Source organism: Actinomadura nitritigenes (assembly GCF_017573545.1).
Classification (GTDB): Bacteria; Actinomycetota; Actinomycetes; order Streptosporangiales; family Streptosporangiaceae; genus Spirillospora; species Spirillospora nitritigenes.
In genome coordinates, this window is the sequence record NZ_JAGEOK010000011.1 from 1 (window position 1) to 56,381 (window position 56,381).

A 56,381-nucleotide genomic window follows, 5' to 3' on the forward strand; every position below is an offset into this window, starting at 1 on the left:
GTGAGGCGTTCGGTGGTTATGGCGGAGGGGAAACACCCGGTCCCATTCCGAACCCGGAAGTTAAGCCCTTCAGCGCCGATGGTACTGCATGGGAGACTGTGTGGGAGAGTAGGACACCGCCGGACATATATTGGTCGAGGGTCGCACCCCGTTTTTCGGGGGCGGCCCTCGACGCATGTCATGGACCTGCCGAAGTAGGCTGCAGGAGTCCACGAACCACCATCAAGAACAGTGACGGACGTGATGAGCGCGGAAGAGGACGGCCGCAGCGACGAGAACCGCGAGCGGCGGGGGAAGAACGGCGGGCGGAGCGCGCCCGGCGCTCGTGGGGGCACCGGCGGGTCCGGTGCGCGCGGAAGCGGCGGTCCTCGCGGATCCGCGCCTCGCAACGGCGGTCCCAAGGGCGGCAGCGGCCGTCCCGGGGCCGGGGGCGGCTGGAAGGGGCGCGAGGGTCAGGGCCGGCGGAACGATCGGCCCTCCGACCGCCCGGTCCGGGGGAACGACGACCGTCGCGGCGGCGAGGGAGCCCCGCGCGAGCGGCGTGATGACCGTTTCGGCGGCGGACGCGGCGGCGAGCGGGGACAAGGACGGTTCGGCGGCGCCGGTGGCGAGCGCCGGAACGCCGGGCCCCGCGATGAGCGACGTTCCGGCACGTCCGGCGGTCCGCGTGGCGGGAAGCCGGGTGGCCGTGGTGACGGGCGCTTCGGCGGCCAGGGCGGCCCTCGCACCGGGCCGGGCGGACCGCGTACCGGACAGGGCGCCGGTGGCGGTCGCTCCGGCGGCGGCCAGGGCCCGGGCGGCGAGGGCCGCGAACAGCGCTTCGGTGGCCCTCGTGCAGAGCGTCGCGATGACCGCTTCGGTGGTCCGCGTGGCGGCCAGGGCGCCGGTGGTGGAAACCGCGAAGGGCGCTTCGGCGGGCCGCGTGGTGGCGGCCAGGGTCCGCGCGGTGAGCGCCGTGAAGGCGGTTTCCGCGGTCCGCGCGACGGCCAGGGTCCGCGTCGTGAGGGCGGTTTCGCCGGTCCGCGCGGTGAGCGCCGTGAGGGCGGTTTCGGCGGGCCTCGTGGTGAGCGTCGCGAGGGCGGCTTCGGTGGTCCGCGTGGCGGCCAGGGCGCCGGTGGTGGAAACCGCGAAGGGCGCTTCGGCGGGCCGCGTGGTGGCGGCCAGGGTCCGCGCGGCGAGCGCCGTGAAGGCGGCTTCGGCGGCCAGCGCGGCGGCCAGGGTCCGCGTCGTGAGGGCGGCTTCGGCGGCGGGCGCGGACCTCGGGACGAGAGCCGCGGTGGCCGGCCCGGTGGGCCGCGCGGTGAAGCGCGCTCGGGTGGGCCTCGCGAGTCCCGTCCCGGCGGCCGGCAGGGCGAGCGCGGGTCCGAGGGGCGGCCGAAGGAACGCCGGTTCCAGGACCGCGACGAGCGCGGCGGGCGCGACGGCGGCCGTCCCGGCGGAGGGTTCCGTCAGGAGCGGCCCGGTGGGCGCCGGTTCGAGGGTGATCGGGAACGGCCGCGCGGCCAGCGCGACGGCGGAGGGTTCCGCGGTCGCGGACCCGGGCGTCCCGAGGAGCGGGGCGGGCGCCCGCACGGCCCGGGGCGCGGCCGTCCAGCGGAGGTCGAGCGGGAGCGTCCGGCACCCAAGCACGACGATCCGCTGCTGCCCGACGACGTCACCGGTGAGGAGCTGGACGCGGAGGCGCGCGCCGAGTTGCGGACGCTGCCGAAGGACCTCGCGGAGCGCGTGGCGCGGCATCTGGTGATGGCGGGGCGGCTCTCCGAGGAGGAGCCGGAGCAGGCGTACAAGCACGCCCGCGCCGCGCGCCGGCTCGCGTCGCGCGTCGGCATCGTCCGGGAGGCCGCCGGGATCGCCGCGTACCAGACGGGGGAGTGGGCCGAGGCGCTCGCCGAGCTGCGGGCGGCCCGCAGGCTGGGCGCGGGCGACGACTCGTACCTGCCCGTCATGGCCGACTGCGAACGCGGGATGGGACGTCCCGAGCGCGCCCTCGACGTGATCAAGTCGCCGGAGGCGGACCGGCTCGACCCGATGGGGCGGGTGGAGCTGCGCATCGTGGAGTCGGGCGTGCGCCGCGACCTCGGCCAGTACGACGCGGCCGTGGTGACGCTGCAGATCCCCGAGCTGCGGGACCGGCGGCTGAGGCCCTGGTCGGCGCGGCTCTTCTACGCCTACGCCGACGCGCTCGCCGAGGCGGGCCGCGAGGGCGAGGCGTCCGACTGGTTCGCCCGCGCGGCGGCCGCGGACCGCGACGGCGAGACCGACGCCGCCGAACGCTACGCGGAGCTCGAAGGACTCCACATCCTCGACACGGAGGACGACGGCGAGGAGTCCGCCGAGGACCTCGACTCGCAGCAGGTGCCGGAGGACACGGCCGCAGACGGCGGCGACACGGGCGACACGGGCGAGGCCGGCGAGGCCGTGGCGCCGCCCGCCGAGCCGGTCGCGGAGGTGCGCGAGGAGCCGGCCGCGGAGGTGCCGGAGATCGTCACGGCGACGGACATCCAGTTCAAGCCCGCCGATCCCGAGATCCTGGAGCCTGCGCGGGAGGAGGTCCCCGAGGCGCCCGCGGTGTTCCTCGAGCCGAAGACCGCCGAGCCGGAACCCGATCTCGACCAGGCCGCCGTCGAGCCAGAGCCTCCCGCGGAAGGGGAGGCCGGCGAGGACGAGCCCGGCGGTCCGGACGAGGGTCCGAAGGCCGGCGGCTGACCCGCTGAGCCGGTCTCCGGACGTGCCGCTCGGTGCGTCCGGAGACCGGGTCCGGCCTTCGCGACGGACGGAAGGCCCGAAAGAACCGAATGAAGATCTCTTGCCGGGGTTCGCGGCTAGGCTGTGCCGCGTGATCGCCGGTGCGGAAGAGGTCCCCCCGAAGGGCATCGACGTCGAGACCCCGCACATCGCGCGGATCTACGACTACTGGCTGGGCGGCAAGGACAACTTCGCCTCCGACCGGGCGGCCGCGGAGCAGGTGATGCTCGCGACGCCGACGATCAAGCCGGGCGTCACCGCGAACCGGGCCTTCCTGAGCCGCGCCGTGCGGACGATGGTCGGGCACGGCGTCACGCAGTTCCTCGACATCGGCACGGGCATCCCCACCGCGGACAACACGCACATGGTCGCGCAGGCCGCCGACCCCGAGTGCCGGGTGGTGTACGCGGACAACGATCCGATCGTGCTCGCGCACGCGCGCGCCCTGCTGTCCGGCGTGACCGCGCCGACCGCGTTCGTGGACGCCGATCTGCGCGACACGGGCCGGATCCTGGAGGAGGCCGCGCGGCTGCTCGACTTCGAGCGCCCGGTGGGCCTGCTGCTGATCGCGGTGCTGCACTGCATCCCGGACGACGACGACCCGCGCGGCATCGTCCGCACGCTGCTGGACGCCCTCGCGCCCGGCAGCTTCCTCGCCGTCACCCATCCGGGCATCGACCAGATGCCCGAGCGGATGGCGGCCGCGGAGGACGCCCTCACCAAGGCGATGGGCTTCCGCGTGACCTTCCGCACCCGCGACGGTGTCGGTGCGTTCCTCTCCGGGCTCGACCTCCTCGATCCGGGCGTCGTCCCGGTCCAGGACTGGCGTCCCGACGCGGACGCGGCGCCGTCGGACACGACCGGGATGTGGGGCGGCGTGGCCCGGAAGCGGTGACCGCCGCCCGGCCTGAGCGCGGGCTCAGCGGGCGGGGAGGCCGCGGACGAGTTATTCGATAGTGTGTCAATAACTCTGCTCGGCGGCCCGCGCGGCAGGCCGGGTCCGGTGCGACGGAAGGGCCGCGTCATGGCCGACGACAGCATGTCCGACTTCACCCGCGGGTCCTTCGCGCACGGGGGCGCGTCCCACCGCGTGTTCCGGTCGGGGACCGGGCCCGCCGTCATCGTGATGGCGGAGGTCCCGGGCATCACCCCGAAGGTGCTCGCGTTCGCCCGGCGCGTCCGCGACCTGGGCCTGACCGTCGTGCTGCCGGACCTCTTCGGGGCGGCCGGGCGCGACCCCGACCCCGCGGCGCACGGCTGGTCCGGCACCGTCGCCTACGGCGTCCGCGCCATGGCCCCGCTCTGCGTCCGCCGCGAGTTCACCAAGCTCGCCACGGGGCGGACCTCGCCGATCGTGGGCTGGCTGCGCGCGCTGGCCGCGCGCGAGCACGCCGAATGCGGCGGGCCCGGCGTCGGTGCCGTGGGCATGTGCTTCACCGGCGGGTTCGCGCTGGCGATGGCCGCCGACGACCGGCTCCTCGCGGCCGTGCTGTCCCAGCCGTCGTTGCCGCTGCCGGTCACCCGCGCGCAGCGGCGCACGATCGACATCGCGCCCGCGGACCTCGCGGCGGTGAAGCGGCGCGGCGCGGACGACCTGACGGTGCTCGGCCTGCGGTTCCGCGGCGACCGGCTCGTCCCCGGCGAACGGTTCGCCTTCCTGCGCCGCCAGCTCGGGGACGCGTTCGTCGCCGTGGAACTGGACGACTCGGCGGCGAACCCGGACGCCCTGCTCAGGCCGCACTCGGTCCTCACCGAGCACCTCATCGACGAGCCCGGACAGCCCACGCGCGACGCGCTCGAGCAGGTCCTGGAGCTGTTCCGCGCCCGCCTGCTCCGGCCGGAGAGCGACGCCCGGTCCGCCGGGGCGGGCGCGTAGGCCGCGCCGCCGGTCAGGCGTGCCGGTCCAAGGCGTGCATGATGCCCGCGACGTTGTTGGCCGGGCTGTTGAGGACGTCGTACTTGGCGGCCAGCTCGGGGTCGAGGTCGGCGCTGTTGATGGCGTAGCGGTCCTTCGTGCGCTCCACCACCATCGCCACGGCGTGGTCCAGCTCGAGACCCTGGTCCCTGGCTGCGCGGACCGCGTCGACCCAGACGCGCAGCTCCTCGGCGGAGCGTTCCAGCGTGTCCTCGACCTCGGTCACCGGGCCGTAGTGCGCGAACAGCAGCCGCTGCGGGCCGAGGTCGCGGAACCGGCCGAGCGACGCCAGCGCCGTGTCGAGGTCGAAGTCCGGCGGCGGGGTGGCGGGCCGCACGTCCGCCGTCTCCGGGATGTAGATGCCGGCGGCGTCGCCCACGTACAGGTCGCCGGTGCCGGAGTCGACGAGCCCGACGTGGTGCTTGGCGTGACCGGGGGAGTAGTGCGACTCCAGCCGCCGGCCGCCGCCGAGATCGATCACGCCGGTGTCCTCGACGGCGCGGATGCGCGCGGAGTCGGTCGGCTTCAGCTCGCCGAACAGGGCGTCGAGGGCGTCGCCCCACACCATGCGGGCGCTGCGCATGAGGCGGGACGGGTCGGCGAGGTGCCGGGCACCCTTCTCGTGCACGACGATCTCGGCCTGCGGGTACAGCGCGGCGATGTCGCCGACGCCGCCCGCGTGGTCGAGGTGGATGTGGGTGACCACGACGCTCGCGAGGTCGTCCGCGCCGACGCCGAGCTCGCTCAGCGCCTGCTGGACGACGGGCGCCGAGCCGGCGGTCCCCGGCTCGATCAGGCACGGCCGGTCGGCGAGGATCAGGTACGCGGCGGTGATGCCGGAGTGGCCCGCCAGCAGGGTGTCGATCTCGTAGACGCCTCCGCCGAGCGCCGTGATGTTCGAGGAGTTCATGGGCAGATCATCGCCCCCGCCGGCCCGCCCCGGCCACCCGGGGCCGCCCCTGAACGGCCCCGGCGGGCGGGGCGGCGGTCAGCGCAGCCGGCCCGCCGCGTGCAGGTCGTCGAAGATCAGCTGGTCGACGGGCGACACGCGGCCGCGGTCGGCGTACCCGAGCCAGGCGATCTCCTCGATCTCGCTGCTCGGCGCGGGCGTGCCGGTGTGGTCGGCGGTGTAGCAGGTCATCCGGACGGTGACGCCGCCGGCGTGCCCGTGCGCCTGCGCCTCCCAGGTGCCGAGGTGGGCGGCCGTCTCCGGCAGGACGTCGACGGTCAGCTCCTCCTTGACCTCGCGGACGAGCGTCCGCACGTCGGACTCGCCGGGCTCCCGCTTGCCTCCCGGAAGGTAGTAGACGTCCTTCCCGCGTGAGCGGGTGCTGAGGATGCGGCCCCCGTCCAGCAGGATCCAGGCGATCTTGTCGATGGTGCGGTCGGTCATCGTTCGCCTTCCGGGTCGAGGAGGCGCAGCACGAGGCCCGTCCGGGGCTTCGGGCCGAACGAGGTGGACTTGCGCGGCACCCGCTCGCCGCCGTTCGCGACGGCCAGGACGTCCGCCACCTTCAGCGGGTTGAGGACGACGGCGGTGCCGCCCGCGCGGCGGGCCCGGTCGAGGGCGGCGGACGGGTCGTCGTGCACGACCTCGATGGCGTTCTCGTTCTCCGGGACGTTCCACAGGTCCCCGACGAGCAGGTGGTCGAGGATCGCGGTGTCCAGGCGGCGCCAGCGTGGGGAGTGCTCGGACGGCATCACGCGGGCCAGCGCGGCCGGGTCGGGGCCGGTGAGCAGGTGGAGCCTCTCGCCGCCGCCGAGCAGGAACGCGGCGCCCTGTGCTTCGCCCAGGGCGCGCACGGCCTGGTTCTCGTCCTCGAACTCGGTGACGTGAAAGGCGTCGCGCGCGCGCTCGACGGCCTCACCGGGCGCCAGGCCCGGCAGGACGCGGTGGATCGCGCCGAGATGCGGCGGATACCGCGTCGAGTCGACGAGCAGCGACAGACCCCGGTCCCACGGGCCGGAGCCGTCCCCGGCGGCGTGGTGGCGCGCCTGCAGGGCGCGGTACGTGGCGTACCGGTGGTGGCCGTCGGCGATCAGGGCCTGCTTGCCGCGCAGGTCGGCGGAGACGCGGGCGTGCAGCGCGGGATCGGCGATGCGCCACAGCCGGTGCGTGAGCCCGTCGTCGGCGCGGAAGCCCAGCAGCGGCTCCCGTTCCGCGGCGTCGTCGACGATCCGGGCCGCGTCGCCCCCGCCCTCGTACACCAGGAAGATCGGTTCGAGATTGGCGCGCGCCGCCGCCATCAGCGCCAGCCGGTCGCGGACGGGGCCCGGGAACACGTTCTCGTGCGGCAGGACGACCCGGTCGGCCTCCGCGCGCAGCCCGAGCGCGCCGATCAGGCCGCGCTGCAGCACCGTCCCGTCCTTGGCCGCCTCGTAGACGTACAGGGCCGGGTCGGGGTCGGTGGTGAGCACCCCCTCGGCGAGCCAGCGGCGCAGCGTCTCGCCCGCCTCCCGGTAGCTCTCCCCGGCGGAGCGCGGCATGTTCAGCCGGACGATGTTGTGCCCCCCGCCCGACAGCAGACGGCCGACCTCCGCGTCGTCCACCAGGTCGTACGGGGGAGTGGTCACCTCGGCCAGGTCGCCCGCCCGTTCGGGGACGAACCGGACGCCGCGGAACGGCGCCAGGTCCAGCCCGCCGCCCGTCGCGGGGCCTGCGGACCCGAAGATCCGGGCGCTGAACTGTTCCGGTCCGAGCCCGGAGGGGAGGTCGTCGTCCACTGTGGGCATGGTAATCAGCGACGGGCCTCCGCGCGTCGGCCGGGTACCGTCGTCGTGATCAAGGTCCGATGGGAGGTCCACATGAGTGGTGAAGGACAGGGACGCCCGGACGATTCCCAAGGCGACGCCCCCGGCGAGCATCCCGCCGCTCCGGGCGGAGGCGTCTACGAGTGGTACACGCGGGGGCTGGAGCTGCTCCGCTCCGGGAGCGCGGCGGCCGCGCTGCAGCTGCTGACCAGGGCCGCGGAGGCCGAGCCGGCGTCGCACAGCATCCGGGAGGCGCTCGCCCGCGCGCAGTTCGGGGCGCGGCAGTTCGGCGCGGCGGCCGAGAGCTTCCAGAGCATCGTCGAGGAGGAGCCCGCCGAGGACTACGCGCGGTTCGGGCTAGGGTTGTCGCTCAGCCGGATGGGCGACTTCGAGGGCGCGGTCGAGCATCTCGCGCTCGCGGCGGCGATGCGTCCGGAGAACCAGGACTACGCGCGGGCGCTGCGGCACGCCCGAGCGACCCTCGCGTCCCGCAAGTGACCCCCTCCGCCCCCGTCAGCCCCCCGATCAAGGCTTTGCCCCCCGATCCCGAGGAGCGTGCGATGAAGGGCAGTGACCGTCCCCTGAGCGAGGCGTACGACGTCGCCCTGCTGGACCTCGACGGCGTCGTGTACGTCGGCCGGAGGCCCGTCCCGGCGGCGGCCGAGTCGCTCGCGAAGGCCCGCGCGGCGGGTCAGCGGCTGGCGTTCGTGACCAACAACGCGTCCCGGACGCCGTCCGCGGTGGCGGCGCTGCTCAACGATGTCGGCGTCCCCGCGCAGGCCGACGACGTGGTGACCTCGGCGCAGGCCGCCGCGCGGCTGCTGGCCGAGCGGCTGCCCGCCGGGTCCGAGGTGCTGGTCGTCGGCGGGATGGGGCTGCGGCAGGCCCTGTACGCGCGGGGGCTGCGGCCGGTGTCGGTGGCGTCCGGGCGCCCCCCGGCGGTCGTGCAGGGCTACGACCCGCGGCTGTCGTACGGGCTGCTGTCGGAGGGCGCCCAGGCGGTCGGCATGGGCGCCCTGTTCGTCGGCTCCAACCGCGACCTGACGATCCCGGGCGGCGACGGGCCGCTGCACCCGGGCAACGGGGCGCTGCTGCGCGTGATCAGCTCGGCCACGGGCGTCGAGCCGATCGTGACCGGCAAGCCCGAGCGGCCGCTGCACCAGGAGTCGATCATGCGGACGGGCGCCGAACGCCCCCTGGTCGTCGGGGACCGGCTCGACACCGACATCGAGGGCGCCCTCAACGGCGGCGCCGACAGCCTGCTCGTCTTCACGGGCGTCACCGACCACGTCCAGGCCCTCACGGCGCCGCCCCACCAGCGCCCCACCTACCTCGCGCACGACCTGACCGGGCTGCTCGTCCCGCACCCCGAGGTCGCGCGGGACGGGGGCCGGCACTCCTGCGGCGGCTGGACGGTGACCCAGGACGGCGACCGGTTCGAGATCACGGGCTCCGGCGAGCCCTACGACGGCCTGCGCGCCCTCGCGTCCGCCGCCTGGCAGGACGCGGCCCCGCCGGCGGCGGAGGCGCTCAGCGGAGCGCTGGGCGCCTTGCGGCTGCCCCGCCTGCGCTGACCGGGGCGACCGGGTCGACAGGGGCGAACCGGGCGATCACAGCAGCCTGCGCAGCCGCAGCAGGTCGAACACGCTCGCCTCGACCTTGAGGCGGCCGGCCGCCCACGCCTTGGCCGGGTTCAGCTCCTCGTGCGCCATGGCGACGAGGTCGTCGCTGTCCACGGTCAGGCGGACCTGGGCCGAGGCCGGGTCGGCGGCGGGCTCGAACGGGTCCAGGCCGCCCACGTGCAGGCGCGTCCGGTAGGCCAGCCCGAGATCGGGGATGCGGCAGCTGATCGTGCGCTCGACCACGTGCTCGGCGAACCGGTCGGCGTCCACTTCCGCCAGCCGCTCCGCGATCCGGTCGAGCGCCGTCCGGCAGTCGTCCTCGTTCGCCATGGTCAGGCCGTTCCCCGTTCGATCGGCAACGATGTCGTTCTGGGACGGTAGCGTTCGCAGTGGCCGTGCGGCGACTCGCCGCCCGCGCCGGGAGGACCCAAGGGGAGGTACACGTGATGTCCGACGAGCCCGCGGCGACGCCGGGACCGGCGCCGGTCCCGCCGGCCGAGGCAGGCGGCGGGGAACCGGGCCTCCCGGCCGCGCCGCCGCCCGAGCCCACCGGCGACCCGCGGGTGGACGAGGCCGTCGCGCGTCTGGCCGACCTGGCCGGACGGCCCGTCCCCGGCCACGTCGAGATCTTCGAGGGCGTCCACCAGCGCCTCCAGGACCTGCTGGCCGGGGCGGAGGGCCCCTCCGCCGAGGCGGGTCCGGCGGTGCCGCAGCCCCGGCCCGCGTTCCCCGACTCCCTGCGCCCCCGCCCGTGAGCCCGGTGGTGACGATCGCGGGGGCGCGACGATGGCGGTGAGGCGGCGGCTGGACGCCGAGCTGGTGCGGCGCGAGCTCGCCCGGTCCCGCGAGCACGCGAGCCAGCTGATCGCCGACGGCCGGGTCAGGGTCGCCGGGCAGCGCGCGACCAAGCCCGCGACGCAGGTCGAGACGGGCGCGGCGATCCTCGTGGACGAGGCCGCCGGCGGCCCCGAGTACGTCTCGCGCGGCGGCCACAAGCTCGCCGGCGCCCTGAAGGCGTTCCACGGCCTGGAGACCGAGGGCCGCGTGTGCCTCGACGCCGGCGCCTCGACCGGCGGGTTCACCGACGTGCTGCTGCGCGCGGGCGCCGCGCACGTGTACGCCGTCGACGTCGGGTACGGGCAGATCGCCTGGTCCCTGCGGACCGACGAGCGGGTCACGGTGATCGAACGGGTCAACATCCGCGACCTGGAGCCCGGGACGCTCGGCGGCGCCCGGCCCGGCCTGGTGGTCGGCGACCTGTCGTTCATCTCGCTCAAGCTCGTCCTCGGCCCCGTGCAGCGGTGCGCCGATCCCGCCGCCGACTACGCGATGATGGTCAAGCCGCAGTTCGAGGTCGGCAAGGACCGGGTCGGCGCCGGCGGCGTCGTCCGCGACCCGGAGCTGCGCGCCGAGGCGGTCCGCGGGGTCGCCCGGCACGCCGCGACGCTCGGGCTCGGCGTCCTCGGCGTGACCGCGAGCCCGCTGCCCGGGCCGTCGGGGAACGTCGAGTACTTCCTGTGGCTGCGGGCCGGCGCGCCGCCCCTGGACGACGCCGACCTGGAGAAGGCGATCGCGGAGGGCCCGCAGTGATCGTGCGTGCGCGCGCGGCCGTACAGAGGGCGTCCGAGAACACAGCGGCCCGGAGAACGCCGCCCGCGGCGGGAACGTCCGCGGGTGGGGCGTTCGTCGAGAGGACGTCGGCACGCCGGGTCGGGCCGGGGAGTGGGGCGAGGGTATGAGCAAGAGGTCGGTGCTGGTCGTGGCGCACACCGGGCGGCCGGAGGCGGTCCGCAGCGCCCAGCTGGTCATCGAGCGGCTCAGCGCGGCCGGGATCTGCGTCCGGGTCCTGGACCGCGAGGCCGAGGACATCGGCTGCGCGGGCGTGGACGTGATGCCGAGCACGGCGGCCGCCGCGGAGGGCGCCGAGGTCGTGATGGTGCTCGGCGGCGACGGGACGCTGCTGCGCGCGGCCGACCTCACCCGCGCGTCCGGGACGCCGCTGCTGGGCGTGAACCTGGGGCACGTCGGGTTCCTCGCCGAGGCCGAGCGGGAGGACCTCGCCGCCACCGTCGACCGGGTGGTGACGCGCCGCTACGACGTCGAGGAGCGGATGACGATCGACGTCACCGTCCGCCGCAACGGCACCCTGATGGGCGCGACGTGGGCGCTGAACGAGGCCAGCATCGAGAAGGCCGAGCGGGAGCGCATGCTGGAGGTCGTCGCCGAGATCGATGGGCGCCCCCTGTCGAACTGGGGCTGCGACGGCGTGGTGTGCGCCACCCCGACCGGGTCGACCGCGTACGCGTTCTCCGCGGGCGGGCCCGTGGTGTGGCCGGAGGTGGAGGCGATGCTGGTGGTGCCGATCAGCGCGCACTCGCTGTTCGCCCGCCCGCTGGTGGTCTCGCCGCGCTCGCAGGTCGCGGTGGAGGTGCTCGCGGACACGCCGCGCGCGGTGCTGTGGTGCGACGGACAGCGGACCCTCGACCTGCCGCCCGGCGCCCGGGTCGAGGTGCGGCGCGGCACCGAGCCGGTCCGGCTCGCCCGGCTGCACCTCACCCCGTTCACCGACCGGCTCGTGACCAAGTTCGGGCTTCCGGTGACGGGCTGGCGGGGCCGGGTCCGGCAGCCCGCGACCCCCTCCCCAGCGGAGGAGGCTCCGCAGGTCACCGGGGTGGAGACGATCGGCGGCGGAACAGGTACCGCGCGCGGGGCGTCCGATCTCGCCGGGACGGACGGGGGAGCATCCGGCGTGCAGAGTGGATAATCTCCACAGGCGCTGATCGGGGATTCGTTTGCGGAGGGTTGTGACGCTGGTGCGTCCGATGGTCGATGAGGTGCGGATCCAGGGCCTCGGCGTGATCGACGAGGCCGTGCTCGATCTGTCGCCGGGGTTCAACGTGGTGACCGGCGAGACCGGGGCCGGCAAGACCATGGTGGTGACGAGCCTCGGCCTGCTGTTCGGCGGCCGCGCCGATCCGCAGCGGGTCCGGCCCGGCGCCGGCCGCGCCACCGTGGAGGGGCGGATCGTGGTCGACCCGGGCGGCCGGGTGGTCGAGCGGGTCGAGGAGTCCGGCGGCGAGCTGGACGACGGCGCGCTGATCGTGACGCGGTCGGTGTCCGCGGAGGGCCGCTCCCGGGCGTTCCTCGGCGGCCGGTCCGTCCCGGTGAGCGTGCTGATCAACCTCGCCGACGACCTGGTCGCCGTGCACGGCCAGTCCGACCAGCAGCGGCTCCTGCAGGCCGGGCGGCAGCGCGGCGCGCTGGACCGGTACGCGGGCGCCGCCCTCACCAAGCCGATGCGCGCCTACACCAAGGCCTACCAGCGGCACCGCCAGGTCAGCGCGCTGCTGGAGGAGCTGACGACGCGGTCGCGGGAGCGCACGCAGGAGGCCGACGTGCTCCGCTTCGGCCTGGAGGAGATCGAGAAGGTCGACCCCAAGGAGGGCGAGGACGTCGACCTCGCCGCCGAGGAGGAGCGGCTCGGGCACGCCGACGCGCTGCGCGGCGCGGCCGACACCGCGCACGAGGCGCTGCTCGGCGACGCCGCCGCCGCGTTCGAGGCCGCGAACGTGACGAGCCTGCTCGGCCAGGCCCGCAACGCCCTGGAGGCCGTCCGCGAGCACGACCCGGAGCTGGCGGCGCTCGCCGACCGGCTCGCCGAGGCCGGCTACCTCGTCTCCGACGTCGGCACCGACCTCGCGTCCTACGCCGAGTCCGTGGACGCCGACCCGGCGCGGCTCGCCGCCGTCCAGGAGCGGCGCGCCGAGCTGACCTCGCTGGTCCGCAAGTACGGCGGCGAGGAGGGGACGGTCGCGGAGGTGCTGGAGTGGGCGCGCCGGTCGGCGTCCCGCCTCACCGAGCTGGACGGCGACGACGACCGCATCGAGGAGCTGCGCGCCGAGCACGCCGAGCTGACCGAGCGGCTCGCCGCCGAGGCGGCGGAGCTGACCGCGGTCCGCGGCCGCGCCGCCGAGCGGTTCTCCGAGGCCGTCACCGCGGAGCTGACCGCGCTGGCGATGCCGCACGCCCGCGTCGTGGTCACGGTCACGCCGACCGACGACTACGGCCCGCACGGCGTCGACGAGGTCGAGGTGCGGCTCGCCCCGCACCCCGGAGCCCCGCCGCTGCCGCTGCACAAGGGCGCGTCGGGCGGCGAGCTGTCCCGGGTGATGCTGGCGATCGAGGTGGTGTTCGCCGGCGCCGACCCCGTCCCCACGTTCGTGTTCGACGAGGTCGACGCGGGCGTCGGCGGCAAGGCGGCGGTGGAGATCGGCCGCCGGCTCGCCCGCCTCGCCCGCAACGCGCAGGTGATCGTCGTCACCCACCTGCCGCAGGTCGCCGCGTTCGCCGACCAGCACCTGCTGGTGGAGAAGTCCGACGACGGCACCGTCACCAGCAGCGGCGTCACCGCGCTGGACCGGGAGGGCCGGATCCGGGAGCTGTCCCGGATGCTCGCCGGCCTGGAGGACTCCGAGCTCGGCCGGGCGCACGCCGAGGAACTGCTGGCCATGGCCGCCGAAGAACGCTAGCCGCTCCGCGAACAGGGAGAACGCACAAGTGAACACGGTGGGCGACGGGCCGGACACGCCCCGTCGATCGTCCCTGCGGCCCTTTACTCCCGTGCTCTGGCAGGATGGCAGGCGATGAACGAACCGGCTCCCACCACCGAGCGGCGCGCCCGGCTGACGCAGCGGCTGACGCTGCCGCGCCGCGTGCTCGCGCTCGGCCGCGGCCGCGACGACGGCCGGCAGGGGGTCAGCGCGACCGTCCGGCTGGACCGCCGCACCAAGGACCTGACCAAGCGGCTGCAGCCCGGCGAGGTCGCCGTGATCGACCATGTCGACCTCGACCGCGTCAGCGCCGAGGCGCTGGTGTCGTGCCAGGTCGGCGCGGTGGTGAACGTCGCCCCGAGCATCTCGGGCCGGTACCCGAACCTGGGCCCGCAGATCCTGGTGGACGCCGGCGTCCCGCTCGTCGACGACGTCGGCCCGGAGGTCTTCGGCAAGTTGCACGAGGGCGACCAGGTCCGGGTCGAGGGCGCGTCGGTCTTCCTCGGCGAGGACGTCGTCGCCAAGGGCACCGAGCAGACCGCCGAGACGGTCGAGACGGCGCTCACCGAGGCCAAGGCGGGGCTCGCCAGCCAGCTCGAGGCGTTCGTCGCCAACACGATGGAGTACGTCAAGCGCGAGCGCGACCTGCTCATCGACGGCGTCGGTGTGCCCGAGGTGGCCACGAAGATCAACGGCCGGCACGCGCTGATCGTGGTCCGCGGCTACCACTACCGCGAGGACATCGCGACCCTGCGGCCCTACATCCGCGAGTACCGGCCGGTCCTGATCGGGGTGGACGGCGGCGCGGACGCGCTGCTGGAGGCCGGCTACCGCCCCGACATGATCGTCGGCGACATGGACTCGGTCTCCGACGACGCGCTGACCTGCGGCGCGGAGATCGTCGTGCACGCCTACCGGGACGGGCGGGCGCCCGGCCTGAAGCGGGTGCACGAGCTGGGCCAGGAGGCCGTGGTCTTCCCCGCGACCGCCACCAGCGAGGACATCGCGATGCTGCTCGCCGACGACAAGGGCGCCACCCTGATCGTCGCGGTCGGCACGCACGCCAACATGGTCGAGTTCCTCGACAAGGGCCGCGCCGGCATGGCCAGCACGTTCCTCACCCGCCTCCGGGTCGGCAGCAAGCTGGTGGACGCCAAGGGCGTCTCCCGGCTGTACCGCAGCCGCATCTCCACCTGGTCGCTGCTGTTCCTCGTCCTCGGCGCCTTCGTCGCCATCGTCACCGCCGTCGCCATGTCACCGGCGGGGGACGTCATCAGTCCCCTGCTGGCCGACCGCTGGCACGCCTTCGTCTTCTGGCTGACCGGACTCTTCACGTGATCGATTTCCGCTACCACCTCGTCTCCATCGTCGCGATCTTCCTCGCGCTGGCGCTCGGCATCGTGCTGGGCTCCACCACCCTGTCCAACTCGGTCGGCGACACGCTGCGCAAGCAGGTCAGCTCGGCGACCCGCAGCGCCCAGGAGGCGCGGGTCCAGCAGCGCCAGCTGCAGCACCAGGTGAACGGGGAGGAGCAGTTCAGCAAGGTGCTGTCGCCGCAGCTCGTCGCGGACCGGCTGAAGGGCCAGTCCGTCGTGCTGATCGAGACGCCGGGCGCCGGCAGCGACAGCATCGACCAGGTCAGCGAGCTGGCCAAGGACGCGGGCGCCGCCGTCACCGGCCGGGTGACGATCCAGAAGAAGCTGCTGGACGACGACCAGCAGAGCACCCTGGACGAGCTGGCCACCCAGCTGAAGAGCGACGACGTGGAGTTCCCGTCGGGCGCCGGCTCCTACGACAAGGCGGGCGCGGTGCTGGCGAACGCGCTGCTCACCCGCGACCCCGCCAAGACCGGCCGCGAGGACGCCGCCGGCGGGGCCGTGCTCAGCGGCTTCAAGCAGGCCGGGTACATCACCACCAGCGGCAAGCCCGGCCGGCACGCCACCCTTGCCGTGATGGTCGCGCCGGCCAACCCGTACGCCTACGACGGCGGGGACCAGGACAACAAGGCACTGATCTCGCTGGCCACCGCACTCGACGGCGCCGGTCGCGGTACGGTCGTCGGAGGCCCCGTCACCTCCGCGCAGGAGGGCGGGCTGATCGCGGCGCTGCGTGACTCCGACGCCGGCGACTCGGTCTCCGCCGTCGACATGGTGGACACCTCGTCCGGGCAGGTCGTGACGATCCTGGCGCTGCAGAACGAGCTGAACGGCAAGTCCGGACAGTACGGGACGGGCGCCGGCGCGAGCGGCTACCTGCCCTCGCCCGCGCCCACGGCGGGGAAGAGCGGGTGACGACCTGATGAACCGACGCATCGCCTCGGGTTCGGCGAGGGGCGCGCGGCTGCTGGCGGGGATGGGCCTCGGCGCCGTCGCGGCGCGGGCCGCGTACGTCGCGCTGACGCGGCGCCCGCCGGGCCTCAACGGCCTGCCGGGCGAGGAGGTGTGGGACCGCACCAACCACCGCGGTGAGCCGGTCACGCTGCTGGAGGGCCCCGCGCTGGTCGCGGGCGCCGCCGCGGCCGGGCTCCTCGCGCCCGGCGCCACCGGCCGCACCCGCGCCGCCGCGCTGCTCGCCGGCGCCGCGTCCGGGATCCTCGGCGGCTACGACGACCTGGCGGGCTCGGCGTCGTCCCGCGGTTTCAAGGGCCATCTCGGCGCGCTCGCCCGCGGCGAGGTGACGAGCGGCGCGGTGAAGATCATCGGCATCGGCGTGACCGGGCTGGCCGCCGCCGCGATCGCCGGCTCGCCCGCCCCGACGCGGCGCGGCCGCGCGTTCGACACCGTCGTGAACGGCGCGATCGTGGCCGGGAGCGCCAACCTGATGAACCTGTTCGACCTGCGGCCCGGCCGGGCCATCAAGGTCGGCGTCATCACCGGGACGCCGCTGGCGCTGGCCCGGCCGTCGTCGGCCGTCGTCGCCGCGCCGCTGGGCGCCGCCGCGGCGCTGCTCCCCGAGGACCTCGCCGAGCGGGCGATGCTCGGCGACACCGGCTCCAACGCGCTGGGCGCGCTGCTCGGGCTGGCCGCGACGCGGCTCGGCCGCGGGCCCCGGCTGGCCGTGCTGGGCGGGCTCGTCGCGCTGAACGCGGCCAGCGAGTTCGTCAGCTTCACCAAGGTCATCGCGGCGAACCCGGTGCTGAACCGGATCGACATGCTCGGCCGCCGCCCCGTCGCGGCGCCCGCCCCCGCGGCCGCCACCGAGGCCGACAAGCCGGACATGGAGGACGCGTTCCGGGTGCACGTGCCGCCGCAGTCGGGTCCCGCCGGGGACGGCGTCACCGCGGACCCCGCGTAGGATCGCGGCGCCCCCGGCCGATCCCGACAGCGCCTTCCGTGACGAGTGCCCCTCACCGATGCCCGCCAACACCCCGTCCCGCACCCCGCCGAGCGACCCGCCGGCGGGCGGCCGGCCGCACGATGAACACGGCGGCGACGCCGTGACGACGCCGCCGCGCGGGTCCGCGCTGCGGCGGCTGACCGGCGGCCTCGCCGGCGCCGCCGTGGTGATCGGGGTCATCACCGTGCTGGCGCGGCTCGCCGGGTTCGGGCGGACGTACTCCTTCTCGCAGACGGTCACCACGTCCTGCCTGAGCCAGGCGTACTTCAGCGCGACGCAGCTGCCCAGCAGCATCTACGAGATCGTGGCGGGCGGCGCGCTGGCCAGCATGGTCGTCCCGGTGCTGGCCGGGCCCGCCGAGCGCGGCGACCGCGCCGAGGTCCGCCGGACCGCCTCGGCGCTGCTGACCTGGATCGTGCTGCTGATGCTGCCGCTCACGGCGCTCATGGCGGGGCTCTCCCACCCGCTGATGAGCCTGGCGGTCTCCAAGGATCTGCAGGGATGCTCGCGCGACGACGTCGTGCGCGTCGGCGGGGACATGCTGGCGATCCAGTCCGTGCAGATGGTGATGTACGGGGCGGCCGTCGTGCTGTACGGGCTGCTGCAGTCGCACCGCCGGTTCGTGGCGCCCGCGCTGGCGCCGCTGGTGTCCAGCCTGGTGGTGATCGGCGCGTACGTCGCCTACGCCCCGCTCGGCCGGGGTTTCGAGAACGACCTGGCCGGGCTGCCGCTGAAGGCCGAGCTGACGCTGTCGGTCGGCACGGCGCTCGGCGGCGTCGCGATGGCCGCGACCGCCGGGGTCGCCGCGTGGCGGCTGCGCCTGCGGCTGCGTCCCACGCTGCGGTTCCCGGACGGGGTGGCGCGGCGCGTGCGGCGGCTGGCACTGGCGGGGATCGCGACGGTCGCGGCGCAGCAGCTGTCGACGCTGCTGATCGTGCGGCTCAGCTCGCGCGGCACCCGCGGCGCGCTGGCGAACTACCAGTACGCCTGGGCGATCTACCTGCTGCCCTGGGCGATCCTGGCGGTGCCGATCGCCACCAGCGCGTTCCCGATGCTGTCCGCGCGGATGAGCGCCGGAGAGCACGCCAGGTTCGACCAGGTCACCGCCGCCACCACGCGCGCGGTGATCCTGGTCTCGTGCGCCGGGGCCGCCGTGCTGGCGGCGGTGGCGGTGCCGGTCTCGGTGGTGTTCAACCCCGGCCATCCCGACCAGCAGGACGTGCTGGCGCGCGCGGTGCTCGCCTTCGCGCCCGGCCTGCTCGGGTACGGGCTGGTCGCGCACCTCGGCCGCGTCCTGTACGCCTGCCATCGCGGCCGGATGGGCGCGATCGCGGTCGTCGTGGGCTGGGTCGTGGTGGCGGCGGTCGACGTGGTGCTGACGCTGTGGGTCCTCGCCCCGAAGTGGGTCGTGGCGGGCCTCGGCGCGGGCAACGCCGTCGGCATGACCGTGGCGGGCGTGCTGCTGGTCGGCACGCTGCTGCGCGCCCGGGGCGCCGGTGCGGTGCACGAGCTCGGGCGCGTGCTGGGCGCCGGGCTGCTGGGCGGCGCCGCGGGCGCCGGCGCGGGCTACGGGACGGCCGCGCTCCTCGGCGTCGGCGCCCCCGGCCTCGCCGGGCAGCTCCGCAACATCGGCACGGGGGCGCTGGCCGCGCTGGTCGCCGCCGCCGTGTTCCTGATCATCGCGTTCGTGGTCGACGGCCGGGACCTGCGGGCCGTCCTCACCCGGAAGGTCGCTCGCAGTGCCTGAGGAGACGAACATGTCCGAGAAGCCGGCCGGCTCCGGCGCGCCGGCGGCGCCCGCCGGCCCCCGCCTGGACGGGGTGCGCGTCGCGCTCGTCCTCGGGACGGCCGCGGGCGGCGTCGGGCGGCACGTCCGGTCCGTCGCGGAGGGCCTGGCCGCGCGCGGCGCGCGGGTCCTGGTCTGCGGACCGGCCGAGACCGAGCGGCTGTTCGGGTTCACCGAGGGCGGCGCCCGCTTCGAGGAGGTGGACCTGGCCGACCGGCCCCGCCCGGTGAGCGACGCCCGGGCGGTCGCGCGGCTGCGGAGGCTGCTGCGCGGCGCCGACGTCGTCCACGCGCACGGGCTGCGCGCCGGCGCCCTCGCCGTCGCCGCCTGCGCGCGCGTCGCGCCGGGCCCGCTGCGGTTCTCGCGCGGCGGGCCGCCGCTGGTCGTCACGCTGCACAACGCGGTCATCGCCGGCGGCCGGACCGCCGCGATCTACGGGGCGCTGGAGCGGGTCGTCGCGCGCGGCGCGGCGCTGGTCCTCGGCGTCTCGCCGGACCTGGAGGAGCGGATGCGCTCGCTCGGCGCCCGGTCGGTCGGGTACGCGCTGGTCCCGGCGCCCGCGCCGCGCGAGCATCCGGGCCCGGCCGTCCGCGCCGACGTGCGGGCGGAGCTGGGCGTGGGGGACCGGCCGCTGATCCTCGCCGTCGCCCGGCTCGCCGAGCAGAAGGGCCTGCCCACGCTGCTGGACGCCTCGCGCGCCTGGACCGGCCGGACGCCGCCGCCGCTGGTCGCGATCGCCGGCGACGGCCCGCTGGAGGAGGAGCTGCGCGCCCGGATCGAGGCGGAGGACCTGCCCGTCCGGCTGCTGGGCCGCCGCGGCGACGTGCCGGCGCTGCTGGCCGCCGCGGACGTCGCGGTGGTGCCGAGCGTGTGGGAGGGGCAGCCGCTCATCGTGCAGGAGATCCTGCGGGCCGGGCGGCCGCTGGTCGCCGCCCGGGTCGGCGGGATCCCCCGGATGGTCGGCGCGGACGACCGGCCGGCCGGCAACGGGGCGCTGCTGCAGGGGCCGGAGAGCGAGGCGGCGCTGCTGGTCCCGCCGGGGGACGCCGACGCGCTCGCCCGCGCCGTCCGGCGGATCCTGGACGACTCCGCGCTCGCGGTGCGGCTCGGTGCCGCCGCCGCGCAGCGCGCCGCGGAGCTACCGGACGAGGCCGACGCCGTCGACCAGCTCGCCGCCGTCTACCTGGAGCTGAGCGCGGCGCGCCGCTGACCCGCCGACGCCGGGCCTTAGATGCCGAGCCGCGGGGCCGGGTTCGCGGGAATGGCGAGAAATTTCCGGGAGCCGGGAACCCTGGCGCGGCCTTCCGCGTCGAAAGGGACAAGTGGAGGGGAGTATCCCCGCGCACGGGTGTCGTCAGCACGGCCGGTCCGCACCGGCCCGGCGCCCGCGGCCCTCGCCCCGAGGGCGGGAGAGACCTCCGGCGCTCGACCACGTCCGCCGGAGGTTTCACGTTGTCCGTCGCACCCTGGGTGTGGATCCTGACGCTCGCCGGGATCCTCGCCGTCATCGCCGCCGACCTGCTGGTCATCCACCGCAACGACACGCGGGAGTTCACCACCCGCAGGGCCGCGTTCTGGTCGGCCGTCTACATCGGCCTCGCCGTGCTGTTCGGGCTCGGCGTCTGGCTCTTCTCCGGAGGGCAGCACGCCGCGCAGTACTTCGGCGGCTTCGTCACCGAGAAGAGCCTCAGCGTCGACAACCTCTTCGTGTTCATGGTGATCCTGACGCGGTTCGCGGTGCCCAGGCACGCGCAGCACACCGTCCTGATGGCGGGCATCGTCATCGCCCTGGTGCTGCGCGGCGCGTTCATCGCGGTCGGCGCGGCCGCGATCTCCACCTTCACCTGGGTCTTCTTCATCTTCGGCGCGTTCCTGCTGTGGACGGCCTACGGGCTGGTGCGCGGCGGTGACGACGACGAGTTCACGGAGAACGCGCTGCTGCGCTGGGCCAAGCGCGTCATCCCGACGTCCGACGACTACGACGGCTCGCGGTTCCTCACCAGGCGCGGCGGCCGCCGCATGGTCACCCCGCTGATGATCGTGATGATCGCGATCGGCTCCACCGACGTGCTGTTCGCGCTGGACTCCATCCCGGCGATCTTCGGGCTGACGACCGAGCCGTACCTGGTGTTCACCGCCAACGCGTTCGCGCTGATGGGCCTCGTCCAGCTGTACTTCCTGCTGGGCGGGCTGACCGACCGGCTGGTGTACCTCGGGCACGGGCTGGCGTTCATCCTCGGCTTCATCGGGGTCAAGCTGATCTTCCACGCGCTGCACGAGTACGGTGTCGCCTGGGCGCCGGACGTGCCGATCTGGCTGTCGCTCGCGGTGATCGCCGGCACGCTGGCGGCCACCACCGTCGCGAGCCTGACCGTCGGCGGCCGGGCCCGCGGTGCCGCTGACCAGGGACGGGACGAGCCCGCCGGGGAGGTCGGCGCGGGCGCCGAACGGGCCTCGCGGACCTCCGGCCGGTGAGACGGCCGGTGAGAGCGGAATCACTTCCCCACGCGACCAGAATCCTGTTCTAGAATCGCTGTCGACAAGCGGTCTGAGAGAGGGTTCGACACATGGCCATCGGGCTGACCGAGGAGCACGAGGCGCTCGCCGATTCGGTGCGCGGATTCGCCGAGCGCAACATCCCGGCGACGGCCGTCCGCGCCGCGCTGGACGCGGACGAGGAGACCCGGCCCGGCTTCTGGCCGGCCCTGGCCGAGCAGGGCCTGCTGGGCCTGCATCTGGACGAGGAGCACGGCGGGCAGGGCTACGGCCTGCTGGAGCTGTCGGTGGTGCTGGAGGAGCTGGGCCGGGCCGCGGCGCCCGGCCCGTTCCTGCCGACGGTGCTGGCGAGCTCGGTGATCGACGCGTCCAGCAACGCCAAGCTGCGCGCCGAGCTGCTGCCGGGACTGGCGGACGGGTCGCGGACCGGCGCGGTCGCGCTGTCCGGCGGCCTCACCGGCACCCGCCAGGGCGGCGCGCTGGCGGTGTCGGGCTCGGCGGCGACGGTGCTGGGCGCGCTGCTCGCCGACGTGGTCGTCCTGCCCGTGGCGGTGGGCGACGAGGAGCAGTGGGTCGCGGTGGACGCCGCCGACCTGAAGATCACCGCGGTGGCGAGCCTCGACCGGGTCCGCCGGGTCGCCGCGGTCGAGGCCGACGGCGTCACCGTGGCCGCCGACCGGGTGCTGGACGGGGTGACCGCCGGCCGCGTCCGCGACCTGGCCGCGACGCTGTTCGGCGCGGAGGCCGCGGGCCTGGCCGGGTGGCTGGTGACCACCGCCGCCGAGTACGCCAAGGTCCGCGAGCAGTTCGGCCGCCCGATCGGGCAGTTCCAGGGCGTCAAGCACAAGGCCGCCCGCGCGCTGATCGCGCTGGAGCAGGCCCGCGCCGCCGCGTGGGACGCCGCCCGCGCGCTGGACGAGGGCACCGAGGAGGCCGGCTTCGCCGCCGCCGTCGCCGCCGTGATCGCGGCGGACGCGGGCGTGCAGACCGCCCGGGACGCGATCCAGATGCTCGGCGGCATCGGGTTCACCTGGGAGCACGACGCGCACATCTACCTGCGCCGCGCGCTGACGCTGCGGGCGCTGCTCGGCCCGGCCAAGGACTGGGCCGCCAAGGTCGCGGCGCTCGCGCTGGACGGCGGGCGCCGCGAGGTCGAGCTGGAGCTGGACGAGGGCGCGCAGCCGCTGCGCGAGCGGATCCGCGCCGAGGTCGCCGAGCTCGCCGCGATCGAGGACAAGGACGCCCTCAAGGTCAAGATGGGCGACGAGGGCTGGACCGTCCCGCACTTCCCCGAGCCGTGGGGACGCGGCGCGGGCCCGGTCGAGCAGATCATCATCCAGCAGGAGCTGAAGGCCGCCAAGGTCAAGGCGCCGAACCTGGTGATCGGCGCGTGGCTGGTGCCGTCGCTCGTCCGCTACGGGTCCGAGGAGCAGAAGGAGCGGTTCCTGCGGCCGACGCTGCGCGGCCAGATGGTGTGGTGCCAGCTGTTCTCCGAGCCGGGCGCCGGCTCGGACCTGGCGTCGCTGTCGATGAAGGCCGAGCGGGTCGAGGGCGGCTGGAAGCTGACCGGCCAGAAGATCTGGACGTCGGTGGCGCAGCACGCGCAGTGGGGCTTCTGCATCGCCCGCACGAACCCCGACGCGCCCAAGCACGACGGCATCACCTACTTCCTGGTCGACATGAAGTCGCCGGGCGTGGACGTGCGGCCGCTGCGGGAGCTGACCGGCGACGCGCTGTTCAACGAGGTGTTCCTCGACGGGGTGTTCGTCCCGGACGACTGCGTGGTCGGCGAGGTGGACAAGGGCTGGCAGGTCGCCCGCAACACGCTGTCCAACGAGCGGGTGTCGCTGTCGACCGGCGGCGGCCTCGGCATGGGCGTGCCCGAGCTGCTCGGCTTCTTCAAGGGCCGGGAGCTGGACGCGGTCACCGCCGCCGAGGTCGGCAAGCTGGTCGCGCAGGGCCAGTCGATCGACCTGCTGGGGCTGCGGACCACGCTGAAGCAGCTCAACGGCGTGGAGCCGGGCGCCGAGGCCAGCGTCCGCAAGCTGCTCGGCGTGCAGTTCAACCAGGACGTCGCCGACTACTGCTGGGCGGCCCAGGGCGAGGCGGCGGTCACCGAGACGCCGATGGCCGAGAGCGGGATCATCGCCCGGGCCATGCTGTTCAGCCGCGCGATGACGATCTACGGCGGCACCACCGAGGTGCAGCTGAACATCATCGGCGAGCGGCTCCTCGGCCTGCCCCGCGACCCCGAGCCCGGCAAGTAGCGGCGGTGCTCGCCCAGGGGGGCGACCCCCTGGAACCCCCGTCAACGGCCGACAGGCTGTTTCCCCGCTCCGCTGGCGCTCCGCGGCGAAACAGCCTGTCGGCCGGCGGGCGGGCCCGCTGCACTCGCTCCGCGTGCCCGCCCGTACCGCGCGCGGCCGGGCCGCTAGCGGGGCCGGAAGTTGTAGGCGATGTTGATCAGGACGATCGCCGACCAGGCCAGGAACAGGCCGAGCCCGCCGGCGTTCACGGCCGCGATGGCGCTGAGCGGGATGGCGGCGACCATCGACAGCACCGCGAGCAGCAGGCCGTGGTCGCCGTCCCCGGAGGGGCGGGGCACTCGGGGGCGGCGGCGCGGGGCCGGGGCGGCGGGACGCGCGTCGAGGGCCTCCTCGATGCGGTCCACGACCGTCTCGATGAAGGCCGCGTCGTAGTCGGGGCCCAGCTCGCGCCGGGCCGCCAGCGCCGCGGCGAGGTCCTCACGAGGCAGTCGTCGGGTCGTCATGGTTCGGTTATAGGCGCGCGGGGGCCGGTGCCGCCTCACTCCGCGGTGCCAACCGCGGCGTACCCCGCAGGGATGAGCGGGGGGACGGCTCCCCGCACCGATAAACTGCCGCTTTCGTCCGATAATCGCCGGAGGTTTCCGTGATCGTGCGGGCCCGCTCGACCGTCCTGGCCGCCTGCGCGGCCGCCACCGTGCTCGCCCTGGGCGGATGCGGCGGCGGGACGAAGGCGGACGGTGCGGCGGAGAGCGCGTCCCCCGGCGCGGCGCCCGCCGCGCTCGGCCCGATCCCCGCGATCAAGCCCGCGGACGTCAAGCCGCTCGTCGGCCGCTGGGTCGGCACCGCCAAGGACTACTTCCAGTTCACGGCGGACGGCAGCGGCGTGTGGGTGAGGAGCGGGCAGAAGCTCTGGAGCGGCACGGCGATCCCCGAGGGGGGCGGGAAGTACCGCTTCTCCTGGCAGGGCGGCGACCCGAAGACCGCGTCCTACTGGGGCGTGTCCCTGTCGGAGAAGAACACCAAGCTGGTCTTCGCGGGAACGAACCAGACGTACACCAAGGCAGTCGCACACAAGGGCAAGGGATGACCGAGACCACCGAGAACGCCGGGGACGCGGGGAACGCCGCGGGCGCCGGAAGCGACGGCGCGTTCGCCTCGCCCGCGGACGTCGAGCGCAGGCTGGCCGGCGTCCGCTACCTCGCCGACGAGGCGATCGCCACCACCGTGTTCCTCGCGCAGGCGCTCGGCAAGCCGCTGCTCGTCGAGGGCCCCGCCGGGGTCGGGAAGACGGAGCTGGCCAAGGCCGTCGCGGCGGCCACGCGGGCGGAGCTGATCCGGCTGCAGTGCTACGAGGGCCTGGACGAGGCCCGCGCGCTGTACGAGTTCAACTACAAGAAGCAGCTCCTCGCCATCCAGGCCGCCCCGGCGGACCGGGCCTGGCAGGAGACCCACGACGACATCTTCTCCGAGGAGTTCCTGCTGGAGCGGCCGCTGCTGGCGGCGATCCGGCGCGCGGAGCCGACCGTGCTGCTGATCGACGAGGCGGACAAGGCCGACGTGGAGGTCGAGGGCATGCTGCTGGAGGTCCTGTCGGACTTCCAGGTCACCATCCCCGAGCTCGGCACGGTCAGCGCGGTCCGCCGGCCGTTCGTGCTGATCACCTCGAACGCGGCGCGGGAGCTGTCGGAGGCGCTCAAGCGCCGCTGCCTCTACCTGCACCTGGACTACCCGGCGGCGGAACGGGAACGTGACATCGTCCTCGCGCAGGTGCCCGGGATCGAGGCGGAGCTGGCCGAGCAGCTCGTCCGGACGGTCGGGACGCTGCGCGCGCTGGAGGTCAAGAAGGCGCCGTCGATCGCCGAGACCGTCGACTGGGCCCGCACGCTGCTCGCGCTCGGCCTCGACGAGCTGGACGAGGCGGCCGTCGCCCGCACCCTCGGCGTCGTCCTCAAGCACGCCTCCGACCAGGAGCGCGCCGCCAGGGAACTGGGCCTGAGGGGCTGATCGGATGGCCTCGCTCGTCGACCGGCACACCGGGTTCGTCGCCGCGCTGCGGGAGGCCGGGCTGCCGGTGTCGGTCGCCGAGGGCCTGGACGCGGTCCGCGCGATGCAGGCCGTCGACCTGCTCGACCGGGGCGCGCTGCGGGCCGCGTACGCCGCCACGGTGGTGAAGCGGCCCCAGCACCGCCCGACCTTCGACACGCTGTTCGACCTGTGGTTCCCGGCGGCGGTCGGGGACGGCGCCGGAGCGGTGCGCGGGGACGACCGGCCCGTCCGGACGCTCGGCGCGGACGGCAGCCCCGTCCCGCCCGCCCTGGACCCGGAGGTGCAGCGCCGCCGCGCGGAGCTGATGGAGCTGTTCCTGTCCGGCGACGACGCGGCGCTGCGGCAGTTCGCGCGGACGGCCGTCGCCGAGTACGGGCGGACGCCGGGCCAGGAGTCCTGGTTCTCCTCCGGGGTGCTGCGCGCGCTGTCGCCCGAGACGCTGATGGCCGGGCTGCTCAACGCCGTCCTGAACGGGCAGGAGCGCGGCGGGATGGCCGAGCGCGTCGCGCGCCGCACGTTCCGCGACCGGATCGGCCGGTTCGAGGAACTCGTCGCGAGCGAGGTGCGCCGCCGCATCGCCGAGGACACCGGCGTCGAGCGGACCGCGCGCCTCGCCGTCCGGCCGCCGCTGGAGCGCCTCGACTTCTCCAGCGCCAACCGCGCCGACCTCGCCGCGCTGCGCCGCGAGGTGTACCCGCTGGCGCGCAAACTCGCGTCCAAGCTCGTCCAGAAGCAGCGGCACGGCAGGCGCGGCCGGCTCGACTTCCGCCGGACGGTCCGGGCGTCGCTGGGCAGCGGGGGAGTTCCGCTGACGACCCACTACCGGCCGCGCCGCCCGCACAAGCCGGAGCTGGTCGTGCTGTGCGACGCCAGCGACTCGGTGTCGGCGTTCGCCCACTTCACCCTGCTGCTGACGTTCGCGCTGCGGGAGCAGTTCAGCAAGGTCCGCGCGTTCGCGTTCATCGACGCGACCGACGAGATCACCAAGTACTTCGCGCCGGGCGCCGACGTCACCGACGCGATGACGCGCATGGCCGCCGAGGCCGACCTCGTCTGGATCACGGGCCGCTCGAACTACGGGCACGCCATCAAGGTGTTCGACGACAGGTACCGCGACGCGATCACGCCGAAGACGTCCCTGCTCGTCCTGGGCGACGCCCGCTCCAACTACGGCGAGCTGTCGCTGCCGATCCTGCGGTCCATGGTCGACCGGGCCCGGCACGCCTACTGGCTGAACCCGGAGCCGCGCCGGCTGTGGGACACCGGCGACTCCGCCGCGTCCCGCTACGGCGACCTCGTCCCGATGTTCGAATGCCGCAACCTCACCCAGCTTGCCGCCTTCATCGAGGAACTCGCCTGACCGGACCGCGTCCACCGGCGGCGGGTCGAGGCTCGCGGATCGCGAGGGCGAGGGCCGCGCCGGCGAGGGCCACGACGGCGGAGACGAGCATCGCGACGTCGGTGCCGTGCGCGAGCGCGGACGGCCCGTCCCCGGACCCGGTCGCGATCGCGCCGACGACGGCCACCCCGATGGACGCGCCGACGTAGCGGGCCGTGTTGTTCGCGCCGGAGCCCATGCTCGCCCGGTCGGCGGGCACGCTCTCCACCGCCAGCCGCGCGAGCATGGCGTTCGCCAGCCCGCTGCCGACCCCGGACACGACCAGGCCGGGGACGAGCCGCCACCAGTGCGCGTCCGGTGCGAGCCCGAGCATCGCGAACTCGCCGGCCGCGCTGAGCGCCAGCCCCGCGGCGAGCAGCCGTCCCGCGGGCAGCCGCGACGGCAGCCTGCGGGCCTGCAGCGCGGCGACGAACGACAGCCCGGACCAGATGGCCAGCACCAGCGCCGACACGACCGGCGACAGGCCGAGCACCAGCGTCATCACGGTCGCCAGGTAGCTCATGATCCCGATGACGGCGAGGCCGGTGACCAGCGCGCCGGACACCGACAGCAGGAACGCGGGCCGCCGGAACAGGCCGAGGTCGAGCATCGGCTCGGAGCGCCGCGCCTCGATCGCGGTGAACGCGGCCAGCAGCACCGCCGCCGCGCCGAGCAGCGCCAGCACGCCCGGGCGCGTCCAGCCGGCCCGCCCCCACGTGATCGCGGCGACCAGTGCCGCCACGCCGAGGCTCATGGTGACCAGCCCCGGCAGGTCCAGGCCGCGCGGCCGGTCGGCCCGCGACTCGGCGAGCGTCCGCACCGCGACCGCGCCGAGCGCCGCCGACGCGATGGCCGCGGCCCAGTACCAGGCCCGCCAGCCGGCCGCCGAGGCCAGGCCCGCCGACGCGATCGGCCCGAGCGCGATGCCGAGGCCGAGCATCGCTCCCCACACCCCGGTGGCGTGGGCGCGGCGCGGGCCCGGCGGGAACGCCGCCGCGATGATCCCGAGGCCCGTCGCCAGCAGCGCGGCGCTCGCCGCGCCCTGCACGATCCGTCCCGCGACGAAGATCCCGGTCGTCGGTGCGACGGCGCAGGCGACGCTGGACGCGGCGAGCGCGGCGGCGCCGATGGCGAACACGCGCCGCCGGCCGTGGTCGTCGGCCAGGCTCCCGGTGGCCAGCAGCGCCGCCGCCAGCCCCAGGCTGATCGACGACATCAGCCAGATGCGGGCCGTCGGCCCGGCCCCCAGCCCGTGCGCCGTCTCGGTGAGCGCGGCCATGGGCGCGGTGTAGTTCATGAGCGCCAGCAGCGTCGCGGCGGCCGGCAGCGCCAGCGCGGCGGTGGTCCCCGCCGCGTGCCGCCCCGCGCGCGGTGTCGCCAGAGTCGTCATGGGAGCCCCTATCGGTTCAGTCAATGAACTCAGTGGGGAGACCGTAGCATGTCTGGTTCGTTCATTGAACCGATGGGGCGGTACTGTGAGGTCATGGCACTCGGCAAGGACTACGCGGCCCAGGACTGCTCGCTGGCCCGCGCGCTGGAGGTCGTCGGCGAGCGGTGGACGCTGCTGATCGTCCGGGACGCCTTCTACGGCGTCCGCAGGTTCAGCGACTTCCTCGCCCACCTGGACGTCCCGCGCGCCGTGCTGTCCGCCCGCCTCCAGTCGCTCGTCGAGTCCGGCGTGCTGGCCAAGGACGGCCACGACTACGTGCTGACCGACATGGGCAAGGAGCTGTGGCCGGTCGTGCACACGCTCGCCCGGTGGGGCGAGGAGCACCTGTCCGCCGAGCCGTGCAGGCTGTTCGTCCACGCCGGCTGCGGCGGCCGCGTCGGCACCGACGGCGTCTGCCCGGCCTGCGGCCGCCCGGTCCCGCTGGAGGACACGGAGATCCACGCCGGCCCCGGCGCGCGCCACCGCGACGACCCCGTCAGCCGCCTCCTCCGCACCCCCCACCGCCTCCTGGAACCGCTCAGGCCCGTCTGAACGCCGTGCCCGCCGGGGGAAGGGCGCCCCAGCGCCCGGCGCCGAGGGCGTGAGGTGCCCGGCAGCGGATACCCTCCACGCTCATGGAGACCGAACCGCCCGGACCCGCCCCGCGGGCCGGGCGCCCCCTGCTCGGCCCCCTGTGGCGGCTGATCGACGGCCGGCCGGACGACTCCCGCGCCGCCATCGCGCGCCGCGCCAGGATCCTGGTGACGGTCGCGACCGGCCTGGCCAACCTCGGCGGCGCCCTGGTCGTGCTGGTGTTCGCGGTCGTGGTGCCGGACCCGGTGGGGCGCGTCTCCGACCGGCTCCAGACGATCAACGTCGCGGTGTTCACGGCGTACGTCGTCGCGGCGGTGCCCGCCGGGCTCGTCCTCGGCGAGCGGTTCTTCCGGCGCGTCCGGCGGCTGGTGGAGCGGCACGACGAGCCGGACCGGCACGAGCGGTCGCTGCTGCTCTACGGGCCGCTGCGGCTGATGGCGCTGCACCTGACGCTGTGGGGGATCGGCACGGTCGGCTGGGTGGTGATCAACGCGCCGTTCTCCACGCTGCTGGCCGTGAAGCTCGGCCTGACCAGCCTGCTCGGCGGGCTGACCACCTGCACCATCGTCTACCTGCTGACCGAGCGGCTGCTGCGGCGCGCGGTGACGACGGCGCTGCGCAGCGAGATGCCGCGCCGCACCGGGCTGCCGGGCGTGGTGGCCCGCTCGGTCCTGGCGTGGGGGCTCGGCACGGCGGTGCCGATCCTCGGGCTGATCACCCTCGCCGTCGGCTCGTTCCTGATCGCGAAGATCACCGTGCGGGACTTCGCGCTGGCGGTCCTCGCCCTCGGCGGCACGGCGCTGGTCATCGGCCTCGCCGTCACCTACGGCGCGGCGCGCGCGATCGCCGACCCGGTCGAGTCGGTGCGGCTCGGGCTGGCCCGGGTGGAGCGCGGCGACCTGGACGTGGAGGTGCCCGTCTACGACGCCAGCGAGGTCGGGCTGCTGCAGGCCGGGTTCAACCACATGGCGGCGGGCCTGCGCGAGCACGCCCGGCTGCAGGACCTGTTCGGCCGGCAGGTCGGCGAGGACGTGGCGCGCGTCGCGCTCGAGCGCGGCATCGACCTCGGCGGGGAGACCCGCGAGGTCGCGGTGCTCTTCGTGGACATCGCCGGCTCCACCCGGCTCGCCGCCGACCGGCCGCCCGCCGAGGTCGTCGCGCTGCTGAACGCGTTCTTCGCCGTGGTCGTGAAGGTGGTCGGCGCGCACGGCGGCTGGATCAACAAGTTCGAGGGGGACGCCGCGCTCGCGGTGTTCGGCGCCCCGCTGGCCCTGGACGGCATGCACGGCCGCGCCCTGGCCGCCGCCCGGGAACTGGCCCGCCGCCTGCGCGAGGAGGTGCCGGAACTGCGCGCGGGCGTCGGGGTGTCGGCGGGCGAGGCCGTCGCGGGGCACATCGGCGCCGAGGAGCGGTTCGAGTACACGGTGATCGGCGACCCGGTGAACGAGGCGGCCCGGCTGACCGACCTCGCCAAGCCGACCGAGGCGCGCGTCCTCGCGTCCGGCTCCCTGGTCGCCGGAGCGGATCCCGAGGAGGCGGCGCAGTGGGAGCTCGGCGAGGAGGTCACGCTCCGGGGCCGCACCCGGGCGACCCGGCTCGCCTTCCCGCGCTCCGCGTAGGGCTCAGGACGGGCCGAGCGTGGCGCCGCTCAGCGTCGTGTAGAACGGCGAGCCGGTGAAGCCGGGCCCGGTCTCCTCGCCGATGTACACGTCGGCGTGGTTCTCGCCGCCGTAGCCGGGGCGGAAGAGGTCGGTGACCGTCCAGCGCGCCTTCCGGAACGCCGCGCACACCGCCGCCTCGATGCGGTGCCCGTTGCCGTCCCTGCCGCAGTCGACGATCGCGAACCGCTGGCCGCGCGCGAGCACCGACCTGTCGGCGGCGGCGGACGACCAGGGGCGGAGCGGGCGGCCCGCCGAGTCGCGGGTCGTGCCGTCCAGCCAGTAGCCGACGCTGTGCGACCAGTTGAGGTACCGGCCGCGCCGCGGACCCGAGGTGATCCGCCCGCTGCCCTCCTCCTGGATCACCGCGAGGAAGTCCTCCGGGTAGGAGCCGAGCGGCGTCCTGCCGTGCGAGCAGTGCAGCTCGGGGCAGCCCTTGACGGTCTTGAGGCGTCCCTTGTGGAGGCTCTCGACGGCCGTGTAGTAGGTGGTGATCCGCCACGCGCCGGGCTTGCCGAGCGGTGCCACCCGCTCGGCCTCCGGCGACACGTCCGGCGAGGCGGCGGGGGAAGCGGCGGGGGAGGACGCGCCGGTCGCGGTGGGCGGCGGGACGGCCAGCTCGCCCGCGGAGCTGCCGGACGCCCGGCCGCAGGCGGCCAGGGCACCGCACAGCGCCAGCACGGCGGCGAGCGATGCCCTCGGCCGCATCAGCGCCCCCTCACCTCCGGTCCGCGCGCGTGCGCTCCGGCTCGTCCGCCACGGGCGACGATATCCCGGACGCGGCGGCCGGGCGGCCCGGCAGCGAGAATCCGGCCAGGAGCAGCACGCCCCCGGCGGCGACCATCCACCAGAACGCCGTCCCGAACGCCTCGGCCGGCGTGGCCCCGCCGGAGACGCGGTGCTGGAGCAGCAGGGTCACGACGGTGATGCCGAGCGCGGCGCCGATCTGGTTGAGGACGTAGAGCGTCCCGGTCGCGCTCGGCGTCGACTCGGCGGGGACGCTGCGGTACACCGACGCCATCGTGGGCGCGCCGATCAGGCCGAGCCCGAACCCGCAGACCGCGGAGCAGGCGCCGAGCCAGACCAGGCTCGCTCCCGTGCCGGCCTGCGTGTACGCCAGGGTGGTGAGCGCCACGACCGCGCCGCCCGCCGGGACGAGCGCGCGGGCGCCGATCCGGTCGCTGAGCCGTCCGGCGATCGGCATGCCGAGGAACGCGCCGGCGCCCTGCGGGACGAGCAGCAGCCCGGCCGCGAGGACGCCGTGCCCCCTGACCTGCTGGTAGTAGAGCGGGACCAGGAACAGCAGTGCGAACAGCACCCCGCCGACCAGCGTCATCACCGCGACGCTCGCCGCGTACGGGCGCAGCGCCAGCAGCCGGAGGTCGACCAGCGGCGGGACGGGCGTGCGCAGCGCGTGCAGCACGTAGCCGAGCAGGAACACCGCGCCCAGCACCAGGCCCGCGACCACGCGCGGGGCGCCGAAACCGGCGGTCGCGGCCTGCGACAGGCCGTACATCACCGCGACCGAGCCGGGGCTGAGGAGCAGCAAGCCGAGCACGTCGAACGGCCTGCGCTCCGTCCCGTCCGGGGCGCCGGCGGGGACCGTCCGCACCGCCAGCGCGATCGCGACCGCGCCGACCGGCAGGTTCACCAGGAACATCCACCGCCACGGCAGGTACTCGTTGATGAGCCCGCCCGCGACCGGGCCGAGGATCGGGCCGAGCGTCATCGGGATCGACATCAGCGCCATCATCCGGCCGGCGCGGCGCGGGCCGGCGGCGCGGGCGAGGACGGTCAGCATCGTCGGTTCCATCAGCCCGCCGCCGATGCCCTGCACCACGCGGAACGCGATCAGCGCGCCCGGGTACCAGGCCAGCGCGCACAGCAGCGACCCGCAGGTGAACAGCGCGAGGCCGGCGAGCCAGACGGCGCGCCCGCCGTACCGGTCGACGGCCCAGCCGCTCACCGGGATCGCCGCGGCGAGCGTGAGCATGTAGGCGCTGGCCGTCCACGCGATCGTGTCGAGCGGCGCGTGGAAGTGCCGGGCCAGCGTGCCGATCCCGACGTTGACGATCGTCGCGTCGAGCAGCGCCATGAACCCGCCCAGCACCATCACGCCGATGAGCCGCGCGAGGGGCCCGTCGATCCGGTCGCCGGCGTCCGCGTCCGCGTCCGCGTGCATGATCACCTCCGGAAGATCCAAGCCGGTTCATTGAATTTAACCGACCAGTTCAATTTGCGGAACGTCACGGTAGCATGGCGGCATGAGCGCGGGGGAGACCACGAGGGAGCGGACCGGGCGGCGCGGCCGGGTCGACAAGCGGGAGGCGATCCTGGACGCGGCGCTGCGCGTCTTCTCCCGGGAGGGCTACGAGCGGGCGAGCGTCGACATGATCGCCGCCGAGGCGGGCGTCGCCAAGCCCACGATCTACAACCACCTCGGCGGCAAGGAGAACCTGTTCCGGCAGATCATGGTGGACGCGGCGCGGGAGACGAGCGACACGTTCATGGCCGCGCTCGGCGCGTTCCCGACCGACCCCGCCGACGCGGCGGAGCTGCGCGCGCGGCTGCTCGCCGTCGCGCCGTCCTTGGTCGGGTGCTTCCACCGTCCCGAGTCGTGGGCGCTGCAGCGGCTGCTGTACGCCGAGTCCGTGCGCTTCCCCGACCTGTACGGCGACGTCCGCGCCAACGGCGCCGGGCAGGTCGCCGACGCGCTCGCCGGGCGGCTCGCCCGCCTCGGCAACGCCGGGCACCTGAGGATCGACGACCCCGACCGGGCCGCCGCCCACTTCATCGCCCTGCTCACCCACGAGCTGGTCGGGCTGTCGGAGCTCGGCAACCGGGAGGTGCCGCCCGCCGAGGTCGAGCGGGTGGTGACCGCCGGCGTCGACGCGTTCCTGCGCGCCTACGCGCCCGCCTGACCGTCCCGGCCCCGAACGCGGAAGGCGGCGACCCCCGCGTCCGGGGATCGCCGCCCGTGCCGCGGGCGGGCCTGGATCAGTGGCCCCGTGCGATCCATTCGTCGAGGTGCGGCGCCTCGCCGCCGATCGTGGTGGAGTCGCCGTGGCCGGTCCGCACGACCGTCTCCGGCGGGAGCGTGAGCAGCCGCTCCCGGATCGAGGCGATGATCGTCGGGAAGTCGGAGAAGGACCGGCCGGTCGCGCCCGGGCCGCCGCTGAACAGCGTGTCGCCGGAGAACACGGTGCCGAGGTCCGGGGCGTGCAGGCAGACCGCGCCGGGGCTGTGGCCCGGCGTGTGCAGGACGGTCAGGCCGGTGCCCGCGACCGTGATGACCTGCCCGTCGGACAGCTCGCCGTCGGGGCTCCTGTCCGGGTGCTTCTGCTTCCACAGCATCAGGTCGCCGGGGTGCAGCAGGACGGGCGCGCCCGTGCGGGCGGAGAGGGCGGGCGCCGCGTCGATGTGGTCGTCGTGGCCGTGCGTGGACACGATCGCCACCAGCCGCCGGTCGCCGACCGCCGCCGCGATCGCGTCGGCGTCGTGCGCGGCGTCGATGACGATCGCCTCGCTGTCGTCGCCGACGATCCAGACGTTGTTGTCGACCTCCCACGTCCCGCCGTCGAGGGAGAACGTCCCGGACGTCACGACGTGGTCGACGCGGGCGGGCATCAGAAGACCACCACCGAGCGCAGCACGTCGCCGTGGTGCATCTTCTCGAACGCGGCCTCGACGCCGTCGAGCGCGATCGTCTCGGACACGAACGCGTCCAGGTCGAGGCGCCCCTGCAGGTACAGGTCGATGAGCATGGGGAAGTCGCGGGAGGGCAGGCAGTCGCCGTACCAGGACGACTTCAGCGACCCGCCGCGGCCGAACACGTCCAGCAGCGGCAGCTCCAGCCTCATCTCCGGGGTGGGGACGCCGACGAGCACGACGGTCCCGGCGAGGTCGCGGGCGTAGAACGCCTGCTTGTAGGTCTCGGGGCGGCCGACCGCGTCGATGACGACGTCCGCGCCGAACCCGCCGGTCAGCTCCTGCACGGACTCGACCACGTCGGCGCCCTCGGCGTGGATCGTGTGGGTGGCGCCGAGCGAGGACGCGGTGGCGAGCTTGCGCTCGTCCAGGTCGATCGCGATGATCTTCGACGCGCCGGCCAGCCGCGCGCCCAGCACCGCCGCCGCGCCGACGCCGCCGCACCCGATGACCGCGACCGAGTCGCCGCGCCCCACGTTCCCGGTGTTGATCGCCGCCCCGAGGCCGGCCATCACGCCGCAGCCCAGCAGCCCCGCCACCTCGGCCTTGGCGGCCGGGTCGACCTTGGTGCACTGCCCCGCGGCCACCAGCGTCTTGTCGGCGAACGCGCCGATGCCGAGCGCGGGGGACAGCTCCGTCCCGTCCTCGAGGGTCATCTTCTGGGCGGCGTTGTGGGTGTTGAAGCAGTACCAGGGGCGTCCGCGCAGGCACGCCCGGCACTGCCCGCACACCGCGCGCCAGTTGAGGACGACGAAGTCGCCGGGCGCGACCTCGGTGACGCCCTCGCCGACCGACTCCACCACGCCCGCGGCCTCGTGCCCCAGCAGGAACGGGAACTCGTCGTTGATCCCGCCCTCGCGGTAGTGCAGGTCGGTGTGGCACACCCCGCACGCCTGCACCCGGACGACCGCCTCACCCGGACCCGGATCGGGGACGATGATCGTCTCGATCCGCACCGGCTCGCCCCGCCCGGGCGCGACGACCCCGCGTACCTGCTGCGCCATACTGCCGCCTCTCGTCGTGTTCGGTCCTTGCTCCGACCCTATAGACCCCGGTCCCGGCCTCACCGCGGGTCTTCTGCCGGACGGAACATCCGGGCACCCCCGCCAGAGGGAGGGCACCGCCCCCGAGGTACCGGATGGAAGATCACCACTCGGCGCGATGCCCGTCCGGGCGCGCGGGCCGGAGGCTGGTGGCCGTTCGTTCCCCCAGCTGAAAGAGGACCGCCATGACCCGCCGTTTGAAGATCGCCGCCGCGGGCGCCGCCGGGGCCGCGATCATCGCCGCCGGCGCCGTGCCCGCCCTGGCCGGGGAGGGGGCGAAGGACCGCCCGGCCGTGACGCACCAGCAGGCCGCCGCGCGCGGGCAGCTGATCTCCGCGCGCTACCTCGGCACCAGGTCCGCCGACGAGGTGCGCGCGTGGCTGGCGACCGAGGGCTTCGACGCCTCGTCCGTCCGCTACGGCGTGGACTCCTACCGCCTCATCTACCGGACGGTCGACGCGCGCGGCCGCGCGACGGTCGCCAGCGGCCTGTTCGTGCTCCCGCGCAACGGCGAGCGGAAGCTGCGCACGGTCTCCTACACGCACGGCACCACCAGCTACATCGCGGACGCGCCGTCGATGGCGCAGGACGTGTGGGGCCCGGGGCCCGCCGTCACCTACGGCGCCGCCGGGTTCGCCGCCGCCGCGCCCGACTTCCTCGGCCTCGGCGAGGGACCGGGCGTCCACCCGTGGAAGGACGTGCCGACCGAGACGTCGGCGTCGCTGGACATGCTCCGCGCCGCCCGGCAGTTCACCCTGCGCGAGCACCGGGCGCTGGACGGCCGGGTCCTCGTCACCGGGTTCTCGCAGGGCGCCTCGTCCGCGCTCGGTCTCGCCAGGGCGCTGCAGGACGGCGCCGATCCGCACTTCCGGCTCCGCGCCGTCGCCCCCATCAGCGGCGGGTACGACTTCGGCGGCGCCGAGCTGCCAGCCCTCCTGGACGGGACGGTCGACCCGAAGACGTCCGTCGCGTACCTCTCCTACCTGCTCACCTCGTGGAACCGCATCCACGGGGGCATCTACGAGCAGCCGTCCGACATCTTCAAGGAGCCGTACGCGAGCCATGTCGAGAAGTACTTCGACGGCACCACGCCCGGCCAGGTGATGCTGAAGGGACTGCCCGGCACCCTCGGCGAGCTGCTCACCCCGCGCGGCTTCGAGGTGCTGCGCCACCCGTCCGGGACGCTCGCCGAGGCCCTGCGGGTGGACGGCGAGGTCTGCACGGCGTGGACCCCGCGCGTCCCGGTCCGGCTCTACAAGATCACCAACGACGACCAGGCGGTGACCGCGAACACCGACCACTGCGCCGCCGCGTTCCGCGCCCGGGGCGTCGACGTGCCGGTCGTCGACGTCGGCGACAAGGTCTACGGCGGCTCCCGGCACCTCGGGTCGAACATCGCGGGCACGGCACTCGCCGTCCGCTGGTTCGGCGGGCTCCGCTGAGCGGCGCGCTCAGCCGAACCGGATCGTCCGGAGCCGGTCGGCGGCCTCCCGGTCCAGCACCGTCACCCCGGCCGCGGGCGGGAGGGCGCCGCCGCGGGCGCGCTCGATGAGCGGCACCCAGCGCCGGCAGTGCCGCGCGAACGTGACGCCGGTGACGGCGCGCCCGCGCGCGAACTGCCCGGCCCGCGCCGTGGCCGGGTCGACGTCGATGAGGATCAGGTGGAGCCGGCCGCCCCGGCGGCGCGCCAGCCAGGCGAAGCAGTACAGGATGTGCGGCCAGGTGCCGCGCGTGTGGGCGACGACCCCGTGGCCGGCCAGCACCGCCCGCCCGATCCGCCAGACGTGGGTGACGTGGACGAGCGGTGTGCGCAGCCGCACCGGCAGCGGGCGCAGGAAGCGCGCCCACCAGTTGCGGGACTGCCGCGAGTCGATGATCCGGACGTCGCCTGCGGGCACCGGCGCGGTCTCCTCGCCGCTCAGCCCGTACAGCCGGTTCAGCAGGGTGCTCTTGCCCGCCCCTGGGAGCCCGGCGAGCAGCACCAGCGAGCCCCGCGGGTAGCGCAGGGCGGAGCCCGGTTCCGTGTCGTCGATGATGCGCTCCTGGTGTCGGCCCCCGGATCGGTGCGGATGTGGTCGTCAGAACGAACACTCCGCACCGCTGGTTCCGGCGGCCGGCGCACCGGGACCCGCCGCGGACGTCGCGGCGGGCCTTCAGGAGGGCCGGGTCACCAGCCGCGCGAGCGCCACTCCGGCAGCGACGGGCGCTCCCGGCCGAGCGTGGAGTCCTTGCCGTGGCCCGGGTAGAACCAGGTGGCGTCCGGGAGCCGGTCGAAGACCCGCTCCTCGACGTCCGCGAACAGCTGCTTGAACAGCGTCGGGTCGCCCCAGGTGTTGCCGACGCCGCCCGGGAACAGGCTGTCGCCGGTGAACAGGTGCGGGCGGTCGGCCAGCTCGCCGCCCGCGTCGTACAGCAGCGCGATCGAGCCCGGCGTGTGGCCGCGCAGGTGGATGACCTCCAGCGCCGCCCGCCCGACGCGGACGGTGGCGCCGTTCTCGACGGGTTCGGAGACCGGCTCGGGCAGCGCCTCCGCGTCGTGCGGGTGCGCGACGACCGGCGCGCCCGTGGCCCGCACGACCTCGCTCAGCGCCGTCCAGTGGTCCTCGTGGCGGTGGGTGGTGACGATCCGCGCGAGGGGCCCGTCGCCGATCAGCTCCAGCAGCCGCGGCGCCTCGTTGGCCGCGTCGATCAGCAGCTGCTCGCCGGTCGCGGTGCAGCGCAGGATGTAGGCGTTGTTGTCGTACGGCCCGACCGCCACCTTGGTGACCGTCAGGCCCGGTAGCTCCCGGACGTCGGGGCGGCCGCCCGCCTCGACGTTCCCCGTGTAGGTCATGGGCGAGTCCTCCCATCGGCGGTACGCGCCGTCGGTGGTGCGCCCCGGTGGTGGTGCGCGCAGACCATCTTCCCCCATCGGGCGCCGCCCGGTGCGCCCGGCCCGGATGAGTCACGGGACTCATCCGAACCGTGCGCCCGGCGACGGACGTTTCCGCCTTGCCGTCCCACCATGGTCATTGGAAGATCAGGATCGACCCGTGAGGACGGTGCCGCGTTGATCACCGCATCCCGTCCCGGCCCGGACCGGGAACGCCCGGAGGAACTGCTCGGCCACGCCTGCGCGCTGGTCCGGCTCTGCGGCCGCGACGCCGCGATCGCCGCCGTGTTCCTCGCCCTCGTGCTGGTCGGCACCGTGAGCCGGCTGGCCGCCGGGCTCCCCGGCGCCGTCGCGCTCGCCCTGCTGCCGGTGCTGGCCGGCGCGTTCGCGGTCTCGGCCGGGTACACGGTGCGGTCGCGGCGCACCCTCGTGTCGGTGCTCGGCGAGGTCCGCGGCCGCACCGGCGCGCCGGTCGACCCGTCCGCGCCGTGGACGCCGTTCGGCACGGCGGCCGCGCTGGACGCCCGGGTCCGCGACGCCGAGCTGCGCCGGCTGCTGGGGGCGGCGCACCGCTGCGGCGAGCTGTCCTGGCTGGCGGTCGCCTGGTCGGCGGCGACCGCCGTGCTGTTCCTGTTCTGGTGGCTGGCGACGGCGATGGCGGGCGGGTGACCGGGGTGATCGACCACGACGTCCGGCCGGGCAGCTTCTGGGAGCGGCTCGGCCCGGACGACCGGCAGGCGCTGCGGGCGATGGGGCGGCGCACCAGCATCCCGCCCGGCGGGACGCTGTGCCATCAGGGGGTCACCGCCGCGTCGGTGTGGGTGGTGTTCAAGGCGGCGCCGCGGGCGGCGAGCAACGCCGTCGCCAAGGAGTTCGTCGACTCCAGCGAGGGCGACGAGTCGATCATCGACCTGTTCGGGTCGGGCGACCTGGTCGGCGCGCTCGGCGCGTGGGGGCACCCCGAGCGCGGCACCGTCGCGGCGCTCGACCACGTCGAGGCCCTGCGCGTGGACCGGCGCAGGTTCCGCGGCCTGCTCGCCGCGAACCCGCAGGTCGCCGAGGCGATGATGCACGCGGTGTCGGAGAGCGTCGGGTACGGCGGGCGGCGCCACGCGGTGCGGGCCGCCGAGCACCCGCAGCGCCTCGCCTACCACCTGCTGGAGCTGGCGCACCGGTTCGGCGTGCGCACCGCGCGCGGGACGGAGATCCCGCTGCGGCTCAGCCAGGCGGAGCTGGCGAACTGGGCCGGGATCTCCCGCGAGACGCTGGTGCGCTGGTTCCGGCTGTGGCGGCAGAAGGGCATCATCGACCGCCGGCCGCGGCCGCTGACCGTCCTCGACCCCGAGAAGCTGCGCCGCGCCGCCAGCCCGTGGGGCGACGAGTGGCCGGCGGCCGAGGCGGAGCCGGACGCCCCGGCGGTCGCCCCGCCGGTCCGCCCGGAGCCGGACGAGCCCGCCGGGCTGGCCGCCCGGACGCCGGCCGGGCTGGACGCGTCCCGCGGGAAGCCGCCGGTGCGCCTGCCCGCCGACAACCCGTTCTTCGCCGGCCGGGCGGTCAGCCTCGGCAAGCTGGACCTGCTCGTCGCGCAGGCCGAGTGGCCGCGCGCCGTGGTCGTCCAGGGGATGGCGGGGGTCGGCAAGACGACGCTCGCGCTGCACTGGGCGCACCGTGTCGTGGACCGGTTCTCCGACGGGGTGGTGTTCGCGGACCTGCGCGGGACGACCCGCAGCCCCGTCACGCCCGCCGAGGCGATGGGGCAGGTGCTGCGCGCCGCCGGCGTGCCCGGCGACCACGTGCGCAGCACCGAGGCGGAGCTGGCTGCGCAGTGCCGGTCGCTGCTCGCCGACCGGCGGATGCTGCTGATCCTCGACGACGCGGCGCGGCCGGAGCAGATCAGGCCGCTGGTCGGGGCGATGGCGTCCGGGCTGGCCGTGGTGACGAGCCGGCGGCGGCTGCCCGCGCTGCTGGAGGGCGCCGACGTCCGCACCCTGGAGCTCCGGGAGATGGTCACGCAGGAGGCCGTGGACCTCATCTCCAACGTGCTCGGCCCGGCCGACGCCCGCGTCCGCGAGGAGCGCAGGGCGGTGGCCCGGCTCGCCCGCGAGTGCGGGCACCTGCCGCTGGCGCTGTCGGTCATGGCCGGCCGGCTGGCGGAGAACCCCGGCGAGTCCATCGCCGGGACCGTTCGGGAACTGGCCGAGAGCGACGCGCAGGCCGCCTCGTCCTACGGGCCGCCCCTGCCCGGTGCCCCGGACGAACCGCCGCCGGACGGGCCGGGACGGGCCGCGGCGGGGCCCGGCGGCCCGGAGGCCGGGGGCGTCGGGCTGACCGGGATCGAGCTGCACGAGGGGCCGGGGCACGGCCCCGCCGGCCCCGGGCTGCGGGGCGTGCTCGACCCGACGTTCGACGTCGCGTACCGCAGCCTGCGCCGCGACCACCGGGAGGCGTTCCGGGTGCTGGGCCTCGTCGCGGGCCCCGACTTCACCCCGGCCGCCCTCGCCGCGTTGCGGGACCGGACCGCGGACGAGGCGCGCGAATGCCTGGAGGCCCTGCGGCAGGCGTACCTCGTGCACGACGTCGCGCCCGGGCGGTACCGGATGCACGACCTGCTGCGCGACTTCGCCCGGGACCGGGGGCTGGCCGAGGACGCCGACAGCGACCGGCTCGCCGCGCAGCGCCGGCTGCTCGCCGGGTACCTCGCCGAAGCGCGCGCGGCGGGCGACGCGCTGGCCGGACGGCGCCGTCCCGCCGTCCGGCGGGACCGGCGGCCGGACGGGGCGCGGGGGCGCCCGTCCGGGTCGCCCGGACCGGGCGCGGCGACGGCGGCGGGGGCGGAGCGGGCGGTGGCGCTGGCGTGGTTCGAGGCCGAGCGGCGCAACCTGGTCGCCGCCGTGCACCAGGCGGCCCGCCTCGGCCTGCACCGCACCTGCTGGGAGCTGGCGGACGCGCTGTTCGACTTCCAGGAGTTCCGCCGCTACAGCGAGGACAACATCGCCGTCCACCAGGCGGGCCTGCACGCGGCCCGCACCGAGGAGGACTGGGCGGCCGCCGCCGTCATGCTGCACAACCTCGCGGTGGCGCACTTCGAGGCGGGCGGCTCCGTCCAGGCGATCGGGTACGGGGAGGACGCGCGGCGCGCGTTCCGGACCGTCGAGCCGCCCGACCGCTACGGCGAGGCGGCCGCGCTCGCCGCGCTCGCCGACGTGCACGTGGCGCTCGGCCGGTACCTCACGGCGATCGAGCACGCGCGCCGGTCGCTGGACGTCCACCGGGAGATGGACGACCGCGGCGGCCTCGCGAAGGACCACGACACGCTGGCGCGCGCGCGTCTCGGGCTCGGCGACTACGAGGCGGCGCTGGAGCACGCGGGGGAGGCGCTGAAGGTGCGCCGCCGGATCGGCGACCAGCCCGGGGTCGCGGAGACGCTGCTGACCCTCGCGCAGGTCCACCGCCGGCTCGGGAACGTCCACGAGGCGGTCTCGCACGCGCTGGAGGCGCTCTACATCCGCCAGGACATGGCGGACGGCCACGGCGCCGCGCAGGCGCTCACCGAGCTGGCGCGGATGAACGCCTCGCTGGGGCTGCGCGAGATGGCGCTGCGGGACGCCGAGCAGGCGCTGCGGACCTACCAGGCGCTGGGAGCCCGCCACGGGGAGGCGCGCGCGCTGACCACCCTGGGCATGCTGACGTGCGACGCCGCCCGGTACCCGGAGGCGTTCACCTACTGCGGGCAGGCGCTGCGCCTGCACCGCGACACCGGCGACCGGCACGGCGAGGCCGAGACCGTCGCGCAGATCGGCATCGTCCACTGGCGGCTCGGCCGCTACCGCGAGGCCCGCGAGCACCTGCTGCGCGCCCTGGAGATCCGCCGCGAGATCGGCGACCAGCACGGCGAGGCGCACGACCTGGAGCACCTGTCGGTGGTCATGCGCCGGCTCGGCCGCCCCCAGGAGGCGTTCGTCCTCGGCCTGGAGGCGCTCGACCTGTGGCACGGGCTCGGCGCGCAGAGCGGCCTGGCCGGGACCCTCGGCAGCCTCGCCCGCACCTACCTGCGGCTGGGCCTGCCCGAGGACGCCGAGCGCGCCGCCGGGCAGGCGCTGCGGATCCGGCGGGCCGGCGGCGACTGGTACGGCATGGGCGTCGGCATGGACACCTTCGCCGCCGTGCTGCGCCGCAGCGGACGCCCCGAGGAGGCGCTGGAGATGGAGCTGGAGGCGCTGCGCGTCCTCGGCGAGGTCGGCGACCGGCACAGCGAGGCGACCGCGCTGGTCCACCTCGCCGCCATCCACCTGGACCTCGGCCGCGCCGCCGAGGCCCGCTCGACCGGGGCGCGGGCGCTGCGGGCGGCCACCGAGGTCGGCGACGCGCGGGAGCAGGCGTACGCGCTGCACGCCATGGCCCGCGCGTGCCAGCTGCTCGGCGAGCACGCGCCCGCCTGCGAGCACTTCGAGGCCGAGATGGCGATCCGCCGCGACATGGACGATCATGGTGGCCGGCGGGCCGCGCTCGAGCTGCAGGCGCAGTCGCGGAAGGCGCTCGGCGACGAGGCCGGCGCGGCCGACTGCGCCCGGCGCATCGCCGCGCTGGACAAGTGGCTCGCCTCGGACAGGTCGCTTGACATGTGACGAACTACGCGGTCCATCGGCGTACCGCCGCGTTCACTGGATCCGGGCGCCCCCGTGAGGCGGGACCTCGCGGCGCGGGGAGCCCTGCCGGGTCGCGCGAGGAGGGCGAGATGGCACCCGCACCGTTCTGGGACGCGCTGCCGGGGGCGGCGCGGGAGGCGCTGCGCCGCACCGGCGCCCCCGCCGTGATCCGGCCCGGGGCCTTCCTGACGCGCGAGCACACCCGCGCGTCGCAGGTCTTCGTCCTGCGGGCCGGCGCGGTCAAGGTATGGGTGGACCGCGACGGCGAGATCGAGATCCTCGACGTCCTCGGGCCCGGCGACCTCGTCGGCGAGCTGGAGGCGGCGGACGGCGGCGTCCGGCACGCGAACGTCGAGGCGCTCACCCGCGTCGAGGCGCTGGTGCTGCCCGCGGACCGGTTCCGCGGCGTCCTGGACGCCCACCCCGGGTCGGCCTGGGCCGTCGCGGCCGTCCTCGCCGAACGGCTCCGCGACGCCAACGAGCTGCGCATCGCCCACTTCCCCGACGACGCCGAGCGGCGCCTCGCGGGCCGGCTGCTGCGGCTGGCCGCCCGGTTCGGGACTCCGCTGAAGGAGGAGCGCGCCGGCGGCGCCGCCGCGCCGGACGGCGCCGTCCGGATCGAGGTGCCCGTCACGCAGCAGGACCTCGGCCGCTGGGCGGGGATGGGCCGCCGCAAGGTCGCGCAGCTCCTCGCGTCCGACCCGCTGCGCGGCGGCCTCACCGTCGCCCGCGGCACGATCACCGTCCGCTCGGTGGCCGCGCTGCACCGCCTGGCCGGCGGTGACGACCCGGGCTAGCCCGCCCGGTCAGAACCCGGACGGCCGGTGCGGCCACGGCGGCGGGACGGGCACCGGGCCGTCGGGGCGCAGCGTCACGCCCGCACCGCCCGAGCGGCCGCTCAGCCAGCCCAGCAGCGCCCGCCCGGACCCGGAGGCCTCCGGCCCGCCCGCCGTCCACCCGAGGTCGGCGGACTCCCCGGAGTCGGTCGCGGTGATCCGGTACCCGGCGAGCCCGCCGTGCTGCCCGGCCGGCAGCGCGGCCAGGTCGGCGAGCGTGCGGGTCAGCGCCCACCGCACGTACGGCTCGGGCCAGTCGGCGGGCCCGTAGCCGGCGGCGAGGTCGACGTGGTGCGCCTCCACCTCGTGCCAGCGGCGCAGCACCGTGTACCAGGCCGGGTGCGGCCATCCCGCCATCGCGGCGACGGGAGCGTTCCACGCGTCGTCCGGCAGGGTGCGCGCCTGCTCGGCGAACCGCGCCGCCGTCGCCCGCACGTCCGCGGCCAGCTCGGCCGCGCCGCGGCCCGCGCCCGCCTCGATGTCGGCGACGCGGCCCTCCATGCTCGCGTACTGCGGGATCCTCGTGCCCGTCCGCGCCCACTCCAGCAGGTTCCACAGCGAGTCCGCGTTGCGGGCGAGGTGGCTCGCGACGTGCCCGCGGGTCCAGCCCGGGAGCGCCGACGGCCCCCGCAGCTCGTGCTCGGTGAGCCCGGCGATGCGCTCCGCCGCCCGCTCCGCGCCCGCGTCCACCTCGTCGATCGCCAGCCGCCAGGTCTCCACCGCGCCCCCCGTTCTCCGTCGAAGGCACCATCCTGGCGCAGCCGCCGCGCCCGCACCAGACGGCCCGCGGCGGGCGTCCGCCGCGTCCCTCCTCGCCCCGGCGGCGGTCCGGGACCACAATGTGGATCATGGAGTACCCCATCTGCGTCACCTGCGGCGTCCAGTACGGCGGGCCCCGCGCCGACTGCCCGATCTGCGAGGACGAGCGCCAGTACGTCGGCTGGGACGGCCAGCGCTGGACGAGCCTGGAGGAGCTGCGCGCCGCCGGGCACCGCGGCCGGATCGAGGAGGAGGGGCCGGACGTCGTCGGCATCGGCACCGAGCCGTCCACCGCCATCGGCCAGCGCGCCCTGCTGGTGCGCGCCCCGTCCGGCAACGTCCTGTGGGACATGGTCACCCATCTCGACGACGACCTGGTCCGGCAGGTCGATGACCTGGGCGGCGTCAGCGCGATCGCGATCAGCCACCCGCACTTCTACGGCTCGATGATCGAATGGGCGCACGCGTTCGACGCGCCCGTCTACATCCACGAGGCCGACCGCCGCTGGGTCGCCCGCCCCGACGACGCGGTCGTCTTCTGGGAGGGCGACGCCCACGAGCTGGCCGACGGCCTCACGCTGATCAACGCCGGCGTCCACTTCGACGGCGGCCAGGTCCTGCACTGGCGGGACGCCCGCGCCCTGTTCTCCGGCGACATCCTCACGGTCGTCAACGACCGCGACTGGGTCAGCTTCATGTACAGCTACCCGAACCACATCCCGGAGCGGCCCCGCACCGTCCGCCGCGCCCTGCGGCTGCTGGAGCCCTACGAGTTCGACCGCGTGTACGGCGCCTGGTGGCGGAAGATCGTCTACACCGACGGCAAGAACGCCGTCCGCCGCTCGGCCGACCGCTACCTGTCGTTCGCGCTGGACGACGAGTAGCCCCCGCGGCGGGTCACCCGGCGAGCGCCTCGGCGATCGCCGCCCGGTCCTGGTACTCGCGCCAGTGCACGATGCGGCCGTCCCGCGCCCTCAGCACCACGGCGAAGGCGGCCGACGCCCGCCGGCCGCTCCCGGGCACCGACGCCACCACCGCGTACTCGGCGACGATCACCTCGGGGTCGGCGGTCTCGTGGATCACGACGTCCCGGAACTCCTCGAACGCGATGGGCAGCGCCTCGCGCCCCTGCCGGACCATCGCCGTGACCGCCGCGCGGCCCTCGATCCGCCTGGCGTGGCCCGCCGGCGCGAACGGCATCTCGATCTCGACGTCCTCGGCGAGCATCTCCTCGTCGAGCCCGCCCTCGCCGGCGAGGAGCTTCTCCTGGAAGCGGGCGAACAGCTCCCGCGGCGTCGGCCCGGACATCGGGCGCTCGGACGGCGGCACCTGCTCGGACGTCGGCGTCTGCTCGGACATGCGTCATCCCTTCGGAGCGGACTAACATGAGTCTGAACTCACCTTGCAAAATATGAGTCGAGACTCATCTTGTCAACGGACGGACGGATGACACCGGACAAGCCCCTGCGCGCCGACGCCCGGCGCAACCGCGCCCGCATCCTCGCCGCCGCCGAGGAGGTGTTCACCGAGCACGGCGCCGCCGCCTCCACCGAGGAGGTCGCCGCCCGGGCCGGCGTCGCGATCGGCACCGTCTTCCGGCACTTCCCGACCAAGCGCGACCTGCTCGCCGCGATCATGAAGGAGCTCCGGCGGCGCCTCATCGAGCGCGCCGACGCGCTCGTCACCGGCGGCGACCCCGCCACCGCCTTCTACGACTACTTCGCGTTCCTCGTCGAGTCGTCCGCGAACATCGGGCCGGTCGTCGGGCTGCTCGCCGAGGAGGGCACCGAGATCGAGCCCGGCGACCAGATCATGGCCCTGGCCAACGCCTTCGGCGCCCTCCTCGAGGCGGCCCAGCGCGCCGGGACGGTCCGGGCCGACGCGCGCCTCGACGAGGTCATGGCCCTCGTCACCGCCGTCGGCCACGGCGCCGTCGCCGGAGGCTGGCCCGACGACCTGCGGCGCCGCACCGTCGCCCTCGTCCAGGACGCCCTCCGGCCCCGGTAGGCGGGTTGCGGTGGCGGGTGGTGTTCGAACACGTGTACGGTGCGAGGGTGCCGCCGGGACCGTCCGGAGACGGGTGGGGCGCGGCATGAAATGCGGCGGCGACCGCCGCTGTTAATGACTCGGGGGATTCTGTCGGACCCCCTGGCTAGCCTGGAGAGCGACCTGTCTCTCCCCATCACCGCGCCCAGAAGAGGAACCGGAAGTACGCCGTGCATGACCGACTCATCGTGCGTGGAGCACGCGAGCACAACCTGAAGGACGTCTCGCTCGACCTGCCGCGGGACGCCATGATCGTGTTCACCGGTCTGTCGGGGTCCGGGAAGTCCAGCCTGGCGTTCGACACGATCTTCGCCGAGGGGCAGCGCCGGTACGTCGAGTCGCTGTCGGCGTACGCCCGGCAGTTCCTCGGGCAGATGGACAAGCCCGACGTCGACTTCATCGAGGGCCTGTCCCCGGCGGTCTCGATCGACCAGAAGTCGACCAGCAAGAACCCCCGGTCGACGGTCGGGACGATCACCGAGGTCTACGACTACCTGCGGCTGCTGTACGCCCGGATCGGGCACCCGCACTGCCCCGAGTGCGGCCGGCCGATCAGCCGGCAGGCGCCGCAGCAGATCGTCGACCGGGTGCTGGAACTGGAGCAGGGCACCCGGTTCCAGGTGCTCGCGCCGGTCATCCGCGGCCGCAAGGGGGAGTACCTCGAGTTGTTCCGCGAGCTGCAGTCCAAGGGCTACTCGCGCGCCCTGGTGGACGGCGCGATGATCCGGCTGGACGAGCCGCCGAAGCTGAAGAAGCAGGAGAAGCACGACATCTCCGTCGTGGTCGACCGCCTGTCGGTGAAGGACTCCGCGCGGCAGCGGCTCGCCGACTCGGTGGAGACCGCGCTCGGCCTCGCGGGCGGGACGATCGTCCTCGACTTCGTCGACCTGCCCGAGGACGACGAGAACCGCACCCGGATGTACTCCGAGCACCTGTACTGCCCGTACGACGACCTGTCGTTCGAGGAGCTGGAGCCGCGGTCGTTCTCGTTCAACTCGCCGTACGGCGCCTGCCCCGACTGCACCGGTCTCGGCACCCGCATGGAGGTCGACCCCGAGCTGCTCATCCCGGACGGGGAGCTGACCCTCGGCGAGGGCGCGATCCAGCCGTGGTCGGGCGGGCACGTCAGCGACTACTTCCTGCGCCTGCTGTCCGCGCTCGGCGACGCCATGGGCTTCGACCTGAACACCCCGTGGGAGAAGCTGCCCGCCAAGGCCCGCAAGGCGATCCTCAACGGGCACGAGACCCAGGTCCACGTCCGGTACAAGAACCGGTACGGCCGCACGCGGTCGTACTACACGGCCTACGAGGGCGTGATCCCCTACATCCAGCGGCGGCACGCCGAGTCCGAGAGCGACTCCAGCCGCGAGCGGTTCGAGGGCTACATGCGGGAGATCCCGTGCCCGACCTGCGAGGGCGCCCGGCTGAAGCCGGTCGTCCTGGCGGTCACCATGGGCGGGATGTCGATCGCCGAGGTCGCGGCCATGCCGATCGGCGAGGCCGCGAAGTTCCTGCTGGCGATGGAGCTGAACGAGCGCGAGAAGCACATCGCCGAGCGGGTGCTGAAGGAGATCAACGCCCGGCTCGGGTTCCTGCTCGACGTCGGCCTCGACTACCTGACGCTCGACCGCGCGTCCGCGACGCTGGCGGGCGGCGAGGCCCAGCGCATCCGGCTGGCCACGCAGATCGGGTCCGGCCTGGTCGGCGTGCTGTACGTGCTGGACGAGCCGTCGATCGGCCTGCACCAGCGCGACAACCACCGGCTGCTGGAGACGCTGATCCGGCTCCGCGACATGGGCAACACGCTGATCGTCGTCGAGCACGACGAGGACACCATCGCCGCCGCCGACTGGGTGGTCGACATCGGCCCGCGCGCCGGCGAGCACGGCGGCGAGATCGTGGTGTCCGGCACGGTGGACGAGCTGCTGACGTCCGAGCGCTCGCTGACGGGGGCGTACCTGTCGGGCCGCCGGTCGATCGAGGTGCCGGAGATCCGCCGTCCGCGCACCCGGGGCCGCGAGGTCACGGTGAAGGGCGCGCAGCAGAACAACCTGCGGAACGTGGACGTGGCGTTCCCGCTGGGCGTGCTGACCGCGGTGACGGGCGTGTCCGGGTCCGGCAAGTCGACGCTGGTCAACGACATCCTGTACAACTCGCTGGCCAAGCAGCTGAACGGCGCGAAGACCGTCCCCGGCAAGCACCGGCGGGTGAACGGCGTCGACCAGCTCGACAAGGTCGTGCACGTCGACCAGTCGCCGATCGGGCGGACGCCGCGCTCCAACCCGGCGACCTACACCGGCGTGTTCGACCACATCCGCAAGCTGTTCGCGCAGACGACCGAGGCGAAGGTGCGCGGCTACCAGCCGGGCCGGTTCTCCTTCAACGTCAAGGGCGGCCGCTGCGAGAACTGCTCCGGCGACGGCACCATCAAGATCGAGATGAACTTCCTGCCGGACGTCTACGTCCCGTGCGAGGTGTGCCACGGCGCCCGGTACAACCGGGAGACCCTCGAGGTCCACTACAAGGGCAAGACGATCTCCGAGGTGCTCGACATGCCGATCGAGCAGGCCACCGAGTTCTTCGAGCCGATCAAGGCGATCCACCGGCACCTGAAGACGCTGAACGACGTGGGCCTCGGGTACGTCCGGCTGGGGCAGCCGGCGCCGACGCTGTCGGGCGGCGAGGCGCAGCGCGTCAAGCTGGCCGCCGAGCTGCAGAAGCGCTCCACCGGCCGGACGATCTACGTGCTGGACGAGCCGACCACCGGCCTGCACTTCGAGGACATCCGCAAGCTCCTCGGCGTGCTGAACGGCCTGGTCGACAAGGGCAACACGGTGATCGTGATCGAGCACAACCTCGACGTGATCAAGACCGCGGACTGGATCGTCGACATGGGCCCGGAGGGCGGGTCGCGCGGCGGCACCGTCGTCGCCACCGGCACCCCGGAGGACGTGGCGAAGGTCGAGGGCAGCCACACCGGCCAGTTCCTCGCCAAGATCCTCGGCTGACCCGGGATCCGGCCCGCGGCCGCTCCGGTGGGTCGGTGCGGGGCGCGGCGGGCCGTCCAGGATCATGGGGGCATGACCAACGAAGTGACGCCCGGAGCCCCGCGCGACGACGCGGGGTCCGCCGGGACAGGGGGCCTCGCCCGCCGGACGGTGCTGTGCGGCGCGGGCGCGGCGGGCGCCGCGCTCCTCGCGGCGGGATGCGCGACGAACCAGAACAAGGAGCCGAAGGACCTCAGCGGCAAGGAGGTCGCGAAGGCGGCCGACATCCCGGTGGGCGGCGGCAAGACGATCGCCGACGCCAAGGTGGTCGTGACGCAGCCGCAGCAGGGCGCGTTCAAGGCGTTCTCCGCGATCTGCACCCACCAGGGCTGCCTCGTGAACAGGGTGGCCAACGGTGTGATCAAGTGCCCCTGCCACGGCAGCGAATTCGCGATCGGCGACGGCTCCGTCGCGCACGGCCCGGCGTCGCGCCCGCTGAAGGAGTACCAGGTCCAGGTGAAGAACGGCGGCATCGTCATCAGCTGACCGGCACCGGCCGGGCGCCCCGGAGATCATCGTCATGGGTTCGGAGGTGAACCGACGCCGCTCCCGCTCCGTACTCCCTGGTGACGCAGGGAGACGGGAACCGAGTTCAGCGGAGGGCGAGACGATGCCACAGCAGTCCGAGACGCGGGCGGACGCGACCGATCAGCAGGCCGGGCCCGCGGCCGGAGAGCCGCCCGCCGGTGCGGCCGAACCCGGGGCCGCCGAACCCGGGGCCGCCGAGGGCCCGGCGCCCGCGGGCGGGTCCCGCCGCGGCCTGCTCATCGGGGCGGGCCTCGCGGGCGTCGCCGGGCTGGCGGCCGCGTGCGGCGGGTCGTCCGGCGGCGGGGACAGTGCGGACGGCGGCGGTGGCGGTGGTGGCGGTGGTGGTGGGGCGCTCGCCTCGACCGGCGATATCCCGGTCGGCGGCGGCAAGGTCTTCGAGTCGGAGAAGGTCGTGGTGACCCAGCCGGCGCAGGGGGAGTTCAAGGCGTTCTCGGCGACCTGCACCCATCGCGGCTGCACCGTCGGGTCGGTCTCCGGCGGCACGATCAACTGCCCGTGCCACGGCAGCAAGTTCAAGATCTCCGACGGGTCGGTGGCGCGCCCGCCGGCGGACAGACCGCTCGAGGAGAAGAAGATCACCGTGCAGGGCGGGAAGATCAGCCTCGCCTGAGCGACACCGCTCCGGACCTCGTCCGCGCCGGGCCGCCGCCGTCCTCGGCGGAGGCCCGGACGTCGTCGTCGACCTCGCCGCCCCGCATCTCGCGGTCCCGCGCGCGGGGATCGGTCGCGGTGACGTCGGCGGCCCCGCCGTCCGGCCCGTCGCCGGGCCCGCCGTCCGGCCCTCGGCCCGGCCCGCCGGTGCCCGCCCTCCGGGCGCCGTCGAGGTCGTCGTCGGTGCGGAAACGGGGGAGCGCCTCCGGATGGTGCTCGCGGATGTAGGCGATGAGGTGCTCGCGGACGTCGCAGCGCAGGTCCCAGGCGCTCGCCGAGTCCGCCGCGCTCATCAGCGCCCGCATCGTGACCAGGCCGTTCGGCTGGACGTCCACGGCCTGCAGCACCCATTCGCGGCGGTCCCACAGCGGGTTCTCCTGCAGCATCGCGTACAGCTCGGTGCGCAGCTCCTCGATCGGGACGGTCCAGTCCACGTGCAGCTCCACCGAGCCGATGACCCGGCTGGTGTGCCGGGTCCAGTTCTCGAACGGCTCCTCGGTGAAATAGGAGACGGGCAGGATGAGCCGCCGGTCGTCCCAGAGCCGGACCACGACGTACGACAGCGTCAGCTCCTCGACGCGCCCCCACTGGCCCTGCACGACCACCACGTCGTCGAGCCGGAGCGCGTCGCTGAAGGCGATCTGCAGGCCGGCGAGCAGGTTGCCCAGCGTCGGCCGGGCCGCGATCCCGACGACCAGCCCGGCGACCCCCGCGGACGCCAGCACGCCCGCGCCGACCGCCCGCACGGCCGGGAACGTGAACAGCGCGGCGCCGACGGCCAGGATGACGACGACCAGGGCGGCGATGCGGCGCAGCAGCATCATCTGGGTGCGGGCGCGCCTGGCCCGCCGGTTCCGCTCGCCCTCGATCCGCATCAGCCGGGCGAGCGGCGGGTCGGTGAGGGCGTAGGTGATGCGCAGCACCAGCCAGGTCGTGACGCCGATCGCCGCGATGTGCATGACGTGCTGGACGAGCCCGCCGGAGTGCACGTTCATGTGCGGGTACGGCATGGCGGTGCTCGCGCTGACCACCACGGCGAACGCGAAGGCCGGCGCGGTGCAGCGCCGCGCCACCCGGCCGACCTCCGGCCAGTGCCGCGACAGCCGTCCGGCCAGCAGCCGCCGGCCCCCCTCCACGATCACGACGGACACCCCGACGACGACGGCGAACGTGATCCAGGCCCACAGCGCGGACACCTGCGGTACGACCCCCTCCGAGCGTGCGAAAAACCCGACCGACCGTCTCTTTCCACTCCCATTACGAACATCCGCCCGAATGGGGGAGATCTCCATCACCCCAGGCCAGGACGTCCGGGCGCGCCGGGTGTCGGTGGCGCCCACTAGGCTTCAGGATGTGGCAGATCCGGCGACCTACCGACCCGCACCGGGCTCCATTCCGGAATCTCCCGGGGTGTACCGATTCCGCGATGAGCACGGCCGGGTCATCTACGTGGGCAAGGCCAAGAGCCTGCGCTCCCGGCTGAACTCCTACTTCGCCGACTTCTCCGCGCTGCACCCGCGCACGCAGACCATGGTGCAGACCGCGGCCCGGGTCGACTGGACCGTCGTCGGCACCGAGGTCGAGGCCCTCCAGCTCGAATACTCCTGGATCAAGGAGTTCGACCCCCGGTTCAACGTCCGTTACCGCGACGACAAGTCCTATCCCTATCTCGCGGTCACCCTCAACGAGGAGTTCCCGAGGGTGATGGTGATGCGGGGCGCCAAACGGAAGGGCGTGCGCTACTTCGGGCCGTACTCCCACGCGTGGGCGATCCGGGAGACGGTCGACCAGCTCCTGCGCGTGTTCCCCGTCCGCACGTGCAGCGCCGGGGTGTTCAAGCGCCAGCACCAGCTCGACCGCCCCTGCCTGCTCGGCTACATCGGCAAGTGCTCGGCGCCGTGCGTCGGGCGCGTCTCCCCGGACGAGCACCGCCTGCTCGCCGAGGACTTCTGCGACTTCATGGCCGGCAACACCGGCCGGTTCATCAAGCGCCTCGAACGCGACATGCGCGAGGCCGCCGCGTCGCAGGCGTACGAGCGCGCCGCCCGGCTCCGCGACGACATCCGCGCACTGGAGCGGGCGCTGGAGAAGCAGGCGGTCGTGCTGGCCGACACCACCGACTGCGACATGATCGCCTTCGCCGAGGACGAGCTGGAGGCGGCCGTCCAGGTCTTCTACGTGCGCGGCGGGCGGATCCGCGGGCAGCGCGGCTGGGTGGTCGACAAGGTCGAGGAGGTCACCACCGCCGACCTCGTCGAGAACTTCCTGATCCAGACCTACGGGGAGAGCGAGTCGGTGCCCCGCGAGGTCCTCGTCCCGGCGCTGCCGCCGGACGCTGACGCGATGACCGAGCTGCTGGCCGAGCAGCGCGGCGGGCCGGTCCACCTGCGGGTCCCGCAGCGCGGCGACAAGAAGACCCTGCTGGAGACGGTCGCCCGCAACGCCCACGAGGCGCTCAAGCAGCACAAGACGCGCCGCGCGTCCGACCTCACCACCCGCAGCCGGGCGCTGCAGGAGCTCCAGGAGGCCCTGGAGCTGGACGAGGCGCCGCTCCGGATCGAGTGCTACGACGTGTCCAACCTCCAGGGCACCAACGTGGTGGCGTCCATGGTCGTGTTCGAGGACGGGCTGGCCCGCAAGAGCGAGTACCGCCGGTTCACGATCAAAGCGGTCGAGGGGCAGGACGACGTCCGCTCCATCCACGAGGTGATCACCCGGCGGTTCAGGCGCTACCTCGCCGAGAGCGAGAAGATGGGCGAGCTGGACACGCTGGGCGATCCGGAGGAGGGCGCGCACCAGCCGATCGACCCGGAGACCGGCAAGCCGCGCAAGTTCGCCTACCCGCCGCAGCTGGTACTCGTCGACGGCGGCCCGCCGCAGGTCGCCGCGGCGCAGCGGGCGCTGGACGAGCTCGGCGTCGACGACATCGCCGTCTGCGGCATCGCCAAGCGGCTGGAGGAGCTGTGGCTGCCCGGCGAGGACGACCCGGTGATCCTGCCGCGCAACAGCGAGGGCATGTTCCTGGTCCAGCGGGTCCGCGACGAGGCGCACCGCTTCGCGATCACCTTCCACCGGCAGCGGCGTTCCAAGGCCATGACGGTGAGCGAACTCGATAGTGTTCCGGGTCTGGGCCCGTCGCGGCGCGCCGCGCTGCTGAAGCACTTCGGGTCGGTGAAGCGGCTGAAGGAGGCCACGCCCGAGCAGGTCGCCGAGGTCCCCGGCATCGGGCCGCGGAGCGCGGAGGGCATCGTCGCGGCGCTGCACGGCGGGTCCGTCCCGGCGCGCGGCGCCGGAGGCGGCGACGCGGGGGGAGACCGCGGGGCCGCCGCGGACGGCGCGGCCCAGGGGCGGAACGGGGCCGGCGGGGGCCGGAAGGCCGACGGGGAGCACGGGGGGAAGCGGACATGACCAGCGAGTCAAAGATTCCGGACATCGTCATCGTCACGGGGATGTCGGGGGCGGGCCGCAGCACCGCGGCCAAGTCCCTGGAGGACCTCGACTGGTACGTGGTCGACAACCTGCCGCCGGGGCTGCTCGCCACCATGGCCGACCTCGGCGGCCGGGTGAAGGACGCGGTGCCGCGCATCGCCGTGGTCGTCGACGTGCGCAGCCGCGCGTTCACCGACGACCTGCACTCCTCGATCGCCGAGCTGGAGGCGCGCGGCGTCCACCCCCGCGTGGTGTTCCTGGAGGCCGGCGACGCCGATCTCGTGCGCCGCTTCGAGAGCGTCCGCCGCCCGCACCCGCTGCAGGGCGACGGCCGCCTCGTCGACGGCATCGCCCGCGAGCGCGAGCTCGTCCGGGAGGTCCGCGCCGAGGCCGACCTGGTGATCGACACCAGCGGGCTGAACGTGCACGAGCTGCGCAACAAGATCATCGGATTCTTCGGCAACGACACCGGCGAGTCGAGCCTGCGCGCCACCGTCGTGTCGTTCGGCTACAAGTACGGGCTGCCCGTCGACGCCGACCTCGTCGTCGACTGCCGGTTCCTGCCGAACCCGCACTGGGTGCCCGAGCTGCGGCCGAAGACCGGCCGGGACGCCGCCGTCCGCGACTACGTGCTCGGCCAGCGCGGCGCCAAGGAGTTCCTCGACGCCTACGCCGAGGTGCTCCGGCTGCTCGCCGACGGGTACGAGCGCGAGGGCAAGCACTACGTCACGCTCGCCGTGGGATGTACCGGCGGCAAACACCGTAGTGTTGCCATGGCGGAACAGATCGCCGCCCGGCTGCGGGACGAGGGCATCGAGGTGCAGGTCGCCCATCGTGACCTCGGCCGCGAATGAGACCCGCGGCGCTGCCGGGTCCCGGACGGAGAGAGAAACGAACGCGTTGAAGCCTCTCGGCCCGAAGGTCGTCGCGCTCGGCGGCGGTCACGGCCTGTACGCCTCGCTGTCGGCGCTGCGGCGCGTCACCGACCGGCTCACCGCCGTCGTCACCGTCGCCGACGACGGCGGCTCCAGCGGCCGGCTCCGCCGCGAGCTGGGCGTCCTGCCGCCCGGCGACCTGCGGATGGCGCTCGCCGCGCTGTGCGGCGACGACGAGTGGGGCCAGACCTGGCGGGACGTCGTCCAGCACCGGTTCCGCAGCGAGGGCGACCTGCAGGGGCACGCCGTCGGCAACCTGCTGATCGTCGCGCTGTGGGAGCTGCTCGGCGGCGACGCCCCGGGCGGCGCGCCGGGCGGGGCCGGTCCCGGCTCCACCGTCGCAGGGCTCGACTGGGTCGGCCGGCTGCTCGGCGCGCACGGCCGGGTCCTGCCGATGGCCGCCGTCCCGATGGACATCGTCGCCGAGGTCCGCGGCGCCGACCCCGCCCGCCCCGACGAGATCACCTACGTCAAGGGGCAGGTCGCGTGCGCCAGCACGCCCGGCTCCGTGCTCGGCGTCTCCCTCGTGCCCGCCGACCCGCCCGCCTGCCCCGAGGCGCTCGCCGCCGTCGACGACGCCGACTGGATCGTGTTCGGCCCCGGGTCCTGGTTCACCAGCGTCCTGCCGCACCTGAAGGTCCCCGCGCTCGCCCGCGCGCTGACCTCCAGCCGCGCCCGCCGCGTCGTCGCGCTGAACCTCGCGCCGCAGCCCGGCGAGACCGACGACTTCTCCCCCCAGACGCACCTGGAGGTCCTTCAGGCGCACGCCCCCGATCTGCGCGTCGACGTCGTCCTCGCCGACGCAGGCGTCGTGGACGACACCGACGCGCTCGACAAGGCCGTCCGGCGGCTCGGCGGGCGCCTCGTCCTGTCCCAGGTAGCCGCCGACGACGGCTCGCCGCGTCATGAACCCGCCCGCCTGGCCCAAGCCTTCGTACAGATATTCAGTGACTGACGACCCGGCGGGCCGCGATCGGCCAGACTGCTGGAAGTCCGATAGGGGGAGGGTTCATCTATGGCGATGACCGGTGTGGTGAAGGACGAGCTGAGCAGGCTCACGGTCATGAAGCCGTGCTGCCGCAAGGCGGAGGTCTCGACGCTGCTGCGCTTCGCGGGGGGTCTGCACCTGGTCAGCGGGCGCATCGTGATCGAGGCGGAGATCGACACCAACGTGGCGGCGCGCCGCCTCATCAAGGACATCTCCGAGGTGTTCGGGCACACCTCCGAGGTCGTCGTGCTCGCCCCGAGCGGCCTGCGCAAGGGCAACCGGTACGTGGTCCGGGTGTT

Annotated in this window: 51 protein-coding genes and 1 rRNA gene (1 of these 52 running past the window's edge); 36 read left to right on the forward strand and 16 right to left on the reverse strand. The window is 74.8% G+C overall.

The features are described 5' to 3' along the window. Positions 1-8: 8 nt before the first annotated feature. A 5S ribosomal RNA gene (gene rrf, locus J4557_RS18010) occupies positions 9-125 on the forward strand. 97 nt (positions 126-222) lie between these two features. On the opposite strand, the gene J4557_RS18015 is transcribed toward rrf, so the two are convergent. After that, positions 223-1,737 (reverse strand): hypothetical protein, encoded by a 1,515-nt coding sequence (locus J4557_RS18015; protein ID WP_208268144.1) that lies wholly within the window; start codon positions 1,735-1,737, stop codon positions 223-225. Here J4557_RS18015 and J4557_RS18020 point away from each other — a divergent pair. The 3 genes from J4557_RS18020 to J4557_RS18030 all read left to right on the forward strand — a co-directional run bounded on the left by J4557_RS18020 (position 1,726) and on the right by J4557_RS18030 (position 4,621). Then, complete coding sequence (locus J4557_RS18020; RefSeq protein WP_307799946.1) at positions 1,726-2,706, forward strand: prolipoprotein diacylglyceryl transferase; 981 nt, start codon at positions 1,726-1,728, stop codon at positions 2,704-2,706. The genes J4557_RS18015 and J4557_RS18020 overlap by 12 nt on opposite strands. A 130-nt stretch (positions 2,707-2,836) precedes the next feature. After that, positions 2,837-3,640: an SAM-dependent methyltransferase gene (locus tag J4557_RS18025; RefSeq protein WP_208267883.1), complete on the forward strand. Its 804-nt coding sequence runs from the start codon at positions 2,837-2,839 to the stop codon at positions 3,638-3,640. Positions 3,641-3,769: 129 nt separating this feature from the next. Further along, on the forward strand, positions 3,770-4,621 hold the full coding sequence (locus J4557_RS18030; RefSeq protein WP_208267884.1) for a dienelactone hydrolase family protein: 852 nt from the start codon (positions 3,770-3,772) through the stop codon (positions 4,619-4,621). A gap of 13 nt (positions 4,622-4,634) precedes the next feature. Here J4557_RS18030 and J4557_RS18035 read toward each other — a convergent pair whose 3' ends face one another. The 3 genes from J4557_RS18035 to J4557_RS18045 form a co-directional block, all read right to left on the reverse strand. Next, entirely contained in the window at positions 4,635-5,570 is a 936-nt protein-coding gene (locus J4557_RS18035; protein WP_208267885.1) for an MBL fold metallo-hydrolase, read from the reverse strand. 78 nt (positions 5,571-5,648) lie between these two features. Further along, on the reverse strand, positions 5,649-6,053 hold the full coding sequence (locus J4557_RS18040) for an NUDIX hydrolase (RefSeq protein ID WP_208267886.1): 405 nt from the start codon (positions 6,051-6,053) through the stop codon (positions 5,649-5,651). Next, positions 6,050-7,393, reverse strand: a complete 1,344-nt coding sequence (locus J4557_RS18045) for a DUF1015 family protein (RefSeq protein ID WP_208267887.1) — start codon at positions 7,391-7,393, stop codon at positions 6,050-6,052. The genes J4557_RS18040 and J4557_RS18045 overlap by 4 nt, the downstream gene beginning before the upstream one ends. Before the next feature lie 72 nt (positions 7,394-7,465). Between J4557_RS18045 and J4557_RS18050 the strand changes: the two genes are divergently transcribed. After that, on the forward strand, positions 7,466-7,909 hold the full coding sequence (locus tag J4557_RS18050; protein WP_208267888.1) for a tetratricopeptide repeat protein: 444 nt from the start codon (positions 7,466-7,468) through the stop codon (positions 7,907-7,909). Positions 7,910-7,971: 62 nt separating this feature from the next. Then, complete coding sequence (locus J4557_RS18055; protein ID WP_208267889.1) at positions 7,972-8,985, forward strand: HAD-IIA family hydrolase; 1,014 nt, start codon at positions 7,972-7,974, stop codon at positions 8,983-8,985. A gap of 36 nt (positions 8,986-9,021) precedes the next feature. On the opposite strand, the gene J4557_RS18060 is transcribed toward J4557_RS18055, so the two are convergent. Further along, positions 9,022-9,363, reverse strand: a complete 342-nt coding sequence (locus tag J4557_RS18060) for an SCP2 sterol-binding domain-containing protein (RefSeq protein WP_208267890.1) — start codon at positions 9,361-9,363, stop codon at positions 9,022-9,024. Between the two features lie 116 nt (positions 9,364-9,479). Here J4557_RS18060 and J4557_RS18065 point away from each other — a divergent pair, with 116 nt between their 5' ends. From J4557_RS18065 to J4557_RS18115, 11 genes are all read left to right on the forward strand, one after another. Further along, entirely contained in the window at positions 9,480-9,788 is a 309-nt protein-coding gene (locus J4557_RS18065; RefSeq protein WP_208267891.1) for a hypothetical protein, read from the forward strand. Positions 9,789-9,819: 31 nt separating this feature from the next. Beyond that, a complete protein-coding gene (locus J4557_RS18070; protein ID WP_208267892.1) occupies positions 9,820-10,623 on the forward strand; it encodes a TlyA family RNA methyltransferase in 804 nt (267 codons plus the stop codon). Between the two features lie 145 nt (positions 10,624-10,768). Next, positions 10,769-11,797 carry an NAD kinase gene (locus J4557_RS18075; RefSeq protein ID WP_208267893.1) on the forward strand — a complete coding sequence of 343 codons (1,029 nt, stop codon included), beginning with the start codon at positions 10,769-10,771 and terminating at the stop codon, positions 11,795-11,797. A gap of 58 nt (positions 11,798-11,855) precedes the next feature. Then, entirely contained in the window at positions 11,856-13,562 is a 1,707-nt protein-coding gene (gene recN / locus J4557_RS18080; RefSeq protein WP_208267894.1) for a DNA repair protein RecN, read from the forward strand. Positions 13,563-13,676: 114 nt separating this feature from the next. After that, on the forward strand, positions 13,677-14,921 hold the full coding sequence (gene steA / locus J4557_RS18085; protein ID WP_208267895.1) for a putative cytokinetic ring protein SteA: 1,245 nt from the start codon (positions 13,677-13,679) through the stop codon (positions 14,919-14,921). Next, positions 14,918-15,874: a copper transporter gene (locus tag J4557_RS18090; protein WP_208267896.1), complete on the forward strand. Its 957-nt coding sequence runs from the start codon at positions 14,918-14,920 to the stop codon at positions 15,872-15,874. The genes steA and J4557_RS18090 overlap by 4 nt, the downstream gene beginning before the upstream one ends. 7 nt (positions 15,875-15,881) lie before the next feature. Next, a complete protein-coding gene (locus tag J4557_RS18095; protein WP_243775968.1) occupies positions 15,882-16,877 on the forward strand; it encodes a hypothetical protein in 996 nt (331 codons plus the stop codon). A gap of 58 nt (positions 16,878-16,935) precedes the next feature. Then, on the forward strand, positions 16,936-18,666 hold the full coding sequence (murJ, locus tag J4557_RS18100) for a murein biosynthesis integral membrane protein MurJ (protein ID WP_208267897.1): 1,731 nt from the start codon (positions 16,936-16,938) through the stop codon (positions 18,664-18,666). A gap of 10 nt (positions 18,667-18,676) precedes the next feature. Further along, positions 18,677-19,915, forward strand: coding sequence for a glycosyltransferase family 4 protein (locus tag J4557_RS18105; protein WP_208267898.1), 1,239 nt, complete (start codon positions 18,677-18,679; stop codon positions 19,913-19,915). A 242-nt stretch (positions 19,916-20,157) separates the two neighbouring features. After that, positions 20,158-21,180, forward strand: a complete 1,023-nt coding sequence (locus J4557_RS18110) for a TerC family protein (RefSeq protein ID WP_208267899.1) — start codon at positions 20,158-20,160, stop codon at positions 21,178-21,180. Positions 21,181-21,272: 92 nt separating this feature from the next. Further along, the gene (locus J4557_RS18115; RefSeq protein ID WP_208267900.1) at positions 21,273-23,468 is read left to right on the forward strand and encodes an acyl-CoA dehydrogenase family protein; all 2,196 of its coding nucleotides are present in this window, start codon (positions 21,273-21,275) and stop codon (positions 23,466-23,468) included. A 164-nt stretch (positions 23,469-23,632) separates the two neighbouring features. Here the strand turns inward: J4557_RS18115 and J4557_RS18120 are convergent, their stop codons facing one another. Beyond that, positions 23,633-23,971 (reverse strand): hypothetical protein, encoded by a 339-nt coding sequence (locus J4557_RS18120; RefSeq protein ID WP_208267901.1) that lies wholly within the window; start codon positions 23,969-23,971, stop codon positions 23,633-23,635. A gap of 140 nt (positions 23,972-24,111) precedes the next feature. On the opposite strand from J4557_RS18120, the gene J4557_RS18125 reads away from it, so the two are divergent. Genes J4557_RS18125 through J4557_RS18135 form a run of 3 tightly spaced genes read left to right on the forward strand, consistent with a single transcriptional unit; the run spans position 24,112 to position 26,874 of the window. After that, the gene (locus J4557_RS18125; RefSeq protein WP_208267902.1) at positions 24,112-24,555 is read left to right on the forward strand and encodes a hypothetical protein; all 444 of its coding nucleotides are present in this window, start codon (positions 24,112-24,114) and stop codon (positions 24,553-24,555) included. Further along, a complete protein-coding gene (locus J4557_RS18130) occupies positions 24,552-25,472 on the forward strand; it encodes an AAA family ATPase (protein ID WP_208267903.1) in 921 nt (306 codons plus the stop codon). Before J4557_RS18125 ends, J4557_RS18130 begins: the two co-directional genes overlap by 4 nt. Before the next feature lie 4 nt (positions 25,473-25,476). Continuing rightward, entirely contained in the window at positions 25,477-26,874 is a 1,398-nt protein-coding gene (locus tag J4557_RS18135) for a vWA domain-containing protein (RefSeq protein WP_208267904.1), read from the forward strand. Here the strand turns inward: J4557_RS18135 and J4557_RS18140 are convergent. Next, positions 26,855-28,282 carry an MFS transporter gene (locus tag J4557_RS18140; protein ID WP_208267905.1) on the reverse strand — a complete coding sequence of 476 codons (1,428 nt, stop codon included), beginning with the start codon at positions 28,280-28,282 and terminating at the stop codon, positions 26,855-26,857. The two genes, J4557_RS18135 and J4557_RS18140, sit on opposite strands and share 20 nt — an antisense overlap. A 93-nt stretch (positions 28,283-28,375) precedes the next feature. On the opposite strand from J4557_RS18140, the gene J4557_RS18145 reads away from it, so the two are divergent. Next, entirely contained in the window at positions 28,376-28,873 is a 498-nt protein-coding gene (locus J4557_RS18145) for a winged helix-turn-helix transcriptional regulator (protein ID WP_208267906.1), read from the forward strand. Between the two features lie 83 nt (positions 28,874-28,956). Then, entirely contained in the window at positions 28,957-30,534 is a 1,578-nt protein-coding gene (locus J4557_RS18150; protein WP_208267907.1) for an adenylate/guanylate cyclase domain-containing protein, read from the forward strand. 3 nt (positions 30,535-30,537) lie between these two features. On the opposite strand, the gene J4557_RS18155 is transcribed toward J4557_RS18150, so the two are convergent. Both J4557_RS18155 and J4557_RS18160 read right to left on the reverse strand, forming a co-directional pair. Next, a complete protein-coding gene (locus tag J4557_RS18155) occupies positions 30,538-31,281 on the reverse strand; it encodes a hypothetical protein (RefSeq protein ID WP_208267908.1) in 744 nt (247 codons plus the stop codon). 10 nt (positions 31,282-31,291) lie between these two features. Next, complete coding sequence (locus J4557_RS18160) at positions 31,292-32,776, reverse strand: MDR family MFS transporter (protein ID WP_243775969.1); 1,485 nt, start codon at positions 32,774-32,776, stop codon at positions 31,292-31,294. Between the two features lie 61 nt (positions 32,777-32,837). Here J4557_RS18160 and J4557_RS18165 point away from each other — a divergent pair, with 61 nt between their 5' ends. Then, on the forward strand, positions 32,838-33,494 hold the full coding sequence (locus J4557_RS18165; protein ID WP_208267909.1) for a TetR/AcrR family transcriptional regulator: 657 nt from the start codon (positions 32,838-32,840) through the stop codon (positions 33,492-33,494). Between the two features lie 76 nt (positions 33,495-33,570). On the opposite strand, the gene J4557_RS18170 is transcribed toward J4557_RS18165, so the two are convergent. Beyond that, positions 33,571-34,203, reverse strand: coding sequence for an MBL fold metallo-hydrolase (locus J4557_RS18170; RefSeq protein WP_243775995.1), 633 nt, complete (start codon positions 34,201-34,203; stop codon positions 33,571-33,573). Further along, positions 34,200-35,285, reverse strand: a complete 1,086-nt coding sequence (locus tag J4557_RS18175; protein ID WP_208267911.1) for an S-(hydroxymethyl)mycothiol dehydrogenase — start codon at positions 35,283-35,285, stop codon at positions 34,200-34,202. The genes J4557_RS18170 and J4557_RS18175 overlap by 4 nt, the downstream gene beginning before the upstream one ends. Positions 35,286-35,509: 224 nt before the next feature. Between J4557_RS18175 and J4557_RS18180 the strand changes: the two genes are divergently transcribed. After that, positions 35,510-36,766, forward strand: a complete 1,257-nt coding sequence (locus J4557_RS18180; protein WP_208267912.1) for a hypothetical protein — start codon at positions 35,510-35,512, stop codon at positions 36,764-36,766. A gap of 9 nt (positions 36,767-36,775) precedes the next feature. On the opposite strand, the gene J4557_RS18185 is transcribed toward J4557_RS18180, so the two are convergent. Beyond that, on the reverse strand, positions 36,776-37,306 hold the full coding sequence (locus J4557_RS18185) for an ATP-binding protein (RefSeq protein WP_307799952.1): 531 nt from the start codon (positions 37,304-37,306) through the stop codon (positions 36,776-36,778). 185 nt (positions 37,307-37,491) lie between these two features. Then, positions 37,492-38,157 (reverse strand): MBL fold metallo-hydrolase, encoded by a 666-nt coding sequence (locus J4557_RS18190; protein ID WP_208267913.1) that lies wholly within the window; start codon positions 38,155-38,157, stop codon positions 37,492-37,494. A gap of 216 nt (positions 38,158-38,373) precedes the next feature. Here J4557_RS18190 and J4557_RS18195 point away from each other — a divergent pair, with 216 nt between their 5' ends. The 3 genes from J4557_RS18195 (at position 38,374) to J4557_RS18205 (ending at position 43,639) form a co-directional block, all read left to right on the forward strand. Continuing rightward, entirely contained in the window at positions 38,374-38,865 is a 492-nt protein-coding gene (locus J4557_RS18195) for a hypothetical protein (protein WP_208267914.1), read from the forward strand. Beyond that, positions 38,862-42,821, forward strand: a complete 3,960-nt coding sequence (locus J4557_RS18200) for a tetratricopeptide repeat protein (protein ID WP_208267915.1) — start codon at positions 38,862-38,864, stop codon at positions 42,819-42,821. Before J4557_RS18195 ends, J4557_RS18200 begins: the two co-directional genes overlap by 4 nt. 110 nt (positions 42,822-42,931) lie before the next feature. Beyond that, positions 42,932-43,639, forward strand: a complete 708-nt coding sequence (locus J4557_RS18205; protein WP_208267916.1) for a Crp/Fnr family transcriptional regulator — start codon at positions 42,932-42,934, stop codon at positions 43,637-43,639. 9 nt (positions 43,640-43,648) lie between these two features. On the opposite strand, the gene J4557_RS18210 is transcribed toward J4557_RS18205, so the two are convergent. Continuing rightward, positions 43,649-44,398: a maleylpyruvate isomerase family mycothiol-dependent enzyme gene (locus J4557_RS18210; protein WP_208267917.1), complete on the reverse strand. Its 750-nt coding sequence runs from the start codon at positions 44,396-44,398 to the stop codon at positions 43,649-43,651. A 128-nt stretch (positions 44,399-44,526) separates the two neighbouring features. Between J4557_RS18210 and J4557_RS18215 the strand changes: the two genes are divergently transcribed. Continuing rightward, a complete protein-coding gene (locus J4557_RS18215) occupies positions 44,527-45,321 on the forward strand; it encodes an MBL fold metallo-hydrolase (protein WP_243775971.1) in 795 nt (264 codons plus the stop codon). Positions 45,322-45,334: 13 nt separating this feature from the next. Here J4557_RS18215 and J4557_RS18220 read toward each other — a convergent pair whose 3' ends face one another. After that, positions 45,335-45,796 (reverse strand): nuclear transport factor 2 family protein, encoded by a 462-nt coding sequence (locus J4557_RS18220; protein WP_243775972.1) that lies wholly within the window; start codon positions 45,794-45,796, stop codon positions 45,335-45,337. Between the two features lie 87 nt (positions 45,797-45,883). Here J4557_RS18220 and J4557_RS18225 point away from each other — a divergent pair, with 87 nt between their 5' ends. The 4 genes from J4557_RS18225 (at position 45,884) to J4557_RS18240 (ending at position 50,689) form a co-directional block, all read left to right on the forward strand. Next, positions 45,884-46,444 (forward strand): TetR/AcrR family transcriptional regulator, encoded by a 561-nt coding sequence (locus J4557_RS18225; protein WP_208267918.1) that lies wholly within the window; start codon positions 45,884-45,886, stop codon positions 46,442-46,444. Positions 46,445-46,653: 209 nt separating this feature from the next. Then, the gene (uvrA, locus tag J4557_RS18230; RefSeq protein ID WP_208267919.1) at positions 46,654-49,491 is read left to right on the forward strand and encodes an excinuclease ABC subunit UvrA; all 2,838 of its coding nucleotides are present in this window, start codon (positions 46,654-46,656) and stop codon (positions 49,489-49,491) included. Positions 49,492-49,563: 72 nt separating this feature from the next. Then, entirely contained in the window at positions 49,564-50,016 is a 453-nt protein-coding gene (locus J4557_RS18235) for a Rieske (2Fe-2S) protein (RefSeq protein ID WP_208267920.1), read from the forward strand. A gap of 124 nt (positions 50,017-50,140) precedes the next feature. After that, the gene (locus J4557_RS18240) at positions 50,141-50,689 is read left to right on the forward strand and encodes a Rieske (2Fe-2S) protein (protein ID WP_208267921.1); all 549 of its coding nucleotides are present in this window, start codon (positions 50,141-50,143) and stop codon (positions 50,687-50,689) included. On the opposite strand, the gene J4557_RS18245 is transcribed toward J4557_RS18240, so the two are convergent. Next, positions 50,676-51,926 carry a mechanosensitive ion channel family protein gene (locus J4557_RS18245; protein WP_307799953.1) on the reverse strand — a complete coding sequence of 417 codons (1,251 nt, stop codon included), beginning with the start codon at positions 51,924-51,926 and terminating at the stop codon, positions 50,676-50,678. The two genes, J4557_RS18240 and J4557_RS18245, sit on opposite strands and share 14 nt — an antisense overlap. Positions 51,927-52,083: 157 nt before the next feature. On the opposite strand from J4557_RS18245, the gene uvrC reads away from it, so the two are divergent. The 4 genes in view from uvrC to whiA are tightly spaced (at most 60 nt apart) and all read left to right on the forward strand, a layout consistent with a single transcriptional unit that may run on beyond the window. Continuing rightward, positions 52,084-54,138, forward strand: coding sequence for an excinuclease ABC subunit UvrC (gene uvrC, locus J4557_RS18250; protein ID WP_307799954.1), 2,055 nt, complete (start codon positions 52,084-52,086; stop codon positions 54,136-54,138). Then, entirely contained in the window at positions 54,135-55,013 is an 879-nt protein-coding gene (rapZ, locus tag J4557_RS18255) for an RNase adapter RapZ (RefSeq protein WP_208267924.1), read from the forward strand. Before uvrC ends, rapZ begins: the two co-directional genes overlap by 4 nt. 46 nt (positions 55,014-55,059) lie before the next feature. Beyond that, the gene (locus J4557_RS18260) at positions 55,060-56,049 is read left to right on the forward strand and encodes a gluconeogenesis factor YvcK family protein (protein ID WP_208267925.1); all 990 of its coding nucleotides are present in this window, start codon (positions 55,060-55,062) and stop codon (positions 56,047-56,049) included. Between the two features lie 60 nt (positions 56,050-56,109). Further along, on the forward strand, positions 56,110-56,381 hold the 5' end (the start) of the coding sequence (whiA, locus tag J4557_RS18265) for a DNA-binding protein WhiA (RefSeq protein ID WP_151542670.1). 709 nt of this gene lie beyond the right edge of the window; only the first 272 of its 981 coding nucleotides appear in the window; it begins with the start codon at positions 56,110-56,112; its stop codon lies off the right edge, out of view.

What these genes read in the sequence shown, in the direction of transcription:
- J4557_RS18135 (WP_208267904.1), top strand. Translation starts at nt 25,477, where the DNA reads ATGGCCTCGCTCGTCGACCGGCACACCGGGTTCGTCGCCGCGCTGCGG.
- J4557_RS18155 (WP_208267908.1), bottom strand. Translation starts at nt 31,281, where the DNA reads ATGCGGCCGAGGGCATCGCTCGCCGCCGTGCTGGCGCTGTGCGGTGCC.
- J4557_RS18220 (WP_243775972.1), bottom strand. Translation starts at nt 45,796, where the DNA reads ATGTCCGAGCAGACGCCGACGTCCGAGCAGGTGCCGCCGTCCGAGCGC.
- J4557_RS18130 (WP_208267903.1), top strand. Translation starts at nt 24,552, where the DNA reads ATGACCGAGACCACCGAGAACGCCGGGGACGCGGGGAACGCCGCGGGC.
- rapZ (WP_208267924.1), top strand. Translation starts at nt 54,135, where the DNA reads ATGACCAGCGAGTCAAAGATTCCGGACATCGTCATCGTCACGGGGATG.
- J4557_RS18015 (WP_208268144.1), bottom strand. Translation starts at nt 1,737, where the DNA reads ATGCCGCGCCACGCGCTCCGCGAGGTCCTTCGGCAGCGTCCGCAACTC.
- J4557_RS18225 (WP_208267918.1), top strand. Translation starts at nt 45,884, where the DNA reads ATGACACCGGACAAGCCCCTGCGCGCCGACGCCCGGCGCAACCGCGCC.
- J4557_RS18050 (WP_208267888.1), top strand. Translation starts at nt 7,466, where the DNA reads ATGAGTGGTGAAGGACAGGGACGCCCGGACGATTCCCAAGGCGACGCC.
- J4557_RS18140 (WP_208267905.1), bottom strand. Translation starts at nt 28,282, where the DNA reads ATGACGACTCTGGCGACACCGCGCGCGGGGCGGCACGCGGCGGGGACC.
- J4557_RS18240 (WP_208267921.1), top strand. Translation starts at nt 50,141, where the DNA reads ATGCCACAGCAGTCCGAGACGCGGGCGGACGCGACCGATCAGCAGGCC.
- J4557_RS18035 (WP_208267885.1), bottom strand. Translation starts at nt 5,570, where the DNA reads ATGAACTCCTCGAACATCACGGCGCTCGGCGGAGGCGTCTACGAGATC.
- J4557_RS18075 (WP_208267893.1), top strand. Translation starts at nt 10,769, where the DNA reads ATGAGCAAGAGGTCGGTGCTGGTCGTGGCGCACACCGGGCGGCCGGAG.
- J4557_RS18065 (WP_208267891.1), top strand. Translation starts at nt 9,480, where the DNA reads ATGTCCGACGAGCCCGCGGCGACGCCGGGACCGGCGCCGGTCCCGCCG.
- J4557_RS18105 (WP_208267898.1), top strand. Translation starts at nt 18,677, where the DNA reads ATGTCCGAGAAGCCGGCCGGCTCCGGCGCGCCGGCGGCGCCCGCCGGC.
- J4557_RS18070 (WP_208267892.1), top strand. Translation starts at nt 9,820, where the DNA reads ATGGCGGTGAGGCGGCGGCTGGACGCCGAGCTGGTGCGGCGCGAGCTC.
- J4557_RS18040 (WP_208267886.1), bottom strand. Translation starts at nt 6,053, where the DNA reads ATGACCGACCGCACCATCGACAAGATCGCCTGGATCCTGCTGGACGGG.
- J4557_RS18145 (WP_208267906.1), top strand. Translation starts at nt 28,376, where the DNA reads ATGGCACTCGGCAAGGACTACGCGGCCCAGGACTGCTCGCTGGCCCGC.
- J4557_RS18095 (WP_243775968.1), top strand. Translation starts at nt 15,882, where the DNA reads ATGAACCGACGCATCGCCTCGGGTTCGGCGAGGGGCGCGCGGCTGCTG.
- J4557_RS18190 (WP_208267913.1), bottom strand. Translation starts at nt 38,157, where the DNA reads ATGACCTACACGGGGAACGTCGAGGCGGGCGGCCGCCCCGACGTCCGG.
- steA (WP_208267895.1), top strand. Translation starts at nt 13,677, where the DNA reads ATGAACGAACCGGCTCCCACCACCGAGCGGCGCGCCCGGCTGACGCAG.
- J4557_RS18205 (WP_208267916.1), top strand. Translation starts at nt 42,932, where the DNA reads ATGGCACCCGCACCGTTCTGGGACGCGCTGCCGGGGGCGGCGCGGGAG.
- J4557_RS18030 (WP_208267884.1), top strand. Translation starts at nt 3,770, where the DNA reads ATGGCCGACGACAGCATGTCCGACTTCACCCGCGGGTCCTTCGCGCAC.
- J4557_RS18150 (WP_208267907.1), top strand. Translation starts at nt 28,957, where the DNA reads ATGGAGACCGAACCGCCCGGACCCGCCCCGCGGGCCGGGCGCCCCCTG.
- J4557_RS18055 (WP_208267889.1), top strand. Translation starts at nt 7,972, where the DNA reads ATGAAGGGCAGTGACCGTCCCCTGAGCGAGGCGTACGACGTCGCCCTG.
- J4557_RS18215 (WP_243775971.1), top strand. Translation starts at nt 44,527, where the DNA reads ATGGAGTACCCCATCTGCGTCACCTGCGGCGTCCAGTACGGCGGGCCC.
- recN (WP_208267894.1), top strand. Translation starts at nt 11,856, where the DNA reads ATGGTCGATGAGGTGCGGATCCAGGGCCTCGGCGTGATCGACGAGGCC.
- J4557_RS18115 (WP_208267900.1), top strand. Translation starts at nt 21,273, where the DNA reads ATGGCCATCGGGCTGACCGAGGAGCACGAGGCGCTCGCCGATTCGGTG.
- J4557_RS18235 (WP_208267920.1), top strand. Translation starts at nt 49,564, where the DNA reads ATGACCAACGAAGTGACGCCCGGAGCCCCGCGCGACGACGCGGGGTCC.
- J4557_RS18120 (WP_208267901.1), bottom strand. Translation starts at nt 23,971, where the DNA reads ATGACGACCCGACGACTGCCTCGTGAGGACCTCGCCGCGGCGCTGGCG.
- J4557_RS18165 (WP_208267909.1), top strand. Translation starts at nt 32,838, where the DNA reads ATGAGCGCGGGGGAGACCACGAGGGAGCGGACCGGGCGGCGCGGCCGG.
- J4557_RS18180 (WP_208267912.1), top strand. Translation starts at nt 35,510, where the DNA reads ATGACCCGCCGTTTGAAGATCGCCGCCGCGGGCGCCGCCGGGGCCGCG.
- J4557_RS18045 (WP_208267887.1), bottom strand. Translation starts at nt 7,393, where the DNA reads ATGCCCACAGTGGACGACGACCTCCCCTCCGGGCTCGGACCGGAACAG.
- J4557_RS18175 (WP_208267911.1), bottom strand. Translation starts at nt 35,285, where the DNA reads ATGGCGCAGCAGGTACGCGGGGTCGTCGCGCCCGGGCGGGGCGAGCCG.
- J4557_RS18060 (WP_208267890.1), bottom strand. Translation starts at nt 9,363, where the DNA reads ATGGCGAACGAGGACGACTGCCGGACGGCGCTCGACCGGATCGCGGAG.
- murJ (WP_208267897.1), top strand. Translation starts at nt 16,936, where the DNA reads ATGCCCGCCAACACCCCGTCCCGCACCCCGCCGAGCGACCCGCCGGCG.